The sequence below is a fragment of the Candidatus Soleaferrea massiliensis AP7 genome, from assembly GCF_000820765.1.
GTDB classification, from domain to species: Bacteria; Bacillota; Clostridia; order Oscillospirales; family Ruminococcaceae; genus Soleaferrea; species Soleaferrea massiliensis.
Map to the genome: position 1 here is coordinate 1 of NZ_CCYH01000048.1, position 57,671 is coordinate 57,671.

Genomic DNA, 57,671 nt, shown 5'->3' on the forward strand with positions numbered 1-57,671 from the left:
TGGTTACTTCTTTGCCGGCCAAAGAAGTAACCAAGAAAGGCCGTTCAAGGGGCCAGCTGCGCTGGTGTACGCGCTACGCGACACTGAAATAAAAAAAGAGCCTATGACGAACACACCACAACTATGCAGCAGAAAAAGCGGCGTAGCCGAGTGCCCCACTGCAGGTGGTGGCCCCCTTGAAAATCCCCTCTGATATTCCGTTATCTGCTACGGCCGTCTGCGGGCGGCGTTTCGTTTTTGGCAAGGTGGTTGGGCGCAGCTAGCAGCGGACGTTTTTCCTGTTGCGGGCGGCTTTTCTTGTACCCCGATACCTTGGCTGGTTCATAAGCTTATATGGAGCACTAATGAATACAAAGTAATCCTCCAAAAAGTATTTTATTGACAAGAACTACAGGAATTCAAGTTGCTGTAGTCAGGTATTTCGGACAATCCCTTTGTTCATTTATAACCGCTGGTACCTTTCGAATAATGATATCATCTTCCAACCACAATCGGACAGGCCCCCGACTTTCGTCGGGGGCCTGCCTGTTGATGCGAAAGAGGCAGACAGGCCTTCTGCAAAGCCGGTCTGCCCTTTCGCTGTCAAAAGATTTCAAGACGCGGGGTCTTTATCGAGATCATTCCTTATTGTTTCTTTTTCCTGCCGATGGTCAGCACTGCGAGCGCGCTGAGTCCGGCAAGGCTGAACGCCAGAGCGATCGGGGTCGCGTCGCCCGTGTAGACGTTCTTCTTTTTGCCGTTCGATGCGCTGGCTGTGGAGGTCGTCTGATCCTTCGCACCCGCTACATCGGAGGCCGGTTTCGAGTTGGAGGAGGTGTCCGTATCACTCTTGGAGCTGTCATCCTGTTTCGGATCCTCGGTCTTGCTGCTGTCGTCATCCTTTTTGGAATCGTCGGCCTTCTCCACAAGTCCGTCCATGCCGTCCTGGATGCCGTCCGCCGCGCTGTCCACGATCGCCTGATCGTCCTCGCTCGGATCGGATGCCAGTACCGTCTCGGCATTCTGGATGGCCGTCTTTAGCGCCATGACCGATGCGTCGGTGTACAGCGCGAAGTTGACAGCCTTGGCCTGTTTCAGCAGTGCGTCCAGATTGGAAGTGTTCGCTTTCAGCCGAAGCGCCAGGATCGCATCGACCAGGGCGTCGGCCGTGTCGTCGATGGTCTTCTGGTCGATGAATTTGTCCTCGTAGACCTTCTGTGCCTCGGCCAGCGCATCCTTGAATGCCTGCTTGCCGGCCTCGACATAGTTGTCAAGGTTGTAGGTGCCGGCCGCGGTGATCGCTTCGAGCAGCAAGGTCTTGTCGCCGTAGCGGATATCGAGTCCGTGGATCCATTTGACCAGCGTGGTCCAGGCCTTTTCAGTCTCTGGCTGGGTCGATCTCTTGTTGTCGCGGACCGCGACCGCTTCTTCCAGAGCCGCTTCGAAGCCCGCTCTGACATCCGCATCTACAAATATATAATCATCCTTCGCCATCTGCTCTTCCGCATAAGCGATGACCTTATTCAGGGTCGTCTTGTCGGTATCCGGGAGCAGCGCTTCGTCGATGACGTCGATGGTGGTACTCCAGGTCAGGTTGTCGGAGGAGGAACCGACCATGATTTCACGTTCTCCGTCCGCGATGACCCATTTGTCCTTGGTGCCGTCTTCACGTTCGATCAAATCAAGCTCGCTGTCCCAGTACTGCAGCATGCGCTCCTCGATGTGCATGGTGACAACCTTGCTTTCGCCCGGTTTCAGGTCTTCCACGCGTCCGAATGCGCAGAGCTGTTTCTCAGCCTGCTGGACATACTGAGGCACGCTGGCCGCTTTGCCCAGATAGACCTGTACGATTTCGGAGCCGGTGACGTCGCCGGTGTTCGTGACCTTGACGGATACGTCGAAGCCGATGTCGCCGGTGCGCTTGACGGAATAGTCGGAATATGCAAAGGTGGTGTAGGAAAGGCCGAAGCCGAACGGATACTGCGGTTCGATGCCCTCATCGTCATACCAGCGGTAGCCGAAGTTGAGGCCCTCAGTGTACTTGGCTGTGAAGCCGTCCGCGGTCGGGTTCTTCTGGTCGCCGCCGCGCTCGATGCAGGTCTCCTCATCGATGGTCAGCAGCGTGTCTTCCGATTTCTTCGGGAAGGTCATGGTCAGCTTGCCGGATGGGTTGACCTTGCCGGTCAGGATATTGGCAAGCGCGGTGCCGCCCGCCTGTCCCGGATAGTACGGTACAATCAGCGCGTCGGTGTCGTCCAGCCAGTCGCCTTCGAAGGAGAAGCCGGTGCGGCCGAAGACCACGAGCACAAATTTGTTTCCATGGTCCTTTGCGGCCTTCTGGACATCCTTGATCTGGCTGATCTCGTCCAGGGACAGGTCGTAATCGGTCACAGAGACCGGGCCGTGTCCGGTTGCGCCGGTGCGGGTGAACATGACGACGGTGTCGTTCTGGGCCGCTGCCGTCAATGCGTTCTGATAGTTGTCCGTCACGTCGGATGGGGTGATCCAGGTAAATTTGAGTCCCTGATCACGGTACGGGCTGGTCGCGTTCGCGGTGACAACCACCTTGTACAGCTGATCTTTCTTGAGTGTGACCTTGGTGGCGCCGTAGTTGAGTCCGTCGTTGGTGTAGAAATCCCAGGATACGCCGTCGGAGGCCGATGCGCTCTTGACCGCGCCGTCCACGGTGATCTTCGCGGTTCCCTTGCCTCCGTTGGACTGCATGACCAGGGTGTATTCGCCGTCTTGAGGCGCTTTCAGGTAGCCCTTCCAGGTGTAGGCGTCGCCGTCTTCAAACGCGGTGCCGTTCTCGTTGTTCTGGAAGCTGCGGTGCCCGGTTGTGAAATCGATGGTGCTGTCCACGGTGCAGAAGGAGCCGGTCTCAAAGCCTTCCATATCGACCGGTTTTTTCTCTGTGCTGCCGCCCTGACCGCCCGGTCCGCCCGGGAATCCGCCGCCGGAGGTGTTGTCCTCGGCCAAGATGCCGTAGGTTCTGACAAGTCCCTGTTTGGTTCCGGCTTCGTCCTGATAGAGGTAATCCGCAGGGATCACGGTTCCGTGCACATCCTGCATGACTTCCGCTGTGATGTTCGCATTCTCCCCCGCGATCTCTTTGATCGCTTCAAACGGGGTCTTCATATATTCCAGTACGCCGAAGGAACGTTCGCCGCCGGTGCCGCCGACCAGATTGGTCGCGCCGTAGCCGATGAGTGCGACGGAGTTGTCCCCGGTGTAGTCGTCTTTTGTGAGCGGAAGGGTCTCATTCTCATTCTTGAGCATGACGATGCCCTTCTCCGCAATTTCCTGTGCCACTTCGTTGGATTCATCCAGCATGCCGTTTTTACGGTCTTCGGCATAGGTGCGCTCAAATTTGATGGGATCCTTGTCCGGCGTTCCCTTGGTCGGGTCTTCCTTGGCAAGTCCGGTCTCTTCGTCCAGCTCAACCAGATTCAGATAGCCGGAGTAGCCCAGCGCATACAGGGAATGCTCGACCGCGCGGTCGACTGTAACCATATCGACGGTTCCGGCCGACATGGATTTCAGGACATCGCTTCTGACGGAGGAGAAGTTGCTCTGGCTGATATCGGTGCCGAGTGCCATGGAGAACTCCTGGTTTGCGCCCCAGTCCGGAACCATGGCGCCTCTCCAATCCCACATGTTCCGCAGGATGTTAATCTGCAGTTCCTTGTTGGAGGAGACATAGAAGCCGTTCAGCCGGTTGTAGGTGCCCATGATCGAGTTGACGTTTGCTTCCTTGGCCGCCGATTCAAACGGGTACAGGTAGGCGGTGTGGAGCGTCTGTTCGTCGACCTCAACCCACAGCAGGGTGTCGCCGTCGGTGCTGTACGCGCCGATATGCTTCGCCATCGGGATGCCGCCGGTAGAATGGATGCCGTTTGTTTGGGCGACCGACAGCTTCGAGGTCAGCAGGTAGTCCTCTCCAAAGGAGTCCTTCGCGCGTGCCCAGAACGGGGTGCGGGCCATGTCGTACTGGACACCCAGCTGCCAGCCGGAACCGATCGATACCTGCTCGCGTCCCAGAAGCGCGCCATACTGCGCGACCATATCCTCGCTCCAGGAGTTGGACGCGAGCAGCTGCATCGGCGGGTTGGTGGTTTCAACATACGCGTCTCCGCTGGTGCTGATGCCCGCGGGGCCGTCATGCAGCCTGCTTTCCGGAATGCCCAGACGTGGGATGCCGGTCATATAGCCGACGCCGTTGCGGTTCTCGGGGTCGCTGTTCATGGAAATCATGTAGATCTTTTCGTCGAAGGTCATCACCTTCATGAGTCCATCGATGATCGGTTTGAGCTCCTCATCGCTGCGCGCTTTGATCAGCTCTTTCGGGTAGCTGTCCGGATAGGTCGTGGAGCTTGTCGGCAGGGCGGTCTCTACGATCAGGGATTCGTCCGCCTCGTAGTCATTCAGGTATTCCCTTCCAAAGACGGTGCCTTTTCCGGTTCCACCCATCGCGATGACCTGGTCGGTGTAGTCGTCGGCCTGTCCTTCATTCAGCGCCAGCGTGGCCGCCGGCCCGACCGCCAGCGTCGCGGCCAGAACGATTGATAGGATTCGTTTGCTCTTACTGTTCATTTCTTTACTTGCCTCCTAAGTCTTTTTTTCAAGCTTTTCCGCTGATACATCACAAATACCCGGTTCGGAAGCCGCCCTTACAGGCTTTTGCCGTCCCCGCGCCACGGGCGTCTTCACGGTCCGTTCTCTTTGTCATCACAAGTATATCAACCTTCCGTTACATTGTCCTAAAATATTCGCCAAATGCTTGAATTTGTCGCGAACTGTATGTCTTTGTTCACAACACTCCACAGTTTGTTCATGATAATCCCCTGTGCCGGCCTGATCATTTGTTGCAAATGATAACAGCTTGCGTTATAATAGAAACAATTCAGAAAACGAATCACCGTATGGATTATCCAGCCGGCCTTCCGGCTTTTCCAAAGGAGGAAACAGCATGGTTTATCGACTGGCCGTCTGCGACGACCTGCCCGGAACCCTGTCCTTTCTGTCCTGCGCAATTGAAAAATCCTTTGCGCGCCATAAACAGCTGGCAATCATTGACACCTACCAGAGCTCCACGGAGCTTTGGCGCGCGGTGCTGCACGGCAAGCAGTACGACGCCTACTTCCTGGACATCGATATCCCGGAGCTTGGCGGCATCGAGCTGGGGGAAAAGCTGCAGAAGCACCACGACACGCCGCGTGCGCTGATCTACATCTCCAACCGAGAAGACCGTGTATTTGAAACCTTCCGGACAAGCCCGCTGCGCTTCGTGCGCAAGCGCAACTTCGCCGACGAGGTGGACGACGCGGTGCGCGCCGTTCTGGACTTCCTCTCCCGGTCTGTCAGGGAGGGGGTCGTCAGCGTCGACACCGACGCGGGACTCATCTCCCTCAGGCTGCAGAACATCCTGTATGTGGAGAGCTTCAACAAGGTCCAGCAGATCGTCACCACCGCAGGATCCCACCGGACCGCATCGACGATGGAGGCACTCGAGCAGCAGCTTTCCGAAAAGGGATTCATCCGCACCCACCGGGGCTATCTTGTCAACTGCCGGCACATCTACCGCATCGAGCAGGACTGCGTGCTGCTTGACCAGGGGGAACAGGTCCCGATGAGCCGGCTGCGCCGTCAGGAGGTCAAATCCGCTTTTCAGAGGTGGATTCAATGAACACGGTTTTACAGATCATCTCGATGAGCAGCGACTACTTTGCAACGGTCTTTCTGCTCTTTGTGCTCTATATGCTCTATCCGGCCAAGCGCTTTATCAAGCATCCGTGGGCACTGTATGAGATTGTCAGCGCGCTGGCGGTGATGCTGCTGTTCGTGTCGAATGTGCTGGAGATCAACAGCTTTTACGCCAACACGCTGCTGTTCCCGGTCGTGGGGCTTGCGTATGTGCTGGCGTTTCTGGATGACAACCCGTTCTGTATGAGCGCGGTGGTGCTGCTGTTCTTCTCCGCCCAGCTGCAGCTGACCACCGTCTTCAGCAACCTGTGCAGCTTCTTCTTCCCGGATGTGTTTTGGCTGAGCATAATCAGCAGCCGGGTTCTGCCGCGGCTGTGCCTGATCCCGCTGTACTTCTTCGTCAAGCGGTTCCGCGTCCCGGGCAAGGAGCGCATCCCGCTCCCCTACTGGCTGGCCATCGCGGTCACGTCGCTCGCGAGCGCGCTCTGCCTGATGGTCTTTCTGCCGGGCCGCGTTGAAGGGGAAGGCATTGAAATCCTGCTGGCAACCTTCGCCGCCTGCTTCTTTATCACAAACATCCTGATCTACTTCCTGTTTTACCGTGTAACGCGTGATTACCGCGAGCGCATGGAACGGCAGGCCATGGACCAGCGGCTGGCGCTGAACCGGCAGCATGCCGACGAGGTGCAGAGCCTATACCAGAACCTGCGTGAAATCCGCCACGACCTGCTCAACCACATCACGGTTATGGACGGGATGATCCGGCAGCAGCAATACGGCGAGCTGGATGCCTATTTCCAGACGCTGCGCAAAAACAACCAGTCGATTGAACAGTTTATCGACTGCGGGCATGTCTCGGTCAACGCGCTGATCAATCCCAAGCTGTCCTATGCCAAAGGGCTTGGCATCCGGATTTCGGTCGAGGCCGCGCTGCCGCCTCGGGTCCAGATTGCGGAAACCGATCTGTGCACGGTGCTGGCCAATCTGCTGGACAACGCCATCGAGGCCTGCGGCGGACTGCCGGAACCGGCGATTTCCCTGCGAATGCGTCCCGAACGCTCCTATCTGTCGATCATTGTGCGCAATACAGCCGCCGCGGATGCGCTGAGCGGCAATCCCTCTCTGCAGACCACCAAGCCGGATAAGCAGTATCACGGCATGGGCCTTAACATTGTGCGTTCGGTCGCCGGTAAATACGACGGCGCCGTCTCGTTTGAGGTCATCGACGGCTTCTTCACCGCCAAGGTTCTCCTGCTGGACCAGGCCCCATCCCGCTGACAGAAACCGGTTTTCGATACGGACGGGCATATGTTCTGCTGCAGGCGGTTCAGACACTATCCCGCTGACAGCCGGGGTTCCAGTATGAGCGGTCATATTTTTTCCGCAGGCTGGATCGGAACCGGCTCCGTTGACAAGGGCAGATTTCCAGTGTGGATGGACATATGCTCTGTTGCAGGCTTGATAAGACGTCATCCCGCTGGACAAAGCAATCAAGGTGCTTTTATCATAAATAACAGGAAAAAAACCTGAATCACAGATTTACTGGTGTGTTCCCATAGAAGCACATCAAACACATTTTACAACGATCAAAGCCCCGGCGAATCGGTTCGCCGGGGCTTTTCTGTGCTTCCCGCATCACCTGGCGGATATGGAACGCAGGAAACCGGCGGGGAGCACTGTCCCTGCCGGTTTCCGTTTATGTGTTATGAAAAAGAAAGAAGGAAAACAAAACTTTCGTTGTACGCTTATGCCTGCTGGAATCACCGAAAACCGGATCGGTCTCTCATACAAACCCGATGTATGGCGGCCGCCTTACAAATTCGTGCATAAAAGAACGGCCGGGTTTTCTAAAACCTTTCAACTTGACTTCTTTACGCTTTTACGATCCTGGATGCATGGGTTGAGCACTGGATTGCTTCAAATAGCGTTAAAATCGTTTTTTGCGCAGTTCTCATTATAGCAGTTCTTTTTTACGTGTCAATGCCCAAAGCGCAAGTGGCAGGCAACTCGGCGTGAATGGTAACAAACAGGGCTTCTCCGGGGCAATTCCGCTTCCTTTACCCCGCTCCCCTGATCATCCGCAGGCTGATGCGGTGTACCCTAAAATCACATCCCCCTACCATTATAAAAAGCATATCCACATATATCGCTGGAAATGCGGACAGGAAACAGGCACAGATTGGTTTTTTTCTGCTATACTGATCCTATAAGCAGATGATTTGAACATTGAAATACAGGAGAACATCATGAAAAATCTCATCCTCAATTCCCAATGGCCCCGGGGCCATCCGGAAGCCCCCGGCTTTTTTCCAGTACCGGTCCCATCACGTTTGATAACTTTTCTTTGGAAGGCAGCTGAACCTGCAGCATCACCATGCCGGCCGGCACAGCCAGGGCCAGGCTGACCTATGATCCCCTGATACCCGTTTTAAACCGAAGAGCGTTGAACTTCAGCTATAAAATCCGGACCATCGACGCACACAGCATTGTTATGGTTGCAGATTTCTTTGATACGGCGGAAAAACCAATCGAAGCGTCCCGTATATCCATTACAAAACGCGTAACATCTGAATTTACCCGTCAGAGCGTCCGGTTCCAGATACCGCGCCGCGCCAAAACCGTCCGGCTCTCCATAGAGTTCGGCGGTAAAATCACAGCCTGTACCTTCTGTGCACCCGAAGCATCCCTTGTATAGAACCGCAGTGCTTTTTTGCTATGGGCCTTCTTTGAAAACAGATGACCGAATGGTATCCGGCCTGCTGCCGGTTTCTCGAACCCGATGAAATGTACCGTCAGGTTTATAACGCTGAATCCATATGTCGTTGAAAACAGGTCCCTCCCACGGCTGACCCGTCGGAGGGACTTTCTTTATTTTTCAGATAGGGTGTATTTTTTGAAAAATTTGTTGTAAAAGCAACGGACATTCCACAATGATTCTGTTAAAATGAAGGCATCCCAGAAAGGAGGCTGCCAGTCAATGAGAAGGATCGACCGGGAAATGGACGCGGCATTCGCATACTCCGTCGCCGACAAGTGCGAATATGCCGTGCTCGGCATGACATTGCCGGATATGACGCCTTACTGCATCCCGCTGACCATCGTTCGCGAAGGCGGGCTGATCTACTTTCACAGCGCGATGCAGGGACAAAAAACAGATGCGCTCAAAAAGCGCCCGCAGGTTTGTCTGACCTGTGTCGGAAGCACACGGATAGTACAGGAGAAATTCACGACGGAATACGAATCGGCTCTGCTTTTCGGCCGGGCCGAAGAGGTATTGGACAGGGATGAAAAAATCCACGCCCTGCGTCTGCTGTGCAAACGGCATACGCCGGACAGCCTGGATACCTTCGACGAGGCCATCCGGCGCAGCCTGCACCGGACAGCCGTCTGGAAAATTCATATCGAGCAGGTCACCGGAAAACGAAAACAATATGATCAAAATGGCATGGAAATGAAATGCAGGAGGATGAAATAAATGATTCGTAAAATCATAAGAATTGATGAGGATGCTTGTATTGGCTGCGGCCTGTGCGCCGACGCCTGCCATGAAGGGGCCATCGGCATGGTCGACGGCAAAGCGAAGCTTCTGCGGGACGATTACTGCGACGGCCTTGGGGACTGCCTGCCGGTCTGTCCAGCCGGCGCCATCACGTTTGAGGAACGGGAAGCGGCCGCCTATGACGAAGCCGCGGTCAAATCGAAGCAGCAGACGGACAAGCTTCCCTGCGGCTGCCCGGGCAGCCACGCGAAACGCATCGACCGGGCGCAGGAAGAGGATCAGCAGGCGCTCAGCGCCGACACCTCCAGCCGGCTGTCCCAGTGGCCTGTCCAGATCAAGCTGGTACCAGTTAACGCGCCTTACTTTGACAAAGCCCATCTGCTGATCGCCGCAGACTGTACCGCCTTTGCCTGCGGAGACTTTCATAGCCGCTTTTTAAAAAACCGCATTGCGGTCATCGGATGCCCCAAGCTGGACGGCACCGACTACACAGATAAGCTCGCTGAGATTCTGCGAAACAACGACATGCAAAGCGTCACCGTCCTGCGTATGGAGGTTCCCTGCTGCGGCGGAATCGAGAACGCCGCCCGCCGCGCGCTGGAGCAAAGCGGAAAAGATTTGCCGCTGCAGGTTCACACGCTGTCGGTTGACGGCAGAATCCTGTAGGGCTGAATGCCATCCTGAAAAAAGAAGGGCATGCCGGAGCCGATGTTCTGAAGGACATCCAACCCACAGAAAAAACGCCGGGGGAACCGCTCCACGCGGATTTTCCGGAACGGATGCTGCCGGCATCGCGCTTCCAAGCGCATCCTGGAATTCTCCGCCCCTCTGTACCAGCTTTATCGGCGCTGCCGATGTTTTTTGAAAAAGCCATAAGCCCATGAAGGAAGCCGGCTGTCGTAAGCAACCGGCTTCTTTCTGTTTTGTGGATACCCCGGTAAAAAGCGCATGGAAAAACGGGCGCAAAGACAACCGCTGATGCCAGGCGGAGCCATCTGTCCAAGACACATCCCGTATGGTTGCGCGATACGCCCCTTGCTTTTGGAAAAGGCTTCTACGTCCTGTCCGCCGTCACAGCAATCGGTATGGGCTTATAAAAAAGCACGGCAGGGAGACCGCATTAATTCCCATCAAACGGAAAGCGTCCGGAACACGCATCGGTTCCGGACGCTTTCCGCTTTGTACCATTCAACCGTTTGCACTTTTAAGTAAGGAAACTGTCCCCTTACGGGTGTGTATTGTAAGGCGGTGGGCTGTAGCCCGGTGTTTTCTGAGTGTCACAATGCGAAAAATGCGAACCTTCTTTCTTTGTGCGTGAAAAAGCGTTCAGTTGCAAAAGATTGCGCCGTTCGCCTCCTTTTCAGGCGGCGCGGAACACGTTTCCCTCTCTATGCCGCAAGGATTGCCGCGGATTCTGCTGCGGAGCCTTCCGGCATTGCGACATTCGAAAGGGCTTGGAAATCCCAATCGCAGGCTTGACCCGCGCTGTTCCATCCTTCTGTTTAATGGACACGGTCTCTTTACAGCAAAAACCAGCACGAGATGGAAGTCTTGCCCAATCTCATGCTGGTCCTTATCGTTTTTCCTATATCTGCTGACGCGGCCTGCGAAAACAAAAGCGGTCCGCCTATGGAACAGACCGCACCTGCACTGCGCCAAAATCCACGCGGAGGTATCCCGCCAAGAGAACGCGGCTGTATTCATGCCATCACTGCATCCCGCTTTTCAGCCAAGCCTTTCGTATGCCTTAAGAAACTGCAAATATTTAGCTTGACAACGATATTGGTTACATTTGACCGCACCATATCCATGCAAGGCCAAAGGAAATCCCCCTTTTCCCTGCCGAAAAAAGATAACCCATAGCAGCAAATTTGATTCAGATAAATGACAAAACCGAACCCATCACAGGCCATGCCCATGATGGGTTCGGTTTATATAAGCTTGGTGCCGCTGTAGGGAGTTGAACTCACTAAAAGCGGTCTTATTACCTGTTTTTCTTCCAAGTTTTGGCGCATATTTTAACATGCCAGGCTCGACGTGCTGTAAAAACTCAGTATTTACGCCACTTTTCTGGATCCATGCAAAAAAGAATTTTCTACAAAGTGCTGTTATACCATTCGTCCATATACCGCAATAAGAGGAGTTGGTACAATAAAACTGCTGTACGGCATTACGGTGGCCATGGTAACCACGATCACGCGAGAAAACCGGATGGACTATGCGATAATGGGACGGCCGAGTTCCTGATCCAAAAGGGCGTGAGCTACCTGTACGCCTGCGGTACGGACGACGAGATGTTCCACCTGACGACAGCGGAACGGATGGGGCTGGCTGGTCAAGACGGCGGCAGGCCGGGAGACTGTATACATGCACTTCGGTGCCATGACACGGAGGAACCATGACGCTCATGCGCCATGCGGAATCCATCGGCGCGGAAGCAGTGGGTGTGATGACGTCAGCCTGCTTTCCGGTGAACGACCGGGAGATGGAGCATTACCTGACGGTATCCCAGAGCCTCAGCGATATCTGGGGGCCGCTGCAGACAAAATCCGCAGCGGTTCTCCTTTGCACTTTAATTTCGCCCACTCGCTGTCATTTGTCAGTCAGATTCTCTTTGGCAGATATAACAGGGCTTAGGCGGCGGCAGCCGTCTCCACTGGGCGTAGAGACAGACGTCCCCCATCACAGGGCCAATGGTCTGCCCCGGGCAAAACGTCTGTCCCCTTCCGCATGGATCGGTATTCCAGCCGGTAAAACAGTAGCAGGGCCGGCAGGGAGAGCAGCAGGAAATCCGGGTGCACTGATCAGCCGGGATCCGCTCGGGACATGGAATGCAGCAGGCAGGCGGTCCACCGGCGTCGTTGCCGCAGTAAGTCAGTGTATAGCAGGGGGACGGCAGGGGGTTCCACTGGGCGTACAGGTCCATATCCGCCCGCACATCAAGGATAGTGTCACCGGGCTGATAGGTGATTCCCATACCGGAGGGATCGGTATTCCAGCCGGTGAATGCAAAACCCTCTCGGGTGGGGATCGTGCTAGAGAGCGTGACGCTTTGCCCATCCAGCACTATGACTGGGCCGGGAATATCTTGGGCAGGCGGGCCGCCCGTATCGTTGCCGTAATAGGTCAGCGTGTGCATGAGGGGCGGTATCGTTTCCCACTGGGCGTACAGGTCGGCGTCAGAAAAAATAGGGCCAAACGTCTCGCCGGGCTGATAGGACGTTCCACTCCCGTCGGGCCGGGTGTTCCAGCCGGTAAAGAGATAGCTCTCCCGGGTGGGGATCGCGTCCGGCAGAGCGATGATCTGGCCTTCCGGTACCTGTTGGGGAAGGGGGATCCACTGGGCGGGCGGGCCGCCCGTATCGTTGCCGTAATAGGTCAGCGTGTGCATGAGGGGCGGTATCGTTTCCCACTGGGCGTACAGGTCGGCGTCAGAAAAAATAGGGCCAAACGTCTCGCCGGGCTGATAGGACGTTCCACTCCCGTCGGGCCGGGTGTTCCAGCCGGTAAAGAGATAGCCCTCCCGGGTGGGGATCGCGTCCGGCAGAGCGATAATCTGGCCTTCCGGTACCTGCTGGGGAAGGGGAATCCACTGGGCGGGCGGGCCGCCCTCGTCGTTGCCGTAATAGGTCAGCGTGTGCATGAGGGGAGGCAGCGCAGCCCACTGGGCATAGAGTGTGAGGTCCGCATAGAGTGGGCCTACCGTCTGCCCCGGCTGGTAGACCGCGCCGGAGCCGTCCGGCTGGCTGTTCCAATTCAGAAAGCGGTAGCCGGTTCGTGTGGGGATCGCGGCGGACAGGGAGACCGTCTCGCCCTCCGGGACCTCCTGCTGTTCCGGAAGCCCTTCCACGGATAGACCATTTGGTTCGTAGGTGATGAGGTGGATCGTGGGCGGCACTGCCTTCCACTGGGCATACAGCGCTAAATCCGCCGTGACGTAGATGGTATCGCCGGGCTGATACGCCGTGCCGCCGCCGTAGGGGTCGGTATTCCATCCGGTGAACTCATAGCCCTCACGGGTAGGCAATTCTTCGGACAGGGGTGCACCTTCCCCCACCGGCACCCGTTGGGGCGGGGGGACATTTTCAGCCGGGGGCCCACCCTCGTCGTTGCCGGAGTAGAAGACCGTATATCCCACCTCCTGCCGGGGATACAGCGTCCTGCCACCTGTACGGCCCAAAGGGATTTCGGTCACCTCGGTCCCATCGCCGTTGCCTGCTACGTTGTCGCGGACCACGGCGTCTCCCCTCATGATGATGTTGATGGGGCTGGTTTCGCCGTTGCAGCTGACACCGCCCCCCTGAACCATCCGATTGTTTTGCAGCACCGCTCCGGTGTCCAGGATCAGCGTGCCGGTGGGCACCCCGATCAGCGAACCGGTATTAGAAGAACCGGAGTGGGTCTCCTTGGCCCCATCCAATATGATGTTTGCCAGGGTCAGTGAACCGCGATTTTCGATAAAGAACAATGAACCATTATGGCCGTCGGCCTCGGTCAGTGTATAAGGGCCGCCCGCTCCACTTGAAATCGTGGCGGAATAGGTGATTCTCTGCGCGGTATCTATCTTAAAATCGGCGGTTACTTCTATTTCAGCTTCCTGAGCCGCGATTGCGGCCTGAAGCTCCGTCTGGGTCGATACTTGTGTCATAAAAAAATTCACAACCTTTCTGCCTTACCATTCTATGCGGCGCGGTGAATCAACGCGAAAGGTTTTATAATAGGATTTGCCGGTAACAGCTTCCCATCTTCTTTGTATCGGTGTAGTTTAGTCTGGACCTTCCAATGTTTTGCTCTGGAAACAAAAAAACGCAAAGGGCACCCACCTTGGGCCACTTTGCGCTCTGCCTTTTTAACATAGCTGTCATGCTTGACAGGGATTGGTGGTTCGACTCCTGCCGGAATGACTTGGCAGTGGTAAAAATTTAATAGGAACCCACCAGCTAAGCTGGTGATTCTACATATGCGGGCAAAGCCCTATGATACTGGCAGCGTCTCAAGACGCATATTACGAACGACGCTCGCAAAGGTTCATATCCGGTAGACAATTGCAGACGGGCAGACTTTTTATATTAGTTAGCGCGGTTCACGTCCTAATGTCAGTCACTGTCACATCTCCCTAACGTATACTTTTGCTATAGCCGTTTTTATTTTGCATAATTGCTCTCGCTTTGCCTATTTTAAGTCTCTGCTTTTTCTACTCACCGCTAAAGCTTTTTCGGAACCCCCGGCATAGCCGGGGGTTTTCGCTTACAAGAATTGAGACCCTCAACTTTTCATAGTTGAGGGTCTCGCAAGGCTTGAAAACACTGGCTTTTTGAGCCATATATCTTTTTTGCCTTGTACTTTTGGTGCCGCTGACCGGACTTGAACCGGTACGTTGTTGCCAACGAGGGATTTTCATGCTACTCTCAGTTGCCTGAGCCATCGGATGATGTTGTAGTCTGGACTATACCTTCACCCTGCTGAACAGGTCAGTTTAGGCGGCTGCCATCTAGTCTCTACACCTTTCTTCCCGATTGGGAAGACTTGGCTCGGTATTGTCCCGTAAAAAGGAGTTCCACCGAATTTGACAGCATTCACACGGAAGTTTCCTGACCGTGTGCTCAAATTATTTTAAGTCCCTTGTGTCTGCCGATTCCACCACAGCGGCATATCAAATTCATCTCTTCATAAATAATGGAATGACGCCCTCGTTTACATCAGACAATTCCCAAACCGCAGAAATATGAATGCGTACCACCTGCATGCCTGCAGCGCAACGAGCGTTTCCTTCTTTATAAACGACAAAAATACCGGCCAAAATCGACCGCTTATATATGATAGCATACCAACTTTAAAAAGTCAACACCTTTCCCGCCGCATGAAATTCAACAGCAGGCGACAGAAAGAAAAAGAACTGCAACAATCCAAGCAAATTACGCCCCTTGCTTGTGGATGGTCCCTTGCTACCATCCGCGATTGTTACAGCTCTTTCAAAAGAAGGTTTGAGAATGAAAAAAGATTACTATCTATCCGCCAAAACGTCTTCCGTTTTGGCTTTTTCATTATAAACTTTATATATGATCAAAATATGATATCTTTATGAAACATTCCACTTTTTTATCTTTTTATCCGTACAGAAACGAATTCTATTCTTTTGTTCCGAATACCTCTTCGTGTATGCGGAAAAAGACTGTGGTGTGTATGATTTCCCTTTTCATATGCGGTGGCTGCATGATGGCGGGTTCCTGTTGACACGATGTCCCCTGCCCATCACATTTGCGCAAAAAAAGCCCGGCGGGCGGCTCTGGAGGATAGGCTCCACTCAGGCGGTTTCCCCGCCCTGCCGCGCACCGGTTAAAAAGAGAAAAGAGGATAAAAAATGAAAAAAGACTTTGGCTTCGAAGCTTCCTTTGCTTCGTTGACTTTATTATATCCCTTCCGCATGTGCGCTTTATGATATCTTTATGATGTTTCGGCAAAACTTCCCATTGCCTTCCCATCACATTTCCGCAAAAAAAAGCCCGGCGGGCGGCTCTGGAGGATAGGCTCCACTCAGGCGGTTCGTCCGCCCTGCCGCGCACCGGTTAAAAAGAGAAAAGAGGATGAAAAAAATGAAAAAAGACTTTGGCTTCGAAGCTTCCTTTGCTTCGTTGACTTTATTATATTCCTTCCGCATGTGCGCTTTATGATATCTTTATGATGTTCCGGCAAAACTTCCCGTTGCCTTCCCATCACATTTCCGCAAAAAAAAGCCCGGCGGGCGGCTTTGGAGGATAGGCTCCACTCAGGCGGTTTCCCCGCCCTGCCGCGCACCGGTTAAAAAAAGAGAAAAGAGGATGAAAAAATGAAAAAAACAATTTGGCACCGAAGCTTCCTTCGCTTCGTTACTTATATCATACCCGATCAATATGATATTATTATGATCTTTTTATGTGGAACAGTTAAAAGCATTATGACATTTTTTTAACAAGCAAACGAAAAAAGGACGATAACCACAGCGTACAGCGTTGGGCAGACTGTACAGCCGAATCCTGATGGATTTCAAGTTATCGTCCTCTTTCCAAGAAGGTTAGAAGAATGAAAAAAGATTATCTATGTAGAACGAAACACTGGTTGGTTTCGATGGCTTTATTATATCGGTTCATTATGATAGGCATATGATAAGCACAAGTGAATCTGATGATTTTTATTATCACACAACCCACAAAAAAATGAACAAAAGAAATGGCAACCGATCTGACAGCCTTTCCGCTCTGCTGCCTGGATGCCCCTTGCTAACATCCAATCGGTTGCCACTTCTCCATAAAAGAAGGTTAAAGAATGAAAAAAGACTCTATCTATCTTTTTATCGAAACCCCTATCCGTTTCGACATCTGTATGATACCATTCCAATTTGATACGCCTATGATTCAAACCTGACGGTTACGCGAATCCTATGTGTTTGTTGTGTGGACAAACCCGCGTAAAAAATATGAGGACTACGGCAGAAGCGGCAAGCTTTGCAGCCTGCTTCCCGGACATGTCCAGGTCCTGCTGTAATCCTCTTCAAAAGAAAGTTCGGAGAAACAATGCGACTATGTTCTGTTCTTGCGAAACAATGGTCGGTTTCGACTCTTTTATTGTAAAAAATCTGTATGTTCTGGGTATTAGGGTTTCGTTAAGAATCTGAATTTCCTCTGTGTATTTTTATTGAAACTGCATGCGGTTCCCATCCAGGGCCCCGCAACAGCCTTTATATACCAGTCTGTTTAAAGCAATGCACACTCTCCCAGGCATTCAATAAACCTCCGATAACCGGATTTGATGCCGGCCGCGCCGTTTGCCTTAATGGGTATCTGCTGTCCGTTCTGCATAAGAAAGGTGTTTCCGACAATCCCCTTCACATATATCATGTTGATCAGCCAGCTCTTGTGGCAGCGCAGGAAATATCTTTCCGGCAGATTCTGTCCCATCACATCGAGCTTCTCATACTTTTGCAGGATGCCTGCGCTCCTGGTATGGATATGCAGAACGCGCAGGTTGCTTTCTATGTACAGAATGTCCATCACAGGCAGCCGGTAGATACCGCCCACCGTTTTGAGCACCACCATTTCATGTACCGGCTGCTGTATTTCCGCAACCGCGCTCTGCAGGCTTTGGTATAGACGCTCGGGCCGCACCGGTTTGATCAGGTAGTCGTACACATGATATTGAAACGCTTCCACAGCTTTTTTTGCATCATGGGACAGATAAATAACCCGGCAGGCACGGTCAAAGTCCTGTATCCTGTTGATTGCCATCACCCTGGCCTCTGCAGCAAGCTTCACGGTGATGAAAACAATGTCGAAAAGATGGCGTTTACTCTGATACCGCTCGATGATATCCTCTCCGCTTTCGAACAGTTCCACCTCCGCACACAGGCTTTCCTGTGTGATGTAACGTTCCACCAGCTTTTTTAAAGAGTCTGCATCCGCTCCATTGGAATCACAGACTGCAATCCGTATCATATAGAAACCCCTTTCTGTCCGTTCTAAGTTGTCGAATGATGGATAACGTTTTGAATGAGAACACAATAATTACATGAAATTCCATAATAATTACATTCCCGCCAAATCCCTGCGTATTATGATATAATGAATTCAATTCCATGAACAATTATGATCAATCCATTGATCTCTACACGATTTGTTAAGGCATTCTCTATGTCTGTCAGATTGTTTTCCCTTCTAATATTTACACACAACAGCGACCGCCGCCTTCCCACACACGGGCGGCGGTCATCCACTCCCATTCAATTGACGCAGACCTAGTTTATGTAAGTAACCGCTATTGTAATATAGCGGTTATTTTTATTTTCGTCATATTTTCGGGCTGTCGGCGGCCTACAGGTCAAACTTTGCCGGTGTAAAGCCCTGCTTGCGCAGCTCGTCAATTGCTCTGCCGAGCACCTCGGCATTGTCCGCGGACACGGCATGCAGCAGGTAGATCGCACCGTCGTGCGCATTCTCGGTGATCAGCTTAAAGGCTTCATCCGATCCCACCGGGTTGTCGACATCCCAATCCTTATAGGCATAGCTCCAGAACAGCGACTTATAGCCGCATTCCTTTACCATGGCGAGCGTCTGTTCGCTGAACTCGCCGCATGGGAAACGGAACAGCTTCATGTCATAGTTGAAGTTTGTCTTCATGTAGTCGTGCAGCTTCATCAAATCGGCCTTGGCCTCTTCGACCGATACATCCGGATAGGAAACGTGGGAATAGCTGTGGTTTCCCACAATATGTCCCTCTGCGATCATCCGTTTAACGAGGTCGGCGTTCCGGTCAACATAATCGTAGGTGACAAAAAATACGGCCGAAACCTTCTTTTCCTTCAATGTATCCAGGATCTTCGCGGTGTATCCGTTTTCATACCCCTCGTCAAAGGTGAGATAGATGTTTTTGTTGGCGTTCGGAGAGATGAAGAACGCATCATACTTTCCATATTTATTCTGAAAGTCCAGCGATCCGATCGGCTGGTTCAGCTCATTTTTGTTGCGTCCCTGTCCCCAACCCTGTTTGGTTGAGGACAGATCTGCCATGTTGCCGACCGCTTCGTTGGCTCTGGCTGCGTTCGAATCTTTGTTCGGATTCAGCTCGTCCAGACCGGATTCAATTTTGGAACCCGCTTCTGAAATACCCGATTCCACCTTCGATCCGGCTTCCGAAAGACCGCTTTCCAGCTCGTCTCCTAAATTGGAGCCGTTGGAATCAGAGGCAGCGGAATTGCCGGAACCATTCGATGTCGACGGATTCTTGTCGTCGGTGCATCCGCACAGCAGAAACATCATGACAAGTGTCATGGCTAAAACTTTGAAAGTCTTCACTCTTTCACACTTCCTTTCTGTTTGCATGTGGCCGTCCCGCTTCCATCCTGGCAACCCGCTAAGTCTCCTTAACAAATATTACAATCTGGATGCGGCATGTTTTGTGCTATAAAACCACAGCTGTTGTCACATACTATAGTGTATCAAAAAAAGCGCTGTTTACTACAGTTCCAGCAGATTTTCGCTTTTCAATGTTTTCCAACGCTGCCGCACCGGCGTGCTGCCGGCGCTTCGAAGGATTTGATACGCTGTGTATATAGAAAGAAAGCAAAAGGAGGAAAGATCCATGCATCATTACAGCAATAAAATTGTGGACATCAAGGCCCGCGAGATCATCGATTCGCGCGGCAATCCCACCGTCGAAGCCGAGGTCTATCTCGCCTGCGGCGTGATGGGCCGCGCCGCCGTTCCATCCGGCGCATCGACCGGAGAATATGAAGCGCATGAGCTGCGCGACGGGGATAAAAGCCGTTTTGGCGGCAAGGGCGTCAGCCAGGCCGTCGAAAACATCAACCGCATCATCAAGCCGGCACTCTGCGAAATGGACGGCATCGACCAGCTTTCCATAGACCGCCGCATGAACCGGCTGGACGATACGCCGAACAAGAAAAACCTCGGCGCAAACGCGGTGCTCGCCGTTTCGCTTGCCACCGCCAAAGCTGCCGCGAAGGCGGTCCGCCTGCCGCTCTACCGCTATGTCGGCGGCGTGACGGCGCATCTGCTGCCGGTTCCAATGATGAACATCCTGAACGGCGGCGCGCATGCGAAGAACAACATCGATATCCAGGAATTCATGATCATGCCGGTCGGCGCCAAGAGCTTTAAGGAAGCGCTGCGCTGGTGCTGTGAGATATTCCACACGCTGGGCGGCCTGCTTGCCAAGGAAGGTCTGTCCACTTCGGTCGGCGACGAGGGCGGCTACGCGCCGAACCTGCCGAGCGACGAAATGGCCATCGACTACATCTTAAACGCAGCCGAACAGGCCGGCTATATCCCCGGCAAGGATATCAAGATCGCCATCGACGCCGCGAGCAGCGAATGGTATCAGAACGGAAGCTATGTCCTGCCTAAGAAGAATATCACCATGACGCCCGACGAGCTGACCGCCTATTGGCAGAAGCTCTGCTCGAAATACCCAATCATCTCGATTGAGGACGGCGCCTCTGAAAACGACTGGGACACCTGGGTCAAGCTCACACAGCTGCTCGGCGACAGGGTGCAGCTGGTCGGTGACGACCTGTTTGTCACAAACGCAAACCGCCTGGCGACCGGCATCGAAAAGGGCGCGGGCAACTCTATCCTGGTCAAGGTCAACCAGATCGGCTCGCTGAGCGAAACGCTGGAGGCCGTCAATCTGGCGCAGGCCAACCATATGACCACCGTCATGTCCCACCGCAGCGGAGAGACCGAGGATACGACCATTGCCGATCTGGCGGTCGCTGTCGGCGCAACGCAGATCAAGACCGGCGCGCCGTCGAGAACCGACCGCGTCGCCAAGTACAACCGTCTGCTGCGCATCGAGGAAGAACTCGGCTGCAGCGCAAAATACGCCGGCGAGCACGCTTTCTATCTCTAATGCCCAATGCTGCGACGCGAAATTGCGCAATCGCTATAGTTTTCCCATGAAATCGGCGTTCATGCTTCAAGCAGCCGCGCCATAGCCCCGCATGACGATGTGTTTGAACAACGTATCACACAAGCTGGTTACCGATGCGCGATATCCTCATGTAACAATAAAAACCGCGCCCGATCCCTGTCTGCGTTGATCGAACGGATTCGGCCAAATTTAGAAAATCTTTTAAAACTTAAAACGGTATGTCGGACGCACCGACGGGGCCGCAGGTCTGCGGCCCCGTTTTTTTGCAGCTTTAGCGTTACAAAACCACTGGCTCTGCCGGTGAGAATAAAAAGCTTTGACTTTCAGGATAGAGGGAAACGAATGACAACGATCATTTCGCTCAAAGTGAGAAGCTATGGAAATTTATAACCACTTCAGCAGCTGCCGTGCGTGTGATACAAATGACGGTTATTCAGTGTTTCTTAAAAGGCCGGCCGGTATGATGCCCTTCCAGGGATGGTGCATGCCACCAGTTCAACTGGTGGGTTTGCTTCATATACATAAATTTAATCCGTAATTTTTCTGCATTCGAGATAGTACCGCTTGTCCGGTGCATGGCCCATCGAAAAGGTTTTGCGCGGCAGAACGCCGTCCAGCACGACCGTTTCAAACAGCTGGGACTTCTGCATGCCCGGCAGCAGGAAGCCGATGGTCTGCGGCTTTTTGCAAAGCGTTTCGACGACATCCTCGCCATGGATATAATCGCAGCTTCCGCCATGCGCCTTCGTATAGGCGTCGATGAAATTCTGCAGGCTGCCGACCGGCAGGTTGGAGGACGGGTTCTGAATCCAGATGCTGTATTTTTTCCCGTTCTCGACGACCTCGATGCGCTGTCCGTCGCAGCGCTCGTCGGAAACGCGGTAATAGCCGCGCATGGCCTCCATCATCTTTTCGGCGTCGACATCGAAGACCACGCGGTGAATCGGCTCGAACTCCAGCGCGTCGTCATGGACGTTGACCACCTCGACGAGCGCGTAGCGGGCCGGATGGTTCTCCCACTGCTCCTTCGGCATGGTCTTTTTGAGCTGCTCGAAGCACTCCTTCGCGGTTGCCAGCGAATGGTTGCCGTCGCCGACCGCAAACAGCAGCACGCCCTTGTCCTGTACGCCGTATTTTTGATCGAAGGCATCCTGATCCGCCAGTTTCTCAAGGCTCTGGAACACCGCCCGCTTTGCGCCTTCGTCCAGACGATAGCCGCGGATGTGCCCGCCGCCCATCATCATATCAAAATCGTAGACCTTTCCGAACTGTTCCCTCTTCGAGGCCAGCGAGCCGATAACAGCGTCCTCTTCATCGTCGATCAGCAGCATGATGTGCGGCAGCTCGAGCGGCGCATGCCTGCGGATTTTGACGCGCGGCGGGATACGTTCGAGAACGGTGCCCTCCGTCGCGCGGATCAAGGACTGCGAGCCCGGCAGGTAGTTGTACGCTTCAAGGTCCACCGCGCCCATCAGGCCATGACGGATTTTCCCGTCCGGCAACGTGCGCTCCACATAGATCAGGCTGTCCGCAAGCAGTTCAAAGGTATCGTCCGCAAGATAACGCTGCATATTGCCGTTGATTCCATCGATCATCCGTTCGGTATCCGTCTCTTCCAGAAGGTAGGCCTCCGGAAGGATCATGTGATAGGTGGAACGGCTGCCGCCGACGTTTTCCTTCACCTCCTGCCAGTATTCCGGCTGGGAGGTGAACTGGTCGCATGCCACGACACTCCATTTTTCCATGTCGGCCGGCTGCTTCGGAAGCAGGATGTCCGCCGCTTCAAACGCGATATTCTTCATACCTTGTCATCCTTTCTCATTCAGAACAAGCCGTGCGGGATTCGCGGTTCGCGCGGCTTTGTAAGGGACCCCGCGCCCTGACCGGCCGGGGAATATGATAGATCTTCAGTAAGAAACGCCCAATCCGCCGGAATCCGGCCGTCAACAGGGCGCTATGTATCGGTCTTATTTTAATATGTCATGCCGGTTTTTGCAAGTAAATTCTTTATAAACAAGCCGCCGCCATTTGAAAGCCTTGAATAACCACCTGCGCAAAGCCCAAAGGAATTTCCATTTCATCCGCATTGCGCTGGAAATATTCTTTTCCGCCTTAAAATATCCGGCATTTCCTTTTTAATTCAAAAAATAATCGTACATATTTACATATCGATTGACACATTTTATGAATTATTGTATAATGGATCATGAATGATCGAAACGTTTTCGACATTATGGAAACGATTACACTCCCAGACCACCTGGAAATGAGAAAGGAAGTATGATGATGAAACACAAGAAGCTGTTATCCTGGCTGCTTTCGGGCGCCATCGTCGCAACGATGATCCCGGCCTCGGCGCTGTTTGCCGCTTCGGCCGAAGAGGCTCCGCAGAATATTGCGCTGAAGGCGACGGCAACCGCCTCCTCTGAGATGTCGCGCGCTCCCGCGAAGGGCGCGATTGACGGCGTCATCGGCGGCTATCCGAACAACCGCGCGAACGAATGGGAAACCGACCACGGAAAGGGAGGCACCTGGATCAGGCTGATGTTTGACAACACCTACAAGGTCAGCTCGGTCAAGCTGTACGACCGGCTCAACGCCGCCGACCAGATCACTTCCGGTACGCTTTATTTCAGCGACGGAAGTGAAGTAACGTTCGGCGAACTGCCAAACGACGGCTATACGCCGCTTGAAATCAAGTTTGAAGAACGGGAAGTCGAATGGGTCAAGCTCGTTGTGGACAGCGTCCTGAACGACGACGACACCACCAGCACCGGCCTTGCGGAGTTTGAAGTCTACGGCATCCCGGTCAGCAACAAGACCAACATTGCAAGAAACGCCATCGCCTTCGCGTCCTCCGAGGTCGATACCGGACCGGCGGGCGGCGCCATCAACGGCGTAGTCGGCGGCTATCCGGGCAACCGCGCGGATGAATGGGCGTCCGACCACGGCGTGGCAGGCTCCTGGATCATGCTGCTGTTCGATCAGAACTATCTGGTCGATTCCATTCGTCTGTATGACCGCCCGAACACGAACGACCAGGTCGCCTCCGGCACGCTGGTGTTCAGCGACGGAAGCCGCGTCGCGGTCGGCGCACTGCCGAACGACGCAAAGGATCCCCTGATCGTAAAATTCGATGAAAAGGAAGTTTCCTGGGTTAAATTCTACATTGATTCCGTTTCCAAAAACACCACCAACATCGGCCTCGCGGAATTTGAGGTGTTCGGCTCTCCGATCGGTGAAAAACCGGAGGGCACCGACATCGGCCTGCTTTCGAAGGTAAAATACAACGGCGCATGGTGGGATATGCCGGCTGTCCTAGAATTCGGCCAGCTTCTCGGCGACGAAATGCAGCTGTTCTGGAACGGCAAACAGCGGGTCGATACGATCAACCTGTACGATCTGCCGAGTGAAACCGACCATGTCCTCTCCGGCCGCCTCGTCTTCGACGACGGCAGTGAAATCGCGGTCGGCGAGCTGCCGAACGACGGTTCCGCGCTCAAGGTGGACATCGGCGGAAGAAAGACGGAGTTCATCAAATTTGTCATCGATTCCGTCTCGGAGACGACTGAAAACGTCGGCATCGCCAAGATCAACGTCTTCGGCGAGATCATCAACGAAAGAGAAGCCATCTCGTACAGGGATGTCCAGGTCACCGAGCGCTGGAAGGGCGGCTCCTTATTCGAAAAGGACGGCAAGCTCTGCTACGCGAAAGCCGGTGAGACCCCGGCAGACGCGTTCTACTGGGATATGATCCCGGACAGCAACGGCCTGTACACCATCCAGAACAAAGCGACCGGCAACTATGTCACGGCGGTTGACGGCGCGGACTATATCGCATCCCAGCCGGAGAAGACCGCAAAGAGCCTGTGGAGAATCTCCCCGACCAGCGGCTACCAGCGCATCATCAACGCAGAAAACGATCAGATTGTCCTGAACGTTGAGTCACAGACCGAAATCATGGAACCAACCTATGCGCCGGAGCACTACTTCAGCGCGCATTGGTCCTTCACCGACAAGGACAGCTTTGCTCCGTACACCATCTCTTCGGATAAAATCGTGGACGGCAGCAACGTTGCGACCGCATACACCGGCGATATGATCAAGGCAAATTCCTACGGCAACAGCAGGACCTGGTTCCTTTCCAAGGATATCTCCGGCCTGCCGCAGTTCTCCGCGCCGAACATGCCGATGGGCGAAGCGATCTACAACATGGCGCTGGAGGAATCGCTGAAGAACGTCAACCTGACCAGCGACGGCAAAGAGGTCTTCTACACCGGCGCGAACTGGTCCAAGGTCTGGAACCGCGACACCGCGATCAGTGTCCAGTACTCCCTGGCATGGGCGTTCCCGCAGATCTCCAAGAACAGCATGCTCGAAAAGATCATCGGCGACCCGAAGGAGCTCGTGGAAGACACCGGCACCGGCGGTTCGTACCCGACCTCGACCGACCGCATCATCATGGCGATCTCGATCTGGGAATACTATCTGGCAACCGGCGACACCGAATATCTTTCCGATATGTACGATATCATGGCATACACCGCTGAGAAGGATTTCCATGTCAATTACAGCGGAAAACTGGGTCTCTTCAAAGGCGAGACCTCCGGTCTGGACCACCGTTCCAAGACCTACCCGGACTATTTCGACGAGCAGAACTTCTCCGACATCGCAGCATCCTTCGCGACCAGCACCAACGTCGAATACGCGGCGATGTTTGAAATCCTGGCAACCTCCGCTGAAATTCTCGGCAAGGATGCCGCCGAGGCCAAATACTGGACCGAATGCCACAACACCCTGGTCAATAAGATCAACGAGAAGATGTGGCTCGAGGACCGCGGCTACTACACCTCCTTCCTGTATCCGGACTACATGGGCGCGCCGATGGCCGACAAGACCGACGTCCTGGCCTGCGGCTATGCGCTGATGTACAACATCGCTCCGGAAGACCGCGCACAGAGCATTATGGAAAACTATCCGATGGTCAAATACGGCGCGAACACCGTTTACCCGCAGAAACAGGGCAAACAGTTCGGCGCGATCTATCACAACCGCGGCGTGTGGCCGGGCTGGGAAGGCACCCTGATGATCGGCGCGAAACGACAGGGCAACAACCAGCTCGCGGAAGAAATCATGCGTTCCTGCATGATCGGCGCGGCAATGAATCTCACAAACAACGAAGTCATCCACTACCAGACCGGCAAAGCGTCCGCCGGAGACCGCCAGCTTTGGTCGGTGGCCGCACAGCTCGCGGGCTACTACCGCGTCCTGTTCGGTATGGATTACACGGTGGACGGCATCACCTTCGCCCCGTTCGTACCGGAATGGATGGACGGCCCGTTTGAACTGACCGATCTGAAATATCACGACACAACCCTGAACCTCAAGCTTTCCGGCAAGGGCGATACCCTCGTTTCGATCATTGTCGACGGCGAGGAAAAGGACCTTTCCTACATCTTCCCGACCGACCTGACCGGCGAACACACCGTCGAAATGGTGGTTTCCGATTCCGGCGAGCGCGACAGCATCAATCTCAAGGAAGAAAACCTCGTCATCTGCCCGGAGCTGCCGACCATGCAGCTTAACGGCGATACCCTGACCTGGAACGAAGACAGCCGTTACACCTATAAGATCTGGGACGGCGCGAAATACATCCCGGTTTCCGGCGGCAGCTATCAGATCCCGATGGATCATTATGCCACCTATTCCCTCGTGGCAATCGACGAGATGGGCGTCTGCTCCGAGCTTTCCAAGCCCATCATCGTCAACCCGGACACACCGCTCACCTATGAGCTGGAGGACGCTGAATACGAGGCGAAGAACTTCGCAAACAAAGAATCGGGCTTCACCGGCTCCGGCTACATCGTCAGCGATATGGGCAACAACACCGACATCAAGGTTGAAGTGGAGATTCCGCAGGGTAAAGCGGGAAGCTACCTGCTGAGCATGATTTACACCAACACCAAGAACGGCGACGACGGCAACTGTTCCGCCATCCGTTCGATCTATCTGGACGGCAAGGATTACGGATCCCTGTACTTCTCCGCATCCCGCGGCAAATGGCAGGAATCCCCGCATCTGGATATGTACCTGACCGAAGGCAAGCACACGATTGAGATCACCTACAACCGTGACGATGAATACGACATCAATATGCACCGCACGATCAACGATGTGCTGCTTGACAGCCTCACGCTGGAACGCCGCGGCGAGATGCTGCGCGTATCCGAAGGACGGATTGATGAGAACATCCTGTCCGGCGTTATGGGCAACATCACAGCCGGCGAACTCAAGGACATCATTCAGGTTGACGCTTCCAGCCTGCGCGTGGTTGACAACACCGGCGCGTCCGTTGCGGACGACGCAAACGTTGCGACCGGCTACCGTGTACAGCTGCTCCAGAACGGCATGATTGTACAGGATGTCACCATTGCAGTCGGCGGCGATGTCGGCGGCACCGGCAGGCTTGGCGTTCAGGATCTGCTGAGCATCAAGTCCTACATTCTCGGCAGGGCCGATTACAGCAAGCTCCAGAAACTGTCCGCAGATGTCAACGCAGACGGCATTGTCAACATCTTTGATTTGGTTGCCGTTAAGTTTGCCATTCTGCGCGGCTAAACTTCATCACACATAACAACAAAAAACAGGATGCTTCGGCATCCTGTTTTTTGTTTCTGATTATTTTTTGCTGCTGCACAGCGGCTTTCTTTATGTTTACCAAGAACCACTTGGCAAAGTGGAAGTTCTTCTTTGCGCGGCCAAAGAAGAACCAAGAAAGGCCGCCAAAGGGGGAATGCCGCTTCGGTACAGTCAGTATGGACGTCATTCCCCCTTTGGATTCCCCCTCTGCCAGTCCACTTCTCAACGGGGCAAGGAAACTTAGCGTTCGCTGGGTTCGAACGTCCGCTATATAAGCGATTGTATCTATATCTCTGCTCGCTCTATATTCCGAATCCATCAGCATAGTGATCTATTCTACGCTATGTGGTAAAGGTTTTGTTTTGTACTCTAAATAAACAAGGTGGTTTCCCAACATGCCAATCTGAGAAACTTGAATCCCTGTGGAATTATTCGTGAGGTGCTTATTCGAAGATGGCATAATATCATCAGTAGCTGATGTCAATCTACGAACCAGCCAAAGTATTGGGGTACCATATGCACAACTTGTAACCAGGGAAGCGTCCGCTGCTAGCTATGCCCAACCACCCTGCCAAAAGCAATATGCCGCCCGCAGGCGGCCGAATCAGATAAAGGGATATCTGAGGGGATTTTCAAGGGGGCCATCTGGCTTGGAGTGGCACTCTGCATGGCCCCCTTGAACGGCCTTTCTTGGTTACTTCTTTGGCCGCGCAAAGAAGTAACCAAGAAAGGCCGCTGCGCCACAGCGGAAGTAACAACTACATTGTCAAGTGCCATTTGACAAATTAAAACAGGGCACTATTTTGATGCTTGGTTATTGATAACAAGAACCTAAAAAACGGTCTTATGCCTTAAACATAAAGCCGTTTTTTAGCTCTCTTATTCATTCAGCAACTCATCAGCAGACACACAAAGAATTTTTGCAAGTGCTTTTAACTCAATATCTGTGACAAATCTTTTACCACATTCAATGCGTTGAATTGCATTTTTATCCAAGTCGACTCCCGCTAACTGTAGCATATCAGCCAAAGCCTTTTGTGACACTTTCGGTTTTAATTCTTTTCTAAGTGTGGCAACCTTGGCACCGCAAAGATTCGCCGTACCATCTTTATTTCTGTTTTTATACATAACAATCCCCTCTTGACATTTAGTAGTTGTCAACAGGTGTATTTTATGATAAAATAAAGGGCAATATGACATTCACTGAATGTCATATTGCCCTTTATTTTCAAAGTGAGGTATTCGAGCATACGATTCTACAATTTTATTGATATAAAACCAAACAAAGCCTTCTAAATGTTCTTTCTTCTCAACTTATACGCAAAAGAGGTGATCAAATGGAATTCTATGATGAACTGATTTATCAGGAATTGGGCAGATTTATGATAGAACATTTCGAACCAGCAAAGTTTGACTATCATAATATTATTCAAACAAAGGCCATTCACATCGTTCAGGAAATTCAAGAGGTTCTAAAGCAAACAGATTTAGAAGACTTTTATAAGGTTGAACAGGTTGTATGCATCTTCGAAAAATATGGACTAGACACCGGTGGGTGTCATGACTTTAGATGAAATCCAAAACATAAAGCGGGTAAGAACCCTGCGTTCTTACCCGCTTTATGTCAAGCATCAAAATCTGTGTTCAGATAATTCTGACAGATTTCCTTCATACAGCATTTCTCACAGTCCGGCCGCCGCGCTTTGCAGACCGCGCGTCCGTGCAGAACCAGACGATGGCAGAAATCATTGGAATCCTCAGGCGGCAGGATTTCGCGCAGCTGGTTCTCCACCTTCAAAGGATTCTTCGAAGTGGACAGCCCCAAAAGATTGGTGATGCGGATGCAGTGCGTGTCGCAGACCACCGCCGGCTTGTGGTAAACATCGCCCACAACCAGGTTCGCCGTCTTGCGCCCAATGCCCGGCAGCTTGGTCAGCTCCTCAATCGTGTCCGGCACAACGCCGCCGTAAACGTCCCGCAGCATGATGCACATGTTCACAATGTCCTGCGATTTGATGCGGTAAAATCCGCACGAACGGATGATATCCGCGATGTCCTCGATATCCGCGCCGGCCAGCGCGTCGATGCTCGGATATTTCCCAAACAGCGTGGGCGTCACCATGTTGACCCTCGCATCGGTGCATTGCGCCGCCAGCCGTGTCGAAATCAAAAGCTCATGCGGCTTCTCATAGGTAAGCGAACAGATCGCATCCGGATATTCCAGTTTTAACAGCTCTACAGCCTGATAAGCGCGTTCTTTTAAAGTCACAGTCGATCCTTCCCTCTCTTCAAACAAATCCGCTTTATTTGATTCTATTGTAAAGAATTCCTGCTGGATTGTCAATCGAAAATCATGACAAAACGGAGAAAAGTATATGAAATGGGTATATTTTGTCGCCCCTTTCCGGAAAAAAATCTGATTTTGTGAGTTGACAAACGCTCAAAACTGTAGTAAGATAAAAGGCACGATAGAAGAAAAGCGTTGACAGGGACAAAAAAGCATCCCTCCCCTGGTTTTCAGAGAGCCGCCGGTTGGTGCAAGGCGGCAGCAGGCAGGATGTTCTCTCTCCCTCCAGCTGTCCGCCAAAGCCCGTTTGGGTGCGTAGACCGGACCGGGTTTCTCACCGTTATCAACGAGAGCATATTCAATGGATATGCAGCGAGTGGGCAGAAGTTTTGTTCTGTCAAAAAGAGTGGTACCGCGAAGCAATTCCTTCGTCTCTTGGTGTGAGAGATGGAGGTTTTTTTATTTCCCATGCAATTTTTCCTGCGTGAATGCGGCAGTTCACAATACTCCGTTAAAACAATCACAATTTTCTTCTATCATGAAGACCGTGTTCTTTCGTGCATCCGGATAACGGCGGAAGGCCGGAACGCTGTTTTTAATGAAAAGAACCCATCCATACCAATTCGCGGAGAAATCCGCTTGATATCCAATCAGTTTTGAAAAGGAGTGCTAACGAATTATGGGAATGACGATGACGCAGAAGATCCTGGCAGCACATGCGGGACTGGACAGTGTATCGAAGGGCCAGCTGATCAAAGCAAAGCTGGATATGGTCCTGGGCAACGACATCACCTCCCCGGTGGCCATCAATGAATTCCACAAAGCAGGCTTTACACAGGTATTTGACCAGAACAAGATTTCCCTGGTCATGGACCACTTTACCCCGAACAAGGACATCAAGGCGGCCACGCAATGCAAGCAGTGCCGTACATTTGCGGACGATATGGGAATCGTCAACTTTTATGATGTCGGCGATATGGGCGTCGAGCACGGACTGCTCCCGGAAAAGGGACTGGTCGGACCGGGTGAGCTGGTCATCGGCGCGGACTCCCACACCTGTACATACGGCGCGCTCGGCGCGTTCTCAACCGGCGTCGGCTCGACCGATATGGCCGCGGGCATGGCGACCGGCGAATGCTGGTTCAAGGTCCCGGGCGCCATCAAATTCAACCTGACCGGCAAGCTCGGCAAACATGTCAGCGGCAAGGATGTCATCCTGCACATCATCGGCCTGATCGGCGTGGACGGCGCGCTTTACAAATCGATGGAGTTTTCCGGCGAGGGCCTTTCGTGCCTGAGCATCGACGACCGGCTGTGCATGGCCAACATGGCGATTGAAGCCGGCGCGAAGAACGGCATCTTTGAGGTGGATGAGGTTGTTATGGACTACATCAAAGACAAGGTGTTCCGTGAGGTCAAATCCTACAAGGCGGACGCCGATGCCGAATATGACCAGACCTATGACATCAACCTGTCCGAAATCAAGCCGACCGTAGCGTTCCCGCATCTGCCGGAGAACACCCGCACCATCGACAATGTCGGCGATGTTGAGATTCAGCAGGTCGTCATCGGCTCCTGTACAAACGGCAGGCTGTCCGATATGCGGATCGCCGCGGAAATCCTCAAGGGCAAAAAGGTCAAGAAGGGCGTGCGCGCGATCATCATTCCAGCCACCCAGAAGATCTACAAGGAAGCGATGTTAAACGGCTATTTTGAAATCTTCCTGGATGCGGGCTGCGTCATTTCCACCCCGACCTGCGGACCGTGCCTGGGCGGACATATGGGCATCCTGGCGGCAGGCGAACGCGCCGTCGCCACCACCAACCGCAACTTTGTCGGCCGGATGGGACATCCGGAATCTGAGGTTTATCTCGCAAGCCCGGCTGTCGCCGCGGCGTCGGCCATCGCGGGCAAGATTGTTTCGCCCGAAGAAGTACTGTAAAGGAGTGTGGCACAGATGAAAGCATGTGGAAAAGTATTTAAATATCAGGACAACGTGGATACCGACGTCATCATTCCGGCACGGTATCTCAATACATCCGATCATGGGGAGCTTGCCGCTCACTGCATGGAGGATATCGATAAGGATTTTGTCAGCAGGGTGGAACCGGGCGACATCATCGTCGCGCGCTACAACTTCGGATGCGGCTCATCCCGTGAACACGCGCCGATCGCCATCAAGGCAAGCGGCGTCTCCTGCGTCATCGCGAAGACCTTCGCGCGCATCTTCTACCGCAACGCGATCAACATCGGTCTTGCGATCCTAGAATGCGAGGAGGCCAGCGATAAGATCGACGCAGGCGACAAGGTCGAGGTCGATTTCGATACCGGCGTGATCACCAACCATACCAAGAATGAAACCTATCAGGCCGAACCGTTCCCGGAATTCATCAAGGAAATCATAAACGCAAACGGTTTGCTGAATTCCATTAAAAACCGCTGATTTCTATCATAAATAAAAGCCGATGCAGATTATCTGCATCGGCTTCTTTTATGGCTGCTGTTTGCGTGGATACGGTAAATCATCGAAACGCGGGCGGGAATGACGACAGAGATAAAACATCATTGACAGCTGTATCAAGGTTTTGCCATTCAGGATGGGATGGGGAGACGCTTTCCGGATTTTTATCCCATTCTGAATCAGGCAATCCGCTGCAGCAGGATCGACGCCCTGTTGACGGCCTGATTGTCCACGCCGGTACCGGCAAGATGATCCACATAGGCGGATTTATTCCGCAACGCGACGGTCGCCCCCGCTGGAATGGCGGTTATGAAGCTTCCGCTCAGCTCGGCCCTCTGGGTATCGGCCGCATTGTCGGCATACAGGCCGAAGAAAGAAAGCGGATTCTCCAATCCGTTGATCGCCACGGCATATGCGGCGTTGAACTGATTATTCTCCGGGCGCAGAGTCACCGTATAGTCAATCCGATAGACCCCAGCCGTATTCACTGTGATGGCTGAGGTGTTCGGCGTAAAGGCGAAATCCCCGGACTGGTAGGCGAGCAGAAACGTCACATCTCCTTCGGCAGGAACATCCTGTGCCCCGCCGTTGACAGCGGCGTTAAAATACGCCGGTTCAAAACCCGGGCCAGCTACGCCCTGTGCGCCTGTCGGGCCGGTGGCACCTGTTGCTCCGGCGGGGCCCTGTGCGCCTGCCGGGCCGGTGGCACCCGTTGCTCCGGCTACGCCCTGCGGGCCTGTCGGGCCGGTGGCACCCGTTGCTCCGGCTATGCCCTGCGGGCCTGCCGCGCCGGTGGGGCCGATGGGCCCTTGACAACAATAATAGCATAGATTATTACAATTCATAATGGCCTCCTGGCAAATAATTAGGACTTTACTTTTATCATATGCTTGGCAATTATGATGCGTGTAACAACCTGTACGGCAGACCGGGTTTTAAAAGCTAAAACCGAAGCTTTTATTGTCCAAACTGCCTGTTTTAAAAATCGTGCCGTCCGCCGGTATTCATTCCATATCTCTCTAAAATACAGACTATTTGTTCCACAACATAAAAATCATCCAATGTATCATCTTGAATTGTCTGTTGTATCTCATATAGGGCCTTCAATGCTTGTGTTTGAATAACAGAATGATAGTCAAACTTTGTTTGATCAAAATTCTCAATTAGAAATCGTCCTAATTCTTTATAAAGCAGTTCATTGTAGAATTCCACATCAGTACACCTCCAAAATTAACATGTTATATGTTATAAAATTATAACATATAATAATAGCATCAGTCAAGTTATAATCACATATGAGGTGATTGCCGTGGAAGATAAACTGATTATTCCTAAAAAAGATAAAAAACTTAAAGGTGATGACGGACACAAAATTTTTTCAATCAGAGTTAAAGAAGAAACAGCTGCTGCCTTGGAAGAAATAGCAAATATGTCCGGCAGAACTAGAAATGAAATTATAAACCTCTTTCTCCTATATGGCATCGAGCATTATGAAATTGAGGAAGAATGCGATAATAAGCAGAACACTTAGAATATTAAAACAGGCGTTTATCGTTCGTATTGCTAAGCTGAAGCACAAAGTCTCGAAATTGATTTTTTATCTAAATTCTAAACAAGGGATATCAAATAATAGTGTCCTATTTTTATCTACCAAGTGACACTTGGCATAGTGGCAGTTACTTCTTTGCCGGCCAAAGAAGTAACCAAGAAAGGCCGTTCAAGGGGGCCATGCAGTGTGCCGCTTAGGACCAGATGGCCCCCTTGAAAATCCCCTCAGATATCCCGTTTTCTGCTTCGGCCGCCTGCGGGCGGCGTTTTGCTTTTGGCTGGGTGGTTGGGCATACCTAGCAGCGGACGATTTCCCGGTTACAAGTTGTGCATATGGTACCCCAATACCTTGGCTGGTTCGTAGATTGACATCAGCTACTGATGACATTATGCCATCTTCGAAGAAGCATCTTACGGGTAATTCTACAGGGATTCAAGATTCTAAGACAGGCACGTCGGGCAACCACCCTGTTTATTTAGAGCACCGAACGAAACCTTTACCACACAGTATAGTGCAGATCAATTGTCCCTATGGATTCGGAATACGGGGCGAACGGAAATATAAATATGACCAACCATAAAGCGGACGTCCGAACCCAGCGAACACTGCACCTCCTCGCCCCAAAGAAAATTAGGACGGGCAGAGGGGGTTTCCAAAGGGGGAATGACGTCCATTCTCACTCTTCCGAAGCGGCATTCCCCCTTTGGCGGCCTTTCTTGGTTCTTCTTTGGCCGCGCAAAGAAGAACGTCCACTTTGCCAAGTGGTTCTTGGCAAACAAAAGAAAACCGCTGCGCTGCAGCAAAATATCCAGCCATAACAACAAAAAGCGCCCGGGACAGACCGTCCCGGGCGCGGATTTTCGCATGATTTTAATTTAATATTGATGGGTGGAAGGAGTGATGAACCCATCCACCAGACTGTCCAGAAATTCGAAGCATTTTCCGGTTCCCAGCGCAACGCAGTTGATCGGATCCTCCGCGATGGTGGTGTGGATCTTGGTGCGCTCTGAAATCAGCCGGTCCAATCCGCCGATGAGCGCGCCGCCGCCGGTCAGGATCGCGCCGTTCGTATAGATGTCTCCAACCAGCTCCGGAGGCGTGCGTTCCAGCACCCCATGCACAGCGTGCGCGATGACCTCGGCCGGCTCCTTGAGCACATCATAAAGCTCGTCGGTGCAGATCGTGATCTTCTGCGGCAATCCGGTGATCAGATTGCGGCCCTTGATGTCGATCTGCCTGTTCTCATGCTCCACATAGACATTGCCGATCTCCCGCTTGACCATCTCGGCCATCTTTTCGCCAACGACCAGGTTGTACTCGCTCTTCATATATTTGATGATCGAGCTGTCGAATTTGTTTCCGGCAGTCTTGATGGAGGTTTCGGTAACGATGCCGTTGAGGGAGATCACCGAAATGTCGGTCGTACCGCCGCCGATATCGATGATCATGACGCCGTTCGGTTTGGAGATGTCAATGCCCGCGCCGATGGCTGCCGCGACAGGCTCCTTGATCAGGTAAACCCTGCGCGCGCCGGACTGGGTGGCCGCATCCACAACGGCGTTGGATTCCACGTTGGTGATAACGGAAGGAACGCAGATGGCAACCCGTGGCTTGATGACGGAATTGCCGTAGACCTTGCGCATAAAATATTTGATCATATGTTCGGTCAGCTTGTAGTCCGAGATGACGCCGTCGGAAAGCGGCTTGATCGCCTTGATGGTGCTTGGGGTGCGTCCAAGCATGACATATGCGTCCTGCCCGACGCTGAGCACCTCCTCGGTTCCCGATTTAATTGCCACTACCGAGGGTTCGCTGAGTACAATCTCATTATTCATGGAGATGATCACCGTTGTCGTGCCCAAATCGATGCCAATATCTAATGCTGCCATAGTATCCTCCCGATCTTCCGTCATAATGTATCGGAACGCCCGGCTGCGGACGATCCACGCTTATTATAGTATAGAATGGCTTTTTTTACAATATACATTTAAATTCTAAAGCATAGATGAGAAAAAAATATAAAAAAGATGTGTACGTTATCAAAACAAATCATTTTTTGACAAATGAATATCCAAGGGATAAAATGTCAGGGCGATATCATATTTTGTTAACAAAAAGATGGTGCATTTTGTGCGTTTTTTATGATATAATCCACAAAGAAAACGATGCGGAAAGGGAGGGATGTTTGTGACCGGCTTTAAAGAGAAGACACAGCCGTTTACCGAGCGGCCGGAAAGCTTACAGAACGATTCCTCCAATGTATGCGGCTACGGCTTCACGCCGCCGCCGAAGGATGTCATTGAAAAACGGAATCTGCGGTATACCGGCAACATGATCGGCTTTGTCGTGGTGATCAGCTTCGGGCTGATGCAGATCATGCCGGGGACGCTGCAGGCCATTGCAGGCTCTTTTGTGGAGGGAAGCATCCGGTCGAACGCGTTTGCCGTACAGCTGCTGAACATGTGTTCCTATCTGCTGTGCCTGCTGACGCCGTTCTTATTGTATGCCGTGCTGATGAAATTCCCGCTGCGGACCGGCATCCATTACCGAAAGCCCGATTTCGGCGTGGCGGTTCCGGCCATGCTGATCGGCTTGGGCGTATCGATGGTCGGCACCACCTTTTCATCGATGCTTTCGGGAATTTTTTCATGGTTCCGGCTTGTGCCGATCACGCCGAACTTCTCGACGCCGACCGGCTTTGACGCGAGCACGGTGCTGTACATCATCAACATCGCCATCCTGCCCGCGCTGGTCGAGGAGCTGATCTTCCGCGGCATCATCATGCAGACCCTGCGGAAATTTGGAGACGGTTTCGCGCTGCTGGTGTCGTCGGTGGTGTTTGCGGTGATGCACCGCAACCTTGTGCAGGGGCCGAACGCCTTTTTGATGGGACTGGTCATCGGCTACTTTGTGATGTACACCGGATCGATCTGGACCGGCGTTCTGATGCACTTCATCAACAACGGTTTGACCGTGGCCATCACGCTGCTGATGCTGGTTCTGGACCCGCGCACGGCGACCATTGTGGAAAATGTCATCTATCTGCTGTACATCGTCGCGGGCGTGCTGGCGGCGCTGTATCTGGCGAGACGGTATAAAAATATGTTTACCCTGCGGCGGTCAAAGACCGAGCTTGGGGAAAGGCAGAAGTGCCGGACGCTGTTTTTGACCTTCGGCATGCTGCTCGCCGGCGTGATGACCATTGTGCTGACAGCAGGCTATTTTCAAAGATTATCCTGACACGCCGTTGCAGCCTGGGCCGACAAGTTTGACGGTGGAATGATATCATAAAGGGATGCGCCCGCAGAGATGTGCTTGGATTTGGTCTGCTGATCTGTTAAACAGTGCTGCGGCCTGTGCGCACAGGCACGGTTTGGACTGCCGGCGGTAAACCGGAGAAATGTCCGCCCAGACCGCGGGATGCGCGCACAGCAGTACGATTGGTTTATTACGTCGTGGGTCTCTTTTTTTATCTATACAGCGGCATCGGTAAACACAGAAATCGTTGTTTTCCGCGTGTCGAAGTGGGCAGCGTTGCGCCGACGGCGGCTGCCGGATCGCAAGGGTCTGTCCTTAGCCGCTCCGCTGCGGTGGGAAATGACGAGGATCATAGCGTTGACGTTTTTTTGTATGGACAGGAAAGATGCTGTCGTTGCGTCAAGAAAGACTGCAGATGCGGTTGAATTTCAGATCCGTACAGCATTTTCGGAAGAACAGGAAAGGGTGAACAGGGATCGAACAGGATCAGCTCTTTATGAAGCTTGCCATAGAGGAAGCAAAGAAAGCGTATGCCATCGGGGAAGTGCCCATCGGCGCGGTGGTTGTCCGGGACGGCGCGGTCGTCTCAGCCGGGTATAACCGGCGCGAAACCGACAAAAACGCACTGTACCACGCGGAGATACTCGCAATTGACGAAGCCTGCCAGAAGCTGGGCGGATGGCGGCTGCACCAGTGCGATCTGTATGTCACGCTGGAACCCTGCCCAATGTGTGCCGGCGCGATGATAGGCGCCCGGATCAAGCGGGTAATCTTCGGTGCGTATGATCCCAAGGGCGGCGCCTGCGGCTCGGTGACCGGGCTGTTTGAACTGCCGTTCAACCATAAGCCCGAACTGATTGGCGGGGTGCTTGAGGAAGAATGCGCCTCTCTGCTGACCTCCTTTTTCAAGGAACTGCGCAGTCGATTGGACGAAAGAAAAAAAGAGAAGCAAGCTTGGTCGGCATCGCCCGCTGCGGACTGAACTGTCATGGCTGACTTGTCCGTCAGGTGGACATCCTGTATGGCAGCGAGATGAAGCAGCGGACTGGATAAAGCATTGGGGATTCCCGGATAAGTGTTTATATTCAAGAATATGAATATTCGTGCACAACAGTTTGCTGGAACGAGGGATTGTACGCTGTGTGTCCTGCTTGGTTTTTGCATCCCCTCACATGTCTTTTCTGAAAGGCAGTAAACCGTTTCGTCTGCTGCAAAATCAATGTGATAAATAAACATAAAGACACCTGGGATAAATCTAATAGATTTATCCCAGGTGTCTTTATGTTGGAAACCACTGGACATGCCTGCGGCCCTTGTCAGCATTGAGCTAAAAGAATGACAATTATAATAGTTTATTGCGTCTGACAGTAAATCCATACATAACTGCTTTAGCAGCAGTAAATGCAATACGGTCTGGCAAACAGATTCCGTGTCGGTTTCCCTGTAAGCAAACAGATAAGCGGTAAATTCCACCGATTCATCAGGATTTGGTGGAGAAAGAGGGCTTTTAAAGGTTATACAACCTGTAGAATGTTGAAAACCCAGTGGAAAGTGTTTAAAACTGATGTGAAAAGTGCGGAAAAACAAGCTTTTTACGCTGATTTTCTTCGTTGAATTCATCTGTGTTGAAAAAAAGCGATAAACGTTGATCATCGCGTAAAAGGTAAATATATGAATTTGCCGTGGAAGATTATGAAATCCAGCATGAAGTTTGTGAAGCGATCCTTCAAGCATCCGCGCCGAAAAATCGATGAATATCGACCGGATATTTGTGCAAAAGGAACTTCTTTTGTCCGATTTTCATAATAACGCTTGCATTTTGGGCAAATCTTTAATATACTATCCTTAGGTTGTCCCAGGACAACACAAATGAACGATTCATGTACGAAAATGACCGCAATGATATCCGGAAGGCACAGGATTTATACTGGATGTCATAACGGCCCTTTTGGTATGTGAAAAAATTTTTGAGAGGGGTTTTAGGATGTTGGATCGTTTCTTCAAGCTGAAAGAAAACGGCACAAATGTCAGGACAGAGATTGTCGCAGGACTTACCACCTTCTTTACGATGTCCTACATCATCTTTGTCAATCCGACCATGCTGTCCGCAACCGGAATGAGTTGGGGCGGCGTATTTGTTTCGACCATACTGGCGGCGGTAGTCGGAACACTGATCATGGGACTCTATGCAAACATCCCGTATGCGCAGGCATCGGGAATGGGACTCAATGCGTTCTTTACCTTTACGGTCTGTTTTGGACTGGGCTTTTCCTGGCAGCAGGCTTTGGCGCTGGTCATCATCTGCGGTGTATTGAATATCATCGTGACGGTGACAAAGGTCAGAAAGCAGTTGATTCTGGCCATTCCAAAATCCCTGCAGAAGGCCATTGGCGGTGGTATCGGCCTGTTCATCGCCTATATCGGCATCAAAAACGCGCATTTCATCGACTTTACAACCGATCCGCAGAATGTTGTCGCCACACTGGAGGACGGCACGGTCGTCTCGAACAGCGGCATTGTCCCGGCGCTTTCGAACTTTACCGAGGCGATTGCGGTTGTCGCGGCCCTCGGCCTGGCCATCACGATTATCCTGATGGTGTTGAAGGTCAAGGGCGCGATTTTGATCGGCATCATCGCGACCACCATTGTTGCGATTCCGTTCGGACTCGTTACAATGCCGGAAAAGATCTTCGACATCAGCTCGGTCGCGGCGATTCAGGACACGGCGTTCCAGGCGTTTACGCCGGAGGGCTTCGGTTCGCTGTTCAACAACATTGAAAAGGTTCCGCTGGTCATTCTGACGGTCTTTATCTTCAGTTTGAGCGATATGTTCGATACGATCGGCACCTTTATCGGCACCGGCAGAAAATCCGGCATCTTCTCCGAAGAGGAAGAGAAGAAGCTGATGGATGGCAAGGGCCTTAAATCGAGAATTGAAAAGGGACTGCTGGCGGACTCCATCGCTACGATGACCGGCGGTATTCTGGGAACCTCGAACGTCACCACCTATGTCGAAAGCTCCGCGGGCATCGGCGTGGGCGGACGCACCGGTCTGACCGCCGTGGTTGTGGCGATCCTGTTCCTGCTGTGTCTGCCGTTTGCTCCGCTGTTCGGCATGGTGCCGGCGGCGGCGACCGCACCGGCGCTGATTGTCGTCGGCATTTTGATGATGAGCTCGATCAAGGATATTGACTGGCACGATTTCAGTGTCGCGGCGCCGGCCTTCCTGACCGTGGCCATGATGCCGTTTGCTTATTCCATCTCCTATGGTCTGGGCATCGGCTTCATCTTCTACTGCATCATCAAGCTGTTCACCGGCAAGGCCAAGGAGCTGCATCCGATCTTTATCGGCGCGACGGCGCTGTTCCTGATCAACTTTATCATCATGGGTGTTATGAATCTGTAGAATCGGTTTCGTTCATAAAAAAAGTGGTGCTGTCCCGGTTTTGGGACAGCACCACTTTTGCTATAGGAATTTTGTTATGACTACGTATTCTCTGTGACACAGCGGTTTTACGCTGTTTGCCAAGTGTCACTTGGCTGGGTGGGTTGCTCCGCTGTGACACAGCGGCTTTACTGTGTTTGCCAAGACACCTTGGCTGTGTGGTCGTTACTTCTTTGCCGGCCAAAGAAGTAACCAAGAAAGGCCGTTCAAGGGGGCCATGCAGTGTGCCGCTTAGGGCCAGATGGCCCCCTTGAAAATCCCCTCTGATATTCCATTGTCTGCTTCGGCCGCCTGCGGGCGGCGTTTTGCTTTTGGCTGAGTGGTTGGGCACAGCTAGCAGCGGACACTTCTCTGGTTACAGGTTTCTTTCATGGTACCCCAATACCTTGGCTGGGACGGATGTTGACCTTTACATTCTATATTCTTTCTCCTTTCAAAATTGGAAGCATTTTAACAATCTTTGCGTTCATTAATTTACACCACTTTCTTCTATCAAAAAAAGGTTGATAACATGTACTCCTTTCGACTTTGCATATCGAACAGTATAAGCTGTCCCTCCCATATCGCGCCGCAAGTAACAGATACAATGCCCGCTGTGGTCTACCAGATACCGATTTCGCTGATGCATACAGCCCCTGTAATATTGATCTGCCAGATAGACCACCTTATCCGCTCGAGAAAGAATTGCATCATAGATTTGCTTATCCTTCTGATTCCACCTTTGGGTTTGGTCACGACACGGCAAGACTAAAATCAGTCGAATCTGTGGGTGTCTCTCTCTCATTTTTAAAACAACCTGAGCCGCAATGGTATCGAATCCCTGTGCCCCACCAGCACCAAAATAGCATACACCTTCACATATTAGTTTTTCCACCTCATATTCAAGCAGCCTTACTATGCCAGCCGTGTCTCCCTCTGAAATATCACGATGCCCTGTAAAACAACAAGTTTGTTCTTTCATATATTCACGCCTCCATATTTGGTAATACTAAAATTAATTCTATTATATTTGGTATTGCCAAATTTGAAAAGACCTTTTTATCTTAAAATATAGAAAAGGGGGCGTAATATGAACACTAGAAAGCTGGCGTTAGGCGACCGAAACAGAATAGGTGCCCGGGTCACTTTAATGCGTAAAAAAAGAGATATGAAACAGGTTGAGTTGCTGGCCAAGCTACAGACCGCAGGAATTGACATCAGCATTCCGGCTCTTTCGCTTCTGGAAGGTCAAAAGCGTCCGGTATCTGATTTTGAACTCTGCGCATTGGCAGATATTTTTCAGGTTTCAGCCGATTGGCTGTTAGGCCGTAAAACTTAAAAAACACCGATTGAAGTTTTCTTCAAATCGGTGTTTTTTTATATAGCATTTATTTCAACTGGCGCTTTCGCCGTACATCTGCCGGTAATATTCTTCATATGCGCCGCTGACGATATGTGCCAGCCAATCTTCATGTTCCAAATACCAGCGGATGGTTCGTTCCATCCCCTCTTCAAATGGAACCAGCGGCTTCCATCCAAGCTCCCGCTCGATCTTGGACGCATCGATCGCATAGCGGCGGTCGTGGCCCTTGCGGTCGGCGACATGGGTGATCAGTGCTTCGCTGACCGATGGGTCGTGCAGGCGTCGCACCGTCTCGATGATGGTTTTTACAATCTGCAGGTTTGTCCGTTCATTGCGTCCGCCGATGTTGTAGACCTCCCCGGCCCGACCGTCTAAGAGTACCCGTTCGATGGCGCGGCAGTGATCCTCCGCATACAGCCAGTCGCGCACCTGCAAGCCGTCGCCGTAGACCGGGAGCGGCTTTTTGCGCAGGCAGTTTGTGAACATCAGCGGGATCAGCTTTTCCGGGAACTGGTACGGGCCGTAGTTGTTCGAACACCGTGTGATGCAGACCGGAAGCCCGTGTGTGTCATGATAGGCTTTGACCACCATGTCCGCGCCCGCTTTTGACGCGGCATACGGGCTGTGCGGGTCAAGCGGGCTCCGCTCGGTGAACACGCCGGTTTTCCCAAGCGAGCCGTAAACCTCATCGGTCGAAACCTGCAGGAATTTTACATCCGCCCGATAGCCGCCGTCCAGCTTCCAGGCATTCATGGCGGCGTCCAGCAGGCTCAGCGTGCCGCCGATGTTGGTCTGCACAAAGGCGCCGGCGTCCCGGATGGAGCGGTCGACATGGCTTTCCGCCGCAAAATGCACGACCAGATCGATCTGCTTCTCCGCAAACAGGCTTTGCAGCAGCGTCCGGTCGCAGACATCCCCCAGCACAAATCGATAGCGCGGATCGTTCTCCACCCCGCGCAGGTTCTCCAGATTGCCGGCATAGGTCAGCTTGTCCAGATTGGTTATGCATAGGTTATCATATTCCCTCATCAGGTACAGGATGAAATTCGAACCGATGAAGCCGGCTCCGCCGGTCACCAGCAGATGCTTGCCTGACAGGTTCATGCGCTTCCTCCTTTCGGTCGCTGAGATATCGTTATCTGCCATATGAAAAAATCCTGAAGACCGTTTGTTTCATAGGATGGCAGTCTTCTTGGCTTTCCCCAATCTTCGATTGGGGAAAATCGCTGCAGTCCTGATACTTCCTGTCATTGAAAAAAGCCGTCACTGGGGACGTTCCTCCTGCAGCAGGCGCAGCAGATACCGGCCGTAATCGGTCATCTCCAGCCGTTTTCCGGCCTCATACAGCTCTTTGTCGCCGATGAAGCCCCTGCGCCACGCGATTTCCTCGAGACACGCGATGTACAGCCCCAGCTTGGACTGCACCGCTTCCACAAAACAGCCCGCCTGCAGCATCGTCTGCGGCGTGCCGGTGTCCAGCCAGATCATGCCGCGGCCCATCTTGGCGACCTGCAGCCTGCCCTGCTGCCGATATGTCTCGTTGATGGCGGTGATCTCCAATTCGCCGCGCGGGGACGGCCGCACCTGTTTGGCGAGCTTGACGACATCGTTTTGATAAAAATACAGCCCCGGCACAGCATACCGGGAACGGGGCTTCTGCGGCTTCTCTTCCAGCGACCGGACCTCGCCGTTCAGGTCGATTTCAACTACGCCGAAGTGGGATGGGTCCGCAACCGGGCAGCCGAAGATGGTTGCTCCGCGGCATTCCCGGATCGCCTTCGCAAGCATCGAGGAAAGTCCCTGTCCGTAAAACAGGTTGTCCCCCAGCACCAGGCAGACGTCGTCCCCCCCGATGAAGCTTTCCCCGAGGATAAACGCATCCGCCAGCCCGCGCGGCGTTTCCTGCACCTGATATTCCATACGGATTCCCAGCCTGCTCCCATCGCCGAACAGCCGCTGGTACGACGGCAGGTCCTCGGGGGTTGAGATGATCAGGATCTCCCTGATCCCGGCCAGCAACAGAACGGACAAAGGATAGTAGATCAGCGGTTTGTCATAGATCGGCAGAAGCTGCTTGGAGACCGAGACGGTCAATGGATACAGCCTCGTTCCCCTTCCTCCTGCAAGTACAATTCCTTTCATGCTTGGACATCCTTCCCGAATGATGTTGCGTCCTATACCTTGACTGTCAATAAAGACAAAAGATCACAAGCCCGATCAGAATCAACGCGTTTCCGATCAGCTTTTTTCTGGTCGGCTTCTCCTTTAAGAAGACCGCCGACAGGATCAGAATCCAGATAAACCCAGTCGCCTGCAGCGCGGGCACAAACTTGAGCTCCATGTGCTTGAGCGCCAGCACGTTGATCAGGTTGGCAATCACAAAGACGCCATAGCTGGAGATGACCCGAACATTCAAAAACTTCTTTAAAAAGCTGCGCGGCTTTTTGTTGGCGGAGGTTTTGAGGATCAGGTTGGCGACAGCTGAAATGAACTCCGCGAAGAGGTAACCGATATAACTAATGACGTTCATACTGCGACACCACCACTCCGGTCAAAATGACGACCGATCCTATAATCTGGCTCGGATGAATCTGTTCCCCGAAAAACACCACCGACCAGACCAGGATCAGCACAAAGGACAGCCCCTTGCGCAGATAGGCCGAGGACAGCGGCAGCCGTTCCAGCAGCAGCTGCCAGAGAATCGAGTAGATGCCGTAGATAGCCAGCTGTACGCCGTAGAAAAAGATAAATCCCCAAGACATGAACTCATATCGGGAAGCAAGCTTCGCCGCGACCGACACAAAGCTGGTCAGAAACACCGAGCCGTACAGCAGCACATATGCCCACAGATTCGATTTTTTCTGTTTGCTGATGGGATCTTCCATCCTTTCACTCCTTTAGCACAGGCCGTTTTGTCCCTGGACGGCCCGCACTGTATGATGCTTTCAAATATGTTCATATGGACTGCGAAACATCGTATGACACTGCAATCCATTTGTTTTCTGTTATGTTGATGTTTCCGTAACGGCCTGTTTTCTGTGGTGTTGATTGTTCCGAAACATCCTGATTCATGTGGTATTGATGGTTCCCGAAACATCGTTCCAAGTCCCTTATTGTTTAAACGGCATCCGGTCCTTCCCCTCGATCTTCCAGGCAATCCTTCATATCCTGCAGCGCGGATTCCAGATCATAGGAAGCTGAGAAGCCCAGTTCCCGGCATGCTTTGGATATATCCAGCTCTACGATCAGTTCATCGTCCGGCCGGTCTGACAGATACATGATCTTCGAATCGCTGTGCGCCACGGCCTTGGCCGCTTGAGCAAGCTCCCGACAGGAAACCGACCGCGCCGCGCCGATGTTGTAGACGCCGCTGTGTTCCGTCTTCTGATAAGCTGTCATAACCGCGCGCACGGCATCCTTTACATAGATGTAATTCCGCTTTCCCGCACCGGTTCCATAGAGCGTGAGCGGCTCCCCATCCATTGCGCGGCGCAGGAATACGCCGGGTGCGGATGAAAGCAGGTCGCCTGCGCCGAAAACCTGCGCCAACCGCAGGCTTTTGACCGCCATGTCATAGTGGTCGCGGTAGTATGCGCCCGTCTGTTCCATTTGGAGCTTGGACAGCCCATAGAAGTTCAGCGGATGACACGCCCTGTTTTCCCGAAACGGCCGCTCGTCGCGCATGCTGTAGACGCAGCGCGAGGACAGCAACACAACATTCCGGATATGTTTCTTCCGGCAGGCTTCCAGCAGATTTTCCGTGACTGCATGGTTTTCACGGTAAACTTCCGGTGTCTGTTCTGTCTGAGAGTCGACCTTCCTGGCCGCGAGATGGATCACGCCTTCACAGCTGTCCAGCGCCTGCATCAGGCTTTCGACGGTATAGTCGGTCTGTCTCCAGCACACATGGGGATGCCCATGCATCCGGCACAGCTTTTCCAAGGTCCGGTATGCCGACTGTTCCTTTTCCGGCGCAGCTTCATCCGCCGCAAACCCGGGATATCCTTCCGGCGGCAATGGTTTCCGTGTCAGGCAGACAAAGGCTTCCTCTCCGCCGTACTGCTCCAGCAGGCTTTGACCCAGAAAACCGGATGCCCCGGTCAACGCAATCATTCGTTTTCTCCTGGATGCACCGGTTCTATCACATAGCCGCATTTCTCCATAAAGCCGTTCAGCGGCCGCACCGTATCCCCGGTTTCATAATACCATTCGAGGTATTCGGCACCGCTTACGTCATAACGCGCGCGGTCAAACACACGCCCCGGCTGTTCACACAGAAAACGCAGCCGGTATGCGTCAAAGGCAGGACGCGGCTGAAACGACGAACATGCTCCATCCAACAGATGCAGGAAGGAGGTCTCCAGCAGGTCCACGCCGCAGCAATGCCGGATCAATCGCCACAGATGGCAGCCGTCCAGCCGCGGCGTCACCTCAATCAAATAGGGCTGTTCCCGTACCCGGTCGAGCTTGATCTGAAGGTAGGCCGGCCCGTCGTTGATCTTCAGCTTTGCGCAGACCCGCTCCGCCAGATCCCGCACCCTCTGTTCACCTGCTTTTGACAGCCCGTGCGGCAGCAGGTGCTCCTTGATAATCCCGCCCGGATATTCCCCAAATACGCCGCGCGCGGAGATCAGAAGAAAAACGGTTCTGCCATCCTGCCGGTAGACGTTGACCGAAACCTCCGGTCCGTCGACGAGCTGTTCCAGAATCACCGTTCCCGACGCGGAAAAGCTCCGCGATCGCGCAAACTGCGCTTCGATCTCCTCGCGGCTGCGCACCGTACAGACACCGCGCTGTCCCTGGGAATCCACCGGCTTCATGATGCCGGGGAACGCATCGAAGAACAGCGCGTCGTCCAGGCTTCGGGCCTTCTTATATGGGAGGTTCCCTTCAAAATCCGGCCCCAGAAAGCGGCGGAACTTCTCCTTGTTCTGGCAGATGCGCGCCGTTTCCGAGGAAATAAAGCGCGGAAGGCTCAAACGCTCACTGACCGCGGCGGCGGTCGGCATCGCAAGATCGGAGCCGACCGAATAGACCGCGTCCGCACCGATGGCGGACGCATAGGCCGAAACGTTTTCCACATCCCTGATGTCGATCCGCCGAAAGCCGTCGAGCAGCGGGATGCCGCGGTCGGCGTCGGTATAGCTGCATCCGTATACCGTAAAGCCATGCTGCTTACAGAATCGGATCGCGTCGATCTGCGCGTTTCCCGCGCCAAGTATCAATATCCGCTTGATCATCTTTTCCTCCCTTTCCCGCAAGGTTGCAGGTTTCCCGCACGACATACTGCGGGCTTTGGTTCACCGACAGGAACATCCTGCCGACATATTCGCCGATAAGCCCCAGAAAGATGAGCAGGACTCCGCTTAAAAAGAACATGCCCGCCAACACAGGCGCCACGGAACCGACAGGGTTTCCAAGCAAAGCCAGCACCATCAGCACGATGCCCCAAATCCCGCCAAGCGCCAGGAACAGCGTACCGAGCATCGCCGACAGCCGCAGCGGAACGACCGAAAAGCTCGTGCAGCTTGACCAGAGCTTGACAAGCTTGCCGAAGGTATAGTTCGATCGGCCGGCCGCGCGCTCAAAATGCTCGATCGGGACATTCGCGATGTTCGATGTCGTCCGCAGAAACAGCCCCTGCAGGTTCGTATACGGATATTCGTACCGGATCACCTCGTCGCGCACAAACCGACGGCAGACCCAGAAGCTTGAAATGAGAAGCTCCTTTGGTTTCCCGATCAGCCTGCGCACTGTGTAATGGTTGAACCGGCTGCCGATGCGCTGCATCGGCGTGTGCTTTTTGTCCGTATAGCAGCCGTAGACCACATCATAGCCCTCGCCGAGCTTGGCGAACAGCTTGGGAAGCTGGGACGGATGGGTCTGCAGGTCGTCGTCCATCCCGACAAAGATGTCTCCCGACGCGTAGCGCAGCCCGGCCATCAACGCGTTGTGCTGCCCGAAATTACGCGACAGGTCAACGACCCGCACAAAATCGTAGCGGCGCGCAAGCTGCTTCAGTATCAGGATTGTTCCATCCTGCGAGCCGTCGTTCACCAATATGAATTCATACTGGCAGTTCACAAACGTGTCCATCTGCCGGCAGGTCTGTGTAACCACCTTCTCGATCGTGTCCTGTGAATTGTAACACGGGATCACAAATGAAACCAACATACCAATCCTCTTCTTCCTCATCAGCTTTCGGCCTTCCCCAAGCCGGATATCTCCCATTCTTCTGTTAAACCGCCGCCAAAATCATAGACAGCTCCCTGTAAAAACGCGCACATTGCATCCACTCGTCCGAACGCACCTCCGGGCCGTCCGGCCGAATCGTCTGTCTGGGATATCCTGGCCGCTTGAGCAGGACAGGTTAAACCGTTCATCTGACGCGCACGTTCGGGTCCTTAGCCAAACTGTCTGACCGGGATATCCGAAATGCCCGGACAGCTTGGCCGGAATGAGTCATAGCCGCATGTCCGATGCGCACATTCAGCGCGCCCCGCCGAATCGTCTGTCGAAACGCGCACCGAGCCGTCTGTCCGGGATGTGCGGGCCGCCTATTCAGATATCCCGGCTGTTTAAGATGCCGGCGTATCCTCCATCGGCTTGATGACCTGCGCCACCTTATAGACAAACAGCTGCTTGTCATAGATGTCGTCCACCTTGACCAGCGTCAGCTCCTCGCCGTACTTCTCGCGCATATAGTCGCGCAGCGCCGTCGGATACTTGGTATCGATATAATAGACATTGCGGTGGTTGATCAGTCCCTCCGTCAATCCCTGGATGCCGTAACGATCCAGCTTCTCATAGTACATCGGGGATTTGACCGACCAGCCGCCGATCGCGCTGGAGTTTTTAAACACCGTCTCGTCATCCGAAAAGACGTAGCCGATCGCGCCGCCGAATTTTGACACGCTGTAAAAATAGAAATTCTCCGGATGCGCCTGGCAGTACGCGTTCATCGTAAAGACCGCTTCGCTGTTTTTGATCTTGTTTTCCGCGATGGTCTCGAGCGTATAGTAATTGGCCACCACCAGCATCACGGCCGTGACAGCAGCCGTCACGCGCATGGCGATGCCGGCAAGCGCGCGCGTATTCTTCTTTCCCTCTGCCGCTTCTCCCGCGATATTGGGCAGCTTGTCGGGAATGTAGCGCAGAAACAGCGATACAAACAGATTGAGCAGCAGCATGCCGAACAGCAGCACCATCGACTCGATCAGACGCAGCACCATCCTGCCGCCGAAGATGAGCCATGCGATCTCCAGAAACACCGCCGCAATTGCCGCCGTTCCCAGCGCAAAGATGCTGCGCTCGCCCTTCACAAAGGCGAACGCCAGCGTCGCCAGCGAAAAAATCAGCAGGATGATGGACGGCACCGGCAGATAGCTTTTGAAGAACCAGCCCGGCGTTTCAAGCAGCGCATCGGCGATGCGGCTTCCAAACGGCTCCTTCTGCACCATCTCATCCTGATAATCGCTGATCATCCGGAAGGTGTCGGCATTGATGACCGGGTCGACGTCAAAATACCCGCCGATCATCATGCGGTACTGGTACTCGTCCACGGCCAGCGCGTCATACAGGCCCCTGTTCTCCTCATAATCCGGGAAGCCGTAGTAATCCTGCACATCGCTGCGCGCCTGGTTGAACTCCGCATAGACGCGGTAGTCGTCCGAATTGGTCATGGCAAGGTCGATGCCGAGCGTGCCCGCGTAGACGAATGCCGCCACCCACACAAAGGCCAGCACCCGCTTGAAGAGCCGGCGCTTCAGCAGAAACCGCACCACAAGAATCAGCACGGTCACCGGCAGGATCATCAGGTAGACCTTCTGCCGCACACAGACAGCCAGAAAGCTCAGGAACCCGAACAGCACCAGGTTCGGCACGACATGGGAGAGCGGGCGTTCGGTGTCGAGCGTCAGCGGGATCAGCGCCGCCGCTGCCGAAAGCGCCGCCGCCGTTGTGGTGAACTGCGGCGACTTGACGCAGCTGAGAAAGACCGTACAGAAGAAGAACAGGTATAGCATAAGCACAAGGGTGTAGTGCCGCCAGGTCCGGCACCGCTCAAGCAGCTTGTAGAGCAGCACGGTCAGCGACAGGCCGACGCAGAACAGCAGGAACACGCCATACCAGGAGACTGCCGGGAACCAGGTATACAGGCCCGAAAGCAGCCATCCGACCGGAATCTGCATAAAGACCAGATACGGGGAAGGCGCGCCGGAATAGGAGCCGGAAGCAAAGCTTCTGATGGCCGTATCGTCATTGGTGGCAAGGTAGGTGTCCCCTGCCAGATATACCGCCGCGATCAGCGCAAAATTGATGAGCACCGACAGCACGCACAGCCACACCCGCCGGCGTTTTTCATACGCGCGGTGCATCTCCATAAACGTCTTCTCCCAGTTATGCTGCATCCGACCGCCTCCTTTTCTCTTTATCAGGTCATGCTTTTCCTGTCCGATGCTTCCGGGGCATCCTGTCCGGCATGACCCGTCCAAATCTTTTCTAATATCAATTTCTATTGATATGAATCGTCAAATTTATTCCAATTCCATAGCAGTACAGTGCTTGTACCATCTGACGGAACAGTCATTGTCCGTCATACCTGCGTTTGATAGACCTTGTAGACCATGACTTTTCCGCCGGCTATGGAGCCGGCCTTCAGCAGTTCATGGCCCTCGTACCGCTGGCTGATGTACTTGATCAGGACGGTCGGCCGGGTGGTTGCCAAATAATAGACATTGCCGTTCTCGACCAGCCCCTGCGTCATCGTTTCAAAGCCCCGCGCACGGATCTTCTGTCGATACTGCGGCGAGCGCAGCAGCCAGGAGCCCGCCGATTCCATATTCTTATAGCGCGTCTCATCGTCGTCGAACACCGGTTCTGTCAGGGTGATGAAGTCGTCCGCATCGAGGTAGTAGAAATTGTCCGGATTTTTGCGGCAGAACGCGCGGGTTTCCAGCAAGAGCTCCCCGCGGCTTTGATAGCTCGCCGCCGACTTCTGATAGGCCTGATACGCCCCCGCCGTCAGCGTAAGGAGCAGCGCCGCCGAGCAGATACCCGCCGTCAGGATGCTGCACACCCGCGTCAGCCGGCTTCGCTTCATGGTCGCAAACCCTTCCGCCTGCGTCTTTGCGGCCGACACAAGCGCGCGAAGACGCCCCAGGGAAGCCGGCAGCATGCACAGGGTCATCGACGCCAGCACAACCAGCATCGATTCCGGGATGCGTGAAACCATCCGCCCCTGAAACAGCAGGAAACAGACCTCAAAAAGCAGCAGCAGGACGCCCCCGCAGATCAGGATGATGGGTTCGTGCCTGCGCCCGGCGAGCGCCGCGAGCAGCAGCGCAAATAGCAGCGTCAGCAGCAGCATGGACTGCGGCAGCAGGATGTTGGAATTGACAAAGCTTTCAAAGGTATCCGACACCGCATTGCACACCCGCCGGATGAACGGGGTTTCCCGCTCGATCTCGCGCATATAGTCCGCCAGCTGTGTGAGCGTCTCGGTTGTGACGCGCTCATCCAGCTCATAGTACCGGGAGCGGATGCTCTGGGCAAGCGTCTTGTCCAGGCCGATCGATTCATAGAATTCCTCATGGCCGGTCCAGATTGGGATGTCATAATAATCGTACACCTGCGAACGCGCGGTGTTGAATTCCTGATACGCACGGGATTCGTCGGTCTGAACCGCCTGCTCCAGCCACATCACGCCGCCGTAAACCAGCACGAGCGACAGCGTAAGGCTGAGCGTGCGCTTCCAGAGCCTGCCGCAGCCGAGCTGCCGCACAAACAGGATCAATAGCAGCAGCGGCACAAACATCAAAAAGGTCTTCTCCCTCACGCAGACGCTTCCGAAGCACAGAAGCGCGAACAGCAGCAGCTCCGCTGCAAACCATCCGGGCCGCTTCGGCGTCCTCGGCATGGTGAGCAGCAGCGCCGCGGCCCCCGCTGCCAGGAAAGCGGCGCTGGTGGTAAACTGCGGCGCGGCGATGTGCCGCTGAATGATCACCCAGAACGCCAGCAGGTAGACGAGATAGACCACACCGAGCTGCTTTACACTCGCGCACTGCCGGCTGGCCCGGTACAGCGTCACGATACAGGGCAGCAGGATGCAGGCATAGAGGAACAGCCCATACCAGGAGACCGAGGGAAAATATGTATAAAGGCCCGACAGCAGCAGGCCGACCGGATATTTCATGAAAACCAGATACGGCGTCGGCTCCCCAAGATAGGCGCCGGATGCCAGATCCCGCATGCGGTAGTCGTCATTCTGCGCGAAGTGGCAGGTACGGGTCCCGCAGACATACAAAAAGCCGAGCAGGTTGACCAGCACAGCCAGCAGGAACAGCAGCAGCGCCTGATGCCGGTGATAAAACGCGCCGATCCGCCGTGAGAAATGTCCGTCTGTCGCTGTCATGTCCGCATCCCTCCTTTTTGTTCCGACCGTATGTATGGCCATGAGAATGTAAAGGCTCCGATACTGTTTCAGGAAATCCGTTTGTATCTGCCCGGTCCCGCATTTTCCAGCAGGGCTTGGCCTCCCCAACCCCATTCAAGCGCGCGTCGCCCGCATATCTTCTTTGTTTGAAAGCCATCCGTCATCCAGCTGGACTTGTCCTGATTCTTTACGGACAGCATCCTGTCTTCCATGGACAAAGGCCACCGCCGCTTTGAGATCAATCATAACGTTTTGACAGCATATCGGTACGATATGGAATCCTGCTGACCGAAGCAAACGCTGTTCCTACAGGCATTCGGTCACGCTTTGGATGACCTGTGCGGTCTCTTTTTCCCGCATGCCGCAGTACAGCGGCAGACGCAAAAGCCTTTCCGCACAGTCCTCGGTGACCGGCAGCGTTCCCGGCCGGCAGCCGAGCGACAGCCCCTGCGGCGATGTGTGCAGCGCGACATAGTGGAAGCATGCCTGGACGCCTCTTCGCCTCAGGTCTTCTATCAGCCTGTCCCGCACCTTCCGGTTCTCCAGCAGCAGGTAATACAGATGCGCGTTGTGTCCGACATCGTCGGGGATAAACGGCCTGCGCGCCTTTCCGGCTTTTTCAAGCTGCTGAAAGCCCTCATGGTAGGCGTTCCACACCCGCATGCGGCTCTCCATGATCTCATCGAAGCGTTCAAGCTGGCCGCACAGCGTCGCCGCCAGCACATCGGACGGCAGATATGAGGAACCGGGCTGCTGCCAGGTATATTTATCGACCTCGCCGCGTACAAAACGGCTGCGGTCGGTGCCCTTCTCCCGGATGATCTCCGCTTCCCGCAAGCTCTCGGAGCGGTTGAGGATCAGCGCGCCACCCTCGCCCATCGTGTAATTCTTCGTCTCATGGAAGCTGAAGCAGCCATAGTCCCCGATGCTGCCGGCCGACCGGTTTTTATAATGCGAGCCGACTGCCTGCGCCGCGTCCTCCACAACCGGAAGCGCATGTCTGCGGGCAATGTCCATGACCGTATCCATTTCACAGGGAACGCCCGCATAGTGCACGACATAAACCGCCCGCGTTCTCCCTGTGATCAATTCCTCCAGCTTCGACGCGTCCAGGTTCATCGTCCGCGGGTCGATATCCGCAAAGACTGGAACCGCGCCGCACTGCAGCACCGCGTTGGCGGTGGACACAAAGGTGTAGGAGGGCAGGATGACCTCATCGCCCGGCTGCAGCTTCAAAAGCCGCGCGCTCATCTCCAGCGCATGGGTGCAGGAGGTCGTCAGCAGCATGGGGCTTGCAATGCCGGTTACCCGGCGCAGCAGACGCACCGCTTTTCTGGTGAACGGGCCGTCCCCGCTCAAATTCCCGGCAGACAGCGCTTCCGCTACATACCGTCTTTCCAGCGCGGTGACGCTGGGCCTGTTGAATGGTATCATCCTGCCGCTTCCTCCCCTGCGCGTGTCCGGCTGCGTTTCGGTCAGAAAAAAAACGCGCCCTCACCATAGTCATTTTCCGTGGTGGGAGCTTTCGTCATTGATTGTCATCCTATATGCAGTTTCACAGCAAAAACCCAGCCGGGATTTTTCGCGCTTATTCACTATTCCTTTATATTTTATAACAATCCCTGTGAAAAATCAATAGAAACCTGTCAGGTTTTAAGATTGTATACAAAACCTTTCACAATCTTTCACATCGAAAATCGGCCGTTCCATTTGACAGAAAAACAGGCAATATGCGGGATCTTGGAAATATCCTAAGATCCCGCATATTGCCTGTTAAAAAAAGCTTTATACGGCAGCCATGCCTTGAGGCTGTCCGCTGAAATCCATTCTGTCCGCATACCCAACCGCCTGACGGGCTGCATCGCCGCGCTTCATGTCACAGCCCTGCAGCCGCATACCGCAGGCCGTCTCGCGGCCCCACGACCATCCCTGGATGCGTTTTTCGGATGACCTGTCCGCCGGCATCAATGAGAGATGCGCTTCAGCGCCCGCTTGACGCCGCGAAGCACCCAGTACAGCAGAAACGCCGCGCATGGGATGTACACCAGGCGAATCGGCAGCTTCAGCCCGATGACCGCCAGATATCCCTGTCCATAAAGCAGATATGCCCACAGCGGGTTCAGGATCAGATCGATGCCGACGGTGACCAGCAGAACAGTCAGCAGAATCCGCACAAAGCTGAGCTCCTTTTTATGCAGCATCATGCCGTAGACGCCGCCCTTGATCAGTGCCGAGATGGTCCAGCCGATGAAATAAGGCTGTCCGGCCGAATTGATCACCATGCCAAGCAGGTCCGAAACGACGCCGGAAACCGCGCCCCAGACCGGGCCGAGCAGGAAGCCGCACAGTCCCTGCGGCAGAAAGGTCAGGCTGACCCGTTCCACATTCATGATCGTCACCGAAAAGAACCGTGTGAAGACAATCTCCAGCGCCACGAACAGGGATGCCAGCACCAGATTTCTGACATAGTTTTTTTTCATCATAAAACTCCTTCATGAATGGATGGCGCCTTTGCTCTTCCATCCTTTTTAAAAGACGGCGGCCGGATCGAACACCTCCAAAACCACACATCGTTTCAGTCTGTATATGAAACGGTGCGCATCCTGGATGCTTTTTGCCCCCGCTCTAACCTTTTTGACCGGGCCTGTCACACTTGCCCCATATGCCGAACAAAGCCGCTTTGGCGGGAATCACTAACAGGACCCGTTTCCGTTCTCCGGCCCATCTGCCGCATGGAAGCAAGCCCTGTATGTTCATTTATGATATTTTCCGCCGCGCGAAATCTGAAAGGCGCGGTAAATCTGTTCGAGCAGAATCACCCGCGCAAGCTGATGCGGAAAGGTCATCCGGGACATGGAAAGCTTCAAATCGGCCCGTTTTACCACGTCATCCGACAAACCGTGCGAGGAACCGATGGCAAATACAAAGCTGCTTGTCCCGGCCGTCTGCAGGCTGTCCAGCCGATGCGCGAGCTCCTCGGAAGAAAGCTGTTTTCCGTCGATGCACATGCACACGACATAGTCTCCGGGACGGATTTTGGAGAGCATCTGCACGCCTTCCTTCTGAAGCCCCTTCTCAATCAGGCTTTCCGAGGGATTCTCCGGCAGGCGGTATTCGTCCAGCTCGGTCACGCCGATCCTGTCAAAGCCGCCGATGCGCTTCTCATACTCCGCCGACGCAGCTCTCAGATAGCTTTCCTTGAGCTTTCCAACACACAAAATCCGGATCATACGACCAGCCCCTGTCCGGTCAGGACACGTTCGGGTTCGCCCAGAACAAACTGCCGGCCGGCAAAGCTGCGCGGCGCGATATGTAACGAATAATCCCTGCCCTCACGCATCTCCCGGCCTTCCAGATAGCTGACCGCCGATTGAAACGCCAAATCCGGCAGGTTGTTCTCCTTACTCAGATGCGCCAGGATGAACTGCGTACAGCCGCTGCCAATCAGCCTTTCAAGCTCCAATGCGCAGTCGTCGTTTGAGAGATGCCCGCGCGCGCTCATGATCCGCCGTTTCAGCATGTACGGATAAGGGCCGCATTCCAGCATCCGCTGGTCGTAATTGGATTCCAGCACCACCAGGCCGCAGCCGCACAGCGCCGCGTGCACCTCGTCGGTCACCCGCCCGAGGTCGGTCGCGATGCCGATCTCCCGCCCATTGTCTGTCGAGATGCGGAAGCCGACGCTGCCGACGCTGTCGTGCGAGGTTTTGAACGGATGAAGCCGCATTGTGGAGAGGTCCAGCACGTCTTCCAGAATATGTACCGGCGTGTCGCCGAAGATGTGGTCCTTGCTGAGCAGGTACCGCGCGACCGGCTCGGTGGCAAAGACCGGGATGCCGAACTTCTTGGTGATGATCCTGAGCCCCTTGATGTGGTCCGAATGCTCGTGTGTCACAAAGATGCCGCTGAGCTCGGCGATTTCAACATCGACCTGGCGCAGCGCCTCGGTGATGCATTTACAGCTCATGCCCGCGTCGATCAGCAGCTTCTCCCCGCCGTGCTCGACCAGCAGGCAGTTTCCGCTGCTGCCGCTGTAAAACGGAATTACCCGTGTCATCGTTTGATCGTTCCTCCCCGCTTCCTCAGAAAATCGCTTGAAAAAACAGACAGAACCTGAAAAACTCCAGATTCTGTTGTACCGCGTTGTTTACTTGTATGTGCGGACGCACCGCATCCGCGCTGGCCTGCCCTTTGACGGGTTAAAGCGCCTGTGCGAGCTGGCTGTCCGGAATTTCAATCTTGCGGATATCCGCGCCCAGCTGCGTGAACTTGCCGACGATGTCGTCATAGCCGCGCTCAATGTGGTTGATATCCTCAATTTCGGTTGTCCCGTCCGCCGCAAGGCCCGCAATGATCAGCGCGGCGCCCGCGCGCAGGTCGGTCGCCTTGACCGGCGCGCCAGTCAGCTTCTCAACGCCCTCGACGACGGCGACCTTGCCGTCGACCGAGACGCTTGCGCCCATCCGGCGCAGCTCGTCGACATAACGGAACCGGTTGTCCCATACCCCTTCGGTCACAATGCTCGTGCCCTCGGCCAGCGACAGCAGCACCGTCATCTGCGGCTGCATGTCGGTCGGGAAGCCGGGATGCGGCATCGTCTTGAGGCTGCTCTTCTGCGGCCGCTTGACGCCCGCCACACGGATCGCATCGTCAAATTCCTCCACCTCGACGCCGCATTTGATCAGCTTTGCCGTGATGGATTCGAGATGCTTCGGGATGACGTTCTTGACCAGCACATCCCCGCGGGTAGCCGCCGCCGCGACCATATAGGTGCCCGCCTCGATCTGGTCCGGGATGATCGAATAGTCCGCGCCGTGCATATGGTCGACGCCGCGGATTTTAATGACATCGGTGCCCGCGCCGCGGACATCCGCGCCCATGGAGTTCAGGAAATTCGCAAGGTCCACAATATGCGGCTCCTTAGCCGCGTTTTCAATGACCGTCAGGCCCTTCGCCTTGACCGCCGCCAGCATGATGTTCATCGTCGCGCCGACCGAGACCACGTCAAAATAGATCTGGTTGCCGACCAGCTCGTCGGCATACACATCAATCATGCCGTGCTCCAAATTCACCCGCGCGCCGATCGATTCGAACGCCTTGATGTGCTGGTCAATCGGTCGGACGCCGAAATCACAGCCGCCGGGCATCGAAACGGAAGCCCTGCTGAATCTGCCCAGCAGAGCGCCGATGAAATAATAGGACGCGCGCATATATTTGGTCAGCTCATACGGTACGACCGGCTGCCGGATAAACCGGGAATCGATGCGGACCGTCGACTTGTTGAGCACCTCAATTTTGGCGCCCATTTCGTGTAATATCTTAAACAGAACGAATACATCGCTGATATTCGGTATATTTTCAAGAACACATACATCTTCTGACAGGATAACGGCCGGAATGATTGCAACCGCGGCATTTTTGGCGCCGCTGACTACAACTTCACCCTCTAACTTTCTACCACCATGAATGATAAACTTCTCCAACACCGTTTCTCTCCTTCAACCATGTTTCTAACATTCTTATTATATCACTTACCCTACCAAATTAAAAGTGAATTTTTCCGAATGCCAATCATTTTCGTTATTTTTTTGAAATTTGTGCAATTTACATATATGATCAATCGTTTTTCTGTGAGAGGTACCCATTTTATGGACGA

The 57,671-nt window shown here is 53.6% G+C and carries 43 protein-coding genes and 1 other annotated feature; of the genes, 16 read left to right on the forward strand and 27 right to left on the reverse strand.

Translation table 11 applies throughout. The features are described from left to right. The coding region (locus BN348_RS14145; RefSeq protein ID WP_040198343.1) for a hypothetical protein at window positions 1–193 on the forward strand (193 nt) is incomplete at its 5' end. A 431-nt stretch (window positions 194–624) separates the two neighbouring features. Here BN348_RS14145 and BN348_RS12350 read toward each other — a convergent pair. Further along, window positions 625–4,572, reverse strand: a complete 3,948-nt coding sequence (locus BN348_RS12350; RefSeq protein WP_040198344.1) for a glycoside hydrolase family 3 C-terminal domain-containing protein — start codon at window positions 4,570–4,572, stop codon at window positions 625–627. 376 nt (window positions 4,573–4,948) lie between these two features. Between BN348_RS12350 and BN348_RS12355 the strand changes: the two genes are divergently transcribed. The 5 genes from BN348_RS12355 (at window position 4,949) to BN348_RS13980 (ending at window position 11,044) form a co-directional block, all read left to right on the forward strand. Further along, the gene (locus BN348_RS12355) at window positions 4,949–5,665 is read left to right on the forward strand and encodes a LytR/AlgR family response regulator transcription factor (protein WP_040198345.1); all 717 of its coding nucleotides are present in this window, start codon (window positions 4,949–4,951) and stop codon (window positions 5,663–5,665) included. Continuing rightward, complete coding sequence (locus BN348_RS12360; RefSeq protein WP_040198346.1) at window positions 5,662–6,960, forward strand: GHKL domain-containing protein; 1,299 nt, start codon at window positions 5,662–5,664, stop codon at window positions 6,958–6,960. Before BN348_RS12355 ends, BN348_RS12360 begins: the two co-directional genes overlap by 4 nt. Window positions 6,961–8,659: 1,699 nt before the next feature. Further along, window positions 8,660–9,157: a pyridoxamine 5'-phosphate oxidase family protein gene (locus BN348_RS12370; protein WP_040198348.1), complete on the forward strand. Its 498-nt coding sequence runs from the start codon at window positions 8,660–8,662 to the stop codon at window positions 9,155–9,157. Beyond that, window positions 9,158–9,847, forward strand: a complete 690-nt coding sequence (locus tag BN348_RS12375) for an ATP-binding protein (RefSeq protein ID WP_040198350.1) — start codon at window positions 9,158–9,160, stop codon at window positions 9,845–9,847. Window positions 9,848–10,810: 963 nt separating this feature from the next. After that, complete coding sequence (locus BN348_RS13980) at window positions 10,811–11,044, forward strand: hypothetical protein (RefSeq protein ID WP_156136519.1); 234 nt, start codon at window positions 10,811–10,813, stop codon at window positions 11,042–11,044. A gap of 736 nt (window positions 11,045–11,780) precedes the next feature. Here BN348_RS13980 and BN348_RS12385 read toward each other — a convergent pair. From BN348_RS12385 to BN348_RS12400, 3 genes are all read right to left on the reverse strand, one after another. Then, window positions 11,781–13,829 (reverse strand): InlB B-repeat-containing protein, encoded by a 2,049-nt coding sequence (locus BN348_RS12385; protein ID WP_040198354.1) that lies wholly within the window; start codon window positions 13,827–13,829, stop codon window positions 11,781–11,783. Between the two features lie 3,082 nt (window positions 13,830–16,911). Then, a complete protein-coding gene (locus tag BN348_RS12395) occupies window positions 16,912–17,649 on the reverse strand; it encodes a LytR/AlgR family response regulator transcription factor (protein WP_040198356.1) in 738 nt (245 codons plus the stop codon). Between the two features lie 375 nt (window positions 17,650–18,024). After that, window positions 18,025–19,005 (reverse strand): delta-lactam-biosynthetic de-N-acetylase, encoded by a 981-nt coding sequence (locus tag BN348_RS12400; RefSeq protein ID WP_197068357.1) that lies wholly within the window; start codon window positions 19,003–19,005, stop codon window positions 18,025–18,027. A gap of 286 nt (window positions 19,006–19,291) precedes the next feature. Here BN348_RS12400 and eno point away from each other — a divergent pair, with 286 nt between their 5' ends. Next, complete coding sequence (gene eno / locus BN348_RS12405) at window positions 19,292–20,581, forward strand: phosphopyruvate hydratase (RefSeq protein WP_040198358.1); 1,290 nt, start codon at window positions 19,292–19,294, stop codon at window positions 20,579–20,581. Window positions 20,582–21,129: 548 nt separating this feature from the next. Here the strand turns inward: eno and BN348_RS12410 are convergent. Further along, the gene (locus BN348_RS12410) at window positions 21,130–22,404 is read right to left on the reverse strand and encodes a DUF1015 domain-containing protein (RefSeq protein ID WP_040198360.1); all 1,275 of its coding nucleotides are present in this window, start codon (window positions 22,402–22,404) and stop codon (window positions 21,130–21,132) included. Between the two features lie 484 nt (window positions 22,405–22,888). Here BN348_RS12410 and BN348_RS12415 point away from each other — a divergent pair, with 484 nt between their 5' ends. Next, window positions 22,889–27,220, forward strand: a complete 4,332-nt coding sequence (locus tag BN348_RS12415; protein WP_197068358.1) for a DUF7402 domain-containing protein — start codon at window positions 22,889–22,891, stop codon at window positions 27,218–27,220. Here BN348_RS12415 and BN348_RS12420 read toward each other — a convergent pair. Continuing rightward, on the reverse strand, window positions 27,195–27,566 hold the full coding sequence (locus BN348_RS12420; RefSeq protein ID WP_040198364.1) for a hypothetical protein: 372 nt from the start codon (window positions 27,564–27,566) through the stop codon (window positions 27,195–27,197). The genes BN348_RS12415 and BN348_RS12420 overlap by 26 nt on opposite strands. Before the next feature lie 554 nt (window positions 27,567–28,120). Continuing rightward, entirely contained in the window at window positions 28,121–28,369 is a 249-nt protein-coding gene (locus tag BN348_RS12425; protein ID WP_040198366.1) for a helix-turn-helix domain-containing protein, read from the reverse strand. Window positions 28,370–28,578: 209 nt separating this feature from the next. On the opposite strand from BN348_RS12425, the gene BN348_RS12430 reads away from it, so the two are divergent. Then, on the forward strand, window positions 28,579–28,815 hold the full coding sequence (locus BN348_RS12430; RefSeq protein WP_040198367.1) for a hypothetical protein: 237 nt from the start codon (window positions 28,579–28,581) through the stop codon (window positions 28,813–28,815). A 50-nt stretch (window positions 28,816–28,865) separates the two neighbouring features. Here the strand turns inward: BN348_RS12430 and nth are convergent, their stop codons facing one another. Beyond that, a complete protein-coding gene (gene nth / locus BN348_RS12435) occupies window positions 28,866–29,510 on the reverse strand; it encodes an endonuclease III (RefSeq protein WP_040198368.1) in 645 nt (214 codons plus the stop codon). A gap of 204 nt (window positions 29,511–29,714) precedes the next feature. Beyond that, window positions 29,715–29,967: a binding site (T-box leader), on the forward strand. Window positions 29,968–30,207: 240 nt separating this feature from the next. On the opposite strand from nth, the gene leuC reads away from it, so the two are divergent. Both leuC and leuD read left to right on the forward strand, forming a co-directional pair. Beyond that, window positions 30,208–31,470, forward strand: a complete 1,263-nt coding sequence (gene leuC, locus BN348_RS12440) for a 3-isopropylmalate dehydratase large subunit (protein ID WP_040198369.1) — start codon at window positions 30,208–30,210, stop codon at window positions 31,468–31,470. A 15-nt stretch (window positions 31,471–31,485) separates the two neighbouring features. Next, window positions 31,486–31,971, forward strand: a complete 486-nt coding sequence (leuD, locus tag BN348_RS12445; protein WP_040198370.1) for a 3-isopropylmalate dehydratase small subunit — start codon at window positions 31,486–31,488, stop codon at window positions 31,969–31,971. A gap of 197 nt (window positions 31,972–32,168) precedes the next feature. On the opposite strand, the gene BN348_RS14335 is transcribed toward leuD, so the two are convergent. Together BN348_RS14335 and BN348_RS12455 are read right to left on the reverse strand one after the other, a co-directional pair. After that, entirely contained in the window at window positions 32,169–32,834 is a 666-nt protein-coding gene (locus tag BN348_RS14335) for a collagen-like protein (RefSeq protein WP_052446924.1), read from the reverse strand. Between the two features lie 133 nt (window positions 32,835–32,967). Next, entirely contained in the window at window positions 32,968–33,201 is a 234-nt protein-coding gene (locus BN348_RS12455) for a hypothetical protein (protein ID WP_040198371.1), read from the reverse strand. Window positions 33,202–33,298: 97 nt separating this feature from the next. Between BN348_RS12455 and BN348_RS12460 the strand changes: the two genes are divergently transcribed. After that, window positions 33,299–33,520 carry a ribbon-helix-helix protein, CopG family gene (locus BN348_RS12460; RefSeq protein ID WP_040198372.1) on the forward strand — a complete coding sequence of 74 codons (222 nt, stop codon included), beginning with the start codon at window positions 33,299–33,301 and terminating at the stop codon, window positions 33,518–33,520. An 893-nt stretch (window positions 33,521–34,413) separates the two neighbouring features. Here BN348_RS12460 and mreB read toward each other — a convergent pair. Beyond that, the gene (gene mreB, locus BN348_RS12470) at window positions 34,414–35,427 is read right to left on the reverse strand and encodes a rod shape-determining protein (RefSeq protein ID WP_040198374.1); all 1,014 of its coding nucleotides are present in this window, start codon (window positions 35,425–35,427) and stop codon (window positions 34,414–34,416) included. Between the two features lie 298 nt (window positions 35,428–35,725). On the opposite strand from mreB, the gene BN348_RS12475 reads away from it, so the two are divergent. From BN348_RS12475 to BN348_RS12485, 3 genes are all read left to right on the forward strand, one after another. Further along, a complete protein-coding gene (locus tag BN348_RS12475) occupies window positions 35,726–36,778 on the forward strand; it encodes a CPBP family intramembrane glutamic endopeptidase (RefSeq protein ID WP_197068359.1) in 1,053 nt (350 codons plus the stop codon). Window positions 36,779–37,271: 493 nt separating this feature from the next. Further along, window positions 37,272–37,778: a tRNA adenosine(34) deaminase TadA gene (gene tadA, locus BN348_RS12480; protein ID WP_082020984.1), complete on the forward strand. Its 507-nt coding sequence runs from the start codon at window positions 37,272–37,274 to the stop codon at window positions 37,776–37,778. A gap of 1,002 nt (window positions 37,779–38,780) precedes the next feature. Continuing rightward, window positions 38,781–40,202: an NCS2 family permease gene (locus tag BN348_RS12485; protein WP_040198377.1), complete on the forward strand. Its 1,422-nt coding sequence runs from the start codon at window positions 38,781–38,783 to the stop codon at window positions 40,200–40,202. Between the two features lie 508 nt (window positions 40,203–40,710). Here the strand turns inward: BN348_RS12485 and BN348_RS12490 are convergent. Next, window positions 40,711–41,202, reverse strand: a complete 492-nt coding sequence (locus tag BN348_RS12490) for an SLOG family protein (protein ID WP_040198378.1) — start codon at window positions 41,200–41,202, stop codon at window positions 40,711–40,713. A gap of 108 nt (window positions 41,203–41,310) precedes the next feature. On the opposite strand from BN348_RS12490, the gene BN348_RS12495 reads away from it, so the two are divergent. Further along, complete coding sequence (locus BN348_RS12495; protein ID WP_040198379.1) at window positions 41,311–41,559, forward strand: helix-turn-helix domain-containing protein; 249 nt, start codon at window positions 41,311–41,313, stop codon at window positions 41,557–41,559. Between the two features lie 54 nt (window positions 41,560–41,613). On the opposite strand, the gene rfbB is transcribed toward BN348_RS12495, so the two are convergent. From rfbB to BN348_RS12570, 15 genes are all read right to left on the reverse strand, one after another. Next, entirely contained in the window at window positions 41,614–42,729 is a 1,116-nt protein-coding gene (gene rfbB, locus BN348_RS12500) for a dTDP-glucose 4,6-dehydratase (RefSeq protein WP_420885264.1), read from the reverse strand. 117 nt (window positions 42,730–42,846) lie between these two features. Beyond that, on the reverse strand, window positions 42,847–43,725 hold the full coding sequence (rfbA, locus tag BN348_RS12505; protein ID WP_040198381.1) for a glucose-1-phosphate thymidylyltransferase RfbA: 879 nt from the start codon (window positions 43,723–43,725) through the stop codon (window positions 42,847–42,849). Between the two features lie 46 nt (window positions 43,726–43,771). Continuing rightward, window positions 43,772–44,113 (reverse strand): EamA family transporter, encoded by a 342-nt coding sequence (locus BN348_RS12510; protein ID WP_040198382.1) that lies wholly within the window; start codon window positions 44,111–44,113, stop codon window positions 43,772–43,774. Then, window positions 44,100–44,468 carry an EamA family transporter gene (locus tag BN348_RS12515; protein WP_052446925.1) on the reverse strand — a complete coding sequence of 123 codons (369 nt, stop codon included), beginning with the start codon at window positions 44,466–44,468 and terminating at the stop codon, window positions 44,100–44,102. The genes BN348_RS12510 and BN348_RS12515 overlap by 14 nt, the downstream gene beginning before the upstream one ends. Window positions 44,469–44,700: 232 nt before the next feature. Beyond that, the gene (locus BN348_RS13385; protein WP_052446926.1) at window positions 44,701–45,696 is read right to left on the reverse strand and encodes an NAD-dependent epimerase/dehydratase family protein; all 996 of its coding nucleotides are present in this window, start codon (window positions 45,694–45,696) and stop codon (window positions 44,701–44,703) included. Further along, window positions 45,693–46,823, reverse strand: coding sequence for an ATP-grasp domain-containing protein (locus BN348_RS12525; protein ID WP_040198383.1), 1,131 nt, complete (start codon window positions 46,821–46,823; stop codon window positions 45,693–45,695). Before BN348_RS12525 ends, BN348_RS13385 begins: the two co-directional genes overlap by 4 nt. Beyond that, complete coding sequence (locus BN348_RS12530) at window positions 46,759–47,757, reverse strand: glycosyltransferase family 2 protein (RefSeq protein ID WP_052446928.1); 999 nt, start codon at window positions 47,755–47,757, stop codon at window positions 46,759–46,761. Before BN348_RS12530 ends, BN348_RS12525 begins: the two co-directional genes overlap by 65 nt. 404 nt (window positions 47,758–48,161) lie before the next feature. Further along, window positions 48,162–49,991: a hypothetical protein gene (locus BN348_RS12535; protein WP_040198384.1), complete on the reverse strand. Its 1,830-nt coding sequence runs from the start codon at window positions 49,989–49,991 to the stop codon at window positions 48,162–48,164. A gap of 185 nt (window positions 49,992–50,176) precedes the next feature. Beyond that, window positions 50,177–51,994 carry a hypothetical protein gene (locus tag BN348_RS12540; RefSeq protein WP_040198385.1) on the reverse strand — a complete coding sequence of 606 codons (1,818 nt, stop codon included), beginning with the start codon at window positions 51,992–51,994 and terminating at the stop codon, window positions 50,177–50,179. A 327-nt stretch (window positions 51,995–52,321) separates the two neighbouring features. After that, complete coding sequence (gene rffA, locus BN348_RS12545; RefSeq protein ID WP_040198386.1) at window positions 52,322–53,449, reverse strand: dTDP-4-amino-4,6-dideoxygalactose transaminase; 1,128 nt, start codon at window positions 53,447–53,449, stop codon at window positions 52,322–52,324. 351 nt (window positions 53,450–53,800) lie between these two features. After that, window positions 53,801–53,980, reverse strand: coding sequence for a hypothetical protein (locus BN348_RS12550; protein WP_040198387.1), 180 nt, complete (start codon window positions 53,978–53,980; stop codon window positions 53,801–53,803). Then, the gene (locus BN348_RS12555; RefSeq protein ID WP_052446929.1) at window positions 53,980–54,495 is read right to left on the reverse strand and encodes a folate family ECF transporter S component; all 516 of its coding nucleotides are present in this window, start codon (window positions 54,493–54,495) and stop codon (window positions 53,980–53,982) included. Before BN348_RS12555 ends, BN348_RS12550 begins: the two co-directional genes overlap by 1 nt. Before the next feature lie 273 nt (window positions 54,496–54,768). Next, window positions 54,769–55,245 (reverse strand): 23S rRNA (pseudouridine(1915)-N(3))-methyltransferase RlmH, encoded by a 477-nt coding sequence (gene rlmH, locus BN348_RS12560; protein WP_040198388.1) that lies wholly within the window; start codon window positions 55,243–55,245, stop codon window positions 54,769–54,771. Then, window positions 55,242–56,072 (reverse strand): MBL fold metallo-hydrolase, encoded by an 831-nt coding sequence (locus BN348_RS12565; protein WP_052446930.1) that lies wholly within the window; start codon window positions 56,070–56,072, stop codon window positions 55,242–55,244. The genes rlmH and BN348_RS12565 overlap by 4 nt, the downstream gene beginning before the upstream one ends. A 142-nt stretch (window positions 56,073–56,214) precedes the next feature. After that, a complete protein-coding gene (locus BN348_RS12570) occupies window positions 56,215–57,498 on the reverse strand; it encodes a UDP-N-acetylglucosamine 1-carboxyvinyltransferase (protein WP_040198389.1) in 1,284 nt (427 codons plus the stop codon). Window positions 57,499–57,671 lie beyond the last annotated feature (173 nt).

What these genes read in the sequence shown, in the direction of transcription:
- BN348_RS13385 (WP_052446926.1), bottom strand. Translation starts at nt 45,696, where the DNA reads ATGATTGCGTTGACCGGGGCATCCGGTTTTCTGGGTCAAAGCCTGCTG.
- BN348_RS14335 (WP_052446924.1), bottom strand. Translation starts at nt 32,834, where the DNA reads ATGAATTGTAATAATCTATGCTATTATTGTTGTCAAGGGCCCATCGGC.
- BN348_RS12510 (WP_040198382.1), bottom strand. Translation starts at nt 44,113, where the DNA reads ATGAACGTCATTAGTTATATCGGTTACCTCTTCGCGGAGTTCATTTCA.
- BN348_RS12530 (WP_052446928.1), bottom strand. Translation starts at nt 47,757, where the DNA reads ATGTTGGTTTCATTTGTGATCCCGTGTTACAATTCACAGGACACGATC.
- BN348_RS12525 (WP_040198383.1), bottom strand. Translation starts at nt 46,823, where the DNA reads ATGATCAAGCGGATATTGATACTTGGCGCGGGAAACGCGCAGATCGAC.
- BN348_RS12485 (WP_040198377.1), top strand. Translation starts at nt 38,781, where the DNA reads ATGTTGGATCGTTTCTTCAAGCTGAAAGAAAACGGCACAAATGTCAGG.
- BN348_RS12385 (WP_040198354.1), bottom strand. Translation starts at nt 13,829, where the DNA reads ATGACACAAGTATCGACCCAGACGGAGCTTCAGGCCGCAATCGCGGCT.
- rfbA (WP_040198381.1), bottom strand. Translation starts at nt 43,725, where the DNA reads ATGAAAGGAATTGTACTTGCAGGAGGAAGGGGAACGAGGCTGTATCCA.
- BN348_RS12425 (WP_040198366.1), bottom strand. Translation starts at nt 28,369, where the DNA reads ATGTATAAAAACAGAAATAAAGATGGTACGGCGAATCTTTGCGGTGCC.
- mreB (WP_040198374.1), bottom strand. Translation starts at nt 35,427, where the DNA reads ATGGCAGCATTAGATATTGGCATCGATTTGGGCACGACAACGGTGATC.
- BN348_RS12375 (WP_040198350.1), top strand. Translation starts at nt 9,158, where the DNA reads ATGATTCGTAAAATCATAAGAATTGATGAGGATGCTTGTATTGGCTGC.
- BN348_RS12565 (WP_052446930.1), bottom strand. Translation starts at nt 56,072, where the DNA reads ATGACACGGGTAATTCCGTTTTACAGCGGCAGCAGCGGAAACTGCCTG.
- BN348_RS12395 (WP_040198356.1), bottom strand. Translation starts at nt 17,649, where the DNA reads ATGATACGGATTGCAGTCTGTGATTCCAATGGAGCGGATGCAGACTCT.
- rfbB (WP_420885264.1), bottom strand. Translation starts at nt 42,729, where the DNA reads ATGGCAGATAACGATATCTCAGCGACCGAAAGGAGGAAGCGCATGAAC.
- BN348_RS12555 (WP_052446929.1), bottom strand. Translation starts at nt 54,495, where the DNA reads ATGAAAAAAAACTATGTCAGAAATCTGGTGCTGGCATCCCTGTTCGTG.
- BN348_RS12540 (WP_040198385.1), bottom strand. Translation starts at nt 51,994, where the DNA reads ATGACAGCGACAGACGGACATTTCTCACGGCGGATCGGCGCGTTTTAT.
- rlmH (WP_040198388.1), bottom strand. Translation starts at nt 55,245, where the DNA reads ATGATCCGGATTTTGTGTGTTGGAAAGCTCAAGGAAAGCTATCTGAGA.
- leuC (WP_040198369.1), top strand. Translation starts at nt 30,208, where the DNA reads ATGGGAATGACGATGACGCAGAAGATCCTGGCAGCACATGCGGGACTG.
- BN348_RS12350 (WP_040198344.1), bottom strand. Translation starts at nt 4,572, where the DNA reads ATGAACAGTAAGAGCAAACGAATCCTATCAATCGTTCTGGCCGCGACG.
- BN348_RS12360 (WP_040198346.1), top strand. Translation starts at nt 5,662, where the DNA reads ATGAACACGGTTTTACAGATCATCTCGATGAGCAGCGACTACTTTGCA.
- BN348_RS12370 (WP_040198348.1), top strand. Translation starts at nt 8,660, where the DNA reads ATGAGAAGGATCGACCGGGAAATGGACGCGGCATTCGCATACTCCGTC.
- BN348_RS12410 (WP_040198360.1), bottom strand. Translation starts at nt 22,404, where the DNA reads ATGAAGAATATCGCGTTTGAAGCGGCGGACATCCTGCTTCCGAAGCAG.
- BN348_RS12515 (WP_052446925.1), bottom strand. Translation starts at nt 44,468, where the DNA reads ATGGAAGATCCCATCAGCAAACAGAAAAAATCGAATCTGTGGGCATAT.
- BN348_RS12355 (WP_040198345.1), top strand. Translation starts at nt 4,949, where the DNA reads ATGGTTTATCGACTGGCCGTCTGCGACGACCTGCCCGGAACCCTGTCC.
- eno (WP_040198358.1), top strand. Translation starts at nt 19,292, where the DNA reads ATGCATCATTACAGCAATAAAATTGTGGACATCAAGGCCCGCGAGATC.
- BN348_RS13980 (WP_156136519.1), top strand. Translation starts at nt 10,811, where the DNA reads ATGGAACAGACCGCACCTGCACTGCGCCAAAATCCACGCGGAGGTATC.
- BN348_RS12535 (WP_040198384.1), bottom strand. Translation starts at nt 49,991, where the DNA reads ATGCAGCATAACTGGGAGAAGACGTTTATGGAGATGCACCGCGCGTAT.
- rffA (WP_040198386.1), bottom strand. Translation starts at nt 53,449, where the DNA reads ATGATACCATTCAACAGGCCCAGCGTCACCGCGCTGGAAAGACGGTAT.
- BN348_RS12550 (WP_040198387.1), bottom strand. Translation starts at nt 53,980, where the DNA reads ATGCCGGCGGACAGGTCATCCGAAAAACGCATCCAGGGATGGTCGTGG.
- BN348_RS12430 (WP_040198367.1), top strand. Translation starts at nt 28,579, where the DNA reads ATGGAATTCTATGATGAACTGATTTATCAGGAATTGGGCAGATTTATG.
- BN348_RS12415 (WP_197068358.1), top strand. Translation starts at nt 22,889, where the DNA reads ATGAAACACAAGAAGCTGTTATCCTGGCTGCTTTCGGGCGCCATCGTC.
- BN348_RS12420 (WP_040198364.1), bottom strand. Translation starts at nt 27,566, where the DNA reads ATGCTGATGGATTCGGAATATAGAGCGAGCAGAGATATAGATACAATC.
- leuD (WP_040198370.1), top strand. Translation starts at nt 31,486, where the DNA reads ATGAAAGCATGTGGAAAAGTATTTAAATATCAGGACAACGTGGATACC.
- BN348_RS12495 (WP_040198379.1), top strand. Translation starts at nt 41,311, where the DNA reads ATGAACACTAGAAAGCTGGCGTTAGGCGACCGAAACAGAATAGGTGCC.
- BN348_RS12490 (WP_040198378.1), bottom strand. Translation starts at nt 41,202, where the DNA reads ATGAAAGAACAAACTTGTTGTTTTACAGGGCATCGTGATATTTCAGAG.